Source organism: Velocimicrobium porci (assembly GCF_009696045.1).
Lineage (GTDB): Bacteria > Bacillota > Clostridia > Lachnospirales > Lachnospiraceae > Velocimicrobium > Velocimicrobium porci.
The window spans coordinates 1-47,765 of the sequence record NZ_VUMT01000020.1; the positions used below are offsets into that span (position 1 = coordinate 1).

Sequence of the window (47,765 nt, forward strand, 5' to 3'; positions counted from 1 at the left end):
TGTCAATGAGAAAGAAAAGGTTTGTTATTAGCTTGCGCCCAATTCAATACTTGGAAGAAATCTTAGAAGCTTAAAAAATAGTGAAAAACAAAATTGGTAAAGGATACTCATTCATGCGTTTGTCGTGTTAGACGGTGGGTTAAGGTAGCCCAAAGTGGTGATTTGTGATATACTTACGTTATGGGAACATGGAAATCTAAAAATAGGCACAAATATTTATTACAATACCACATAATATTTGTATGTAAATACAGAAAGAAACTACTCGTATCAAAACGGATATCGGATGATATAAAAAAGCTTTCGTACGAGATATGCCAAAAGCATCATGTAATAATCAGATACATGGAAACGGATAAAGACCATATTCATTACATGATAGAAACGGAACCGCAATGTCTATCAGTAAAATCGTAAATCTGATGAAGAGCTATACAACATATTATATATGGGAAAGATATCCTAATTATTTATGAAAACATTTTTGGAAAGAGCATACTTTCTGGACAGATGGGTATTTCGCTTGCAGTGTAGGGAAAGTTTCGGAAGAAATGCTGCGTAAATACATAGAAAATCAGGGATAGACGGGGGTGACAGCAAGTGTTAAAAGCATATAAATTCAGGATATATCCAAATAATGAGCAAAAAGTACAGATTGCAAAAACGTTTGGCTGCTGCCGTTTTGTTTATAATAAGACTTTAGCATATAGGAAAGAAATATATGAGAAAGAGAAAAAGTCTGTCAGTAAAACAGACTGCAATAACTACTGCAACAGGGAATTAAAAAAGGACCATGAATGGCTGAAGGAAGTGGACAAATTTGCCCTGACTAACGCAATTTATAACATGGATGCGGCATATCAAAAGTTCTTTCAGGAAGATGCGGGATATCCGAAATTCAAGAGCAAACATGATAACCATAAATCCTATACAACAAACTTCACAAATGGAAATATTGCAGTAGATTTTAAGACAGGGAGAGTAAAACTGCCAAAGCTAAAAGAAGTGAGAACAAAATTACATAGAAATTTCAGTGGTCAGATAAAATCAGCCACAGTTAGCCAAGTGCCAAGTGGGAAATATTATGTGTCAATATTGGTAGAAACAGAGCATGAAGAAATTCAGCACACAAAGCAAAATATTGGTCTGGATTTAGGAATTAAGGAATTGTGTATCACATCAGATGGAAGAAAATACGAGAATCCAAAGACAATAAAAAAATATGAGCGAAAACTGACAAGATTACAGAGAGAATTAGCCCACAAAGAAAAAAGAAGTAATAATTACTATAAAGTAAAGAAAAAGATGGCATTATGCCATGAGAAAATCACAAATACCAGAAAGGATTATCTGCATAAGATATCTCATGAGATTATCAGCGAAAACCAAGTGATAGTATCGGAGAAACTAGAGATAAAAAATATGGTAAAAAACCATCATCTGGCAAAATCAATATCAGATGCATCATGGTATGAGCTGACAAGACAGTTAGAGTATAAGGCAGAGTGGAATGGAAGGGAATATATAAAAATAGATACTTTCTATGCCAGCAGTCAGTTATGTTCTGTTTGCGGATATCAGAATGCGGAAACAAAGAATCTGTCTGTGAGGGAATGGACATGTCCTGTCTGTGGGGCAAAGCATGATAGGGATATTAATGCGGCAAAAAATATTTTAGTGGAAGGATTAAGGCAAATAGCATAAAGAAACCTGTATAGGGCAGGGACTGCCCGAATCAACGCCTGTGGAGATAGTAGGTTACGAGGTCGATGAAGCAGGAAGCCCATTGGCTTTAGACAATGGGTAGTTCACCTTGGAGGTGGAACAAGCATTTATCCGGCTGTTAAAGATGCATATAAAAAATTAACCAATACAAATGCGAAAATAAAACATATTATTTTACTGACAGATGGTCAGGATGGATTTGATGATTATAGTGATTTACTTAAACAGCTCGATCGTTCTGGTGTTACACTTTCCACAGTTGCAGTTGGTAATGGCGCGGACAAAACTTTATTAGGTTGGCTTGCAAAACAAGGAAAAGGAAGAGCATATTATACGGATATTCATTCTGATATTCCTCGAATTTTTGCAAAAGAAGTGTTTTTATCAGCAATTTCTTATTTAGTTCAAGAAGAGTTTACACCAATTATAACAAGCAATAGTGAAATGCTTTCATCGCTTGTAGAAGATGGTCTGCCTACAATGAAAGGATATATTGCTTCCTCTCCAAAAGACTCAGCGACCGTGCATTTGATGTCAGATCGAGGTGATCCAATCTTAACAAGCTGGCAGTGTGGTCTTGGAAGAACGGTAGCATTTAATTCAGATGGTGAGAATAAATGGACTGGAAATTATGCAAAATGGGATAAGTATCCTATGTTTTGGAAAAACATCATCGAATGGACAATTACTGACATGAATAATGGAGATAATTCGGTAAAGATTTTGGAATCAGGTCAGAAGAATCTAATACAGTATGAAACGAAGCAATACGATAAAAATACAAAGGTAACAGCAGTATGTACCGGTGAAAAGGGGGAAACCAAAGAAGTTTTGCTGGAAGCCATGGGGCCGGGAACTTATATTGGTAAAATTCAATTACCTGACATAGGTGTTTATAGCATTAATGTTACAAAAAAACAAAATGGGAAAATTGTGTCTACAGAAAATACAGCAATGGCAGTTCAGTATTCAAATGAATATAGAGTAGGCGATACAAAGAATGTATTAAAAAAATGGGTGAACGAAGTAGATGGAATATTTGTGAAACAACCTCATGAGGTTCAAAAAACAAAAATCGAGTCCGTTGCATCGAATCTGGCACTTTCGAAATATCTTCTTGTCCTTTCCTTACTTTTCTTTATGGCTGAGATTGTATGTAAACGACTTGCGTTTGAGAGAAAGAAAAAAGAGAACGTAAATTCGAAAAAATCAAAAGATTCTATAGAAAAATTAGACACAGATTTCTTGTTAAAAAGGAAAAAACAAAGATAAGAAAGTTTTTAAAAATGTATTTTTAAAAACTTTCATGTATCAGGAGGATTGACAAGGGAATAATAATATTATATAATAATGGTACAAAAAACTGAACAAAAAATTGAACAAAAAGGAGAATTTTATGTTAGCAGTTAATTATTCAACAGTTAGAAATAATCTGAAAAGTTATTGTGATGAAGCAACTGATAATGGAGAAATTGTTATTGTTACACGCAAAGAAGAAAAAAATATTGTTATATTAAGTCTCGACAAATATAATCAGTTAGAAAAAGCGGCTAGAAATGCAGAATATCTTTCCATGATTGATAGAAGTATAGAACAGCTTTCTTCCGGTGAGGGGAAGAATCATGAATTAATAGAGGAAGATGATAATGCAGAAATTATGGGCAGATAGAGCATGGGATGATTATTTACAATGGCAAGTTACTGATAAAAAGATAGCCAAGAAAATCAATGAACTTGTAAAAAGTATCGAGCGTGAAGGATTGTCACAAGGGCTAGGAAAACCTGAACCATTAAAATATAGAAAAGCATGGAGCAGACGGATAGACCAAGAACATAGATTGATTTATGATATAGATGATAATGGTTATCTATGGATAATTGCGTGTAAAGGACACTATGAAGATTAGCACCTGCATCTAAAACACAGTAATTAAAAAAATGAACCACCAACCTGTAATTAACAGGTTTGGTGGTATCAATTTGAAACTATGAAAATGGAAGAAGAAAAATATATTTATATAATAACATAGTTTTTTGAAAAATGATAGGGTTTTTTTGAAAAATATTAAAAAAATAATAAAGTTTCGATTATGATGGTAAGAAAATCGTAAGAAATGGCTATATTTCGTATTCTAAAATATGATTTGAAATTTTAATCTCTTGATAGATTGCACGATACTCTTCGTGCGAAAGTTCAACAATGTAATTTTTTGTAAAGTTTTTGACCAATCCTTTTTGAAGTAAAATGTCAACTGCTTTATTGTATGCAATTGCAGCTTCAACTTCTTTTCTATATTTCCCAATAATAAAATCCCCGTTTATGTGAATTTTTGCTTTATATATAGGAAGTCCCTTTTCTATTAACTGGCAGACGCCATGATACTTATTTATAATCTCAATATTTTCATAACGATAATCAGTAGAATCTCCATTTACAAATCGATAATCTTTTCCGCAAACAGCAAAATTTTTAATGCCATAGCGTGCTAAAATATTTACCTGCATTCCAAAGTCAGAAACGAATAGGTGCCCTCCCCGTTTCATTATTTTGTGGTCGGCATAGTAAAACAAATCGTCGGCTGCAAATTTAAAAACGGTTGATTGGGATAGAAAGTATAAAAAGTATCGTTTTTTGATATAAATTGGTGTTTTGAAATATAATTTATTATCTCTAAAATTAATTAAAATAATTGATTTTTCAAATGGAAGGCTTTTGGTGCAATGATTTGAAAGAAATTCCTCTAATGTAAAAGTGTCATCGGACAAAATTTTGTTTGCATCCATGTATGCTTCATGGGCTTCGTGTTCCGTCTGATAGCTTCCAAGGCTGATATGTTTATTTCTATATGTAATTGATGCACGAAAATATAAAGTTCCGTCTTTTTTATTGGCGGTGTATACTCCTGGTAACAAACCCATCATTTATCCCTCCCGAATTAGTTGTTTTTCAAGTTCCTTCTATGTCCAAAAGAATAAGAAAAGAAATTGTATTAAGTATAACATAACATCTTTTTATAAGAAAAGGGAAAATTTGATTTCTACAAAATATTACAAAAATATGAAACGGGAAAGGGTAAAAAAGATTGAAAAATCGTTAGCTTTTGAATAAAATCAAAAAAAATGAATAAAATAATTAATAAATACGTAATATTTAAAAATAAATTCTATAGAAAAATGAAACAAAAATTTAACATTTTAAAATTTAAATATTGTGCAAAAAAATGGTTAATGGTAAAAAATGGAATAATTATAAAGTTGTATGTTCCAAACTTTTGAAAACTATGTTGACACTTAAATTTTGAATGTTATAATGCAATGGAAACTGAAAACAGATTTTGAGCAACGCTCAGGAAAAGAGGAAGTATATATGCAAAATGTACACTGGTTCCTTCCTGAAGTCAAAATCCAGATAGCAAGAGGAATTGCCAGTGGTATGATTGTAATTCTGTCTATCATGGGAATTGACGAGATTCAAAGCAGAAATCAGCAGCATATAGTGTATGCTAAGACTACAGAATCCGCGGATGTGGAGAAAAAACAAGATTCTGTGACTGCTAGGAATGAGAATGAACAGGAAGTAACACAAGCGCAGGTGGCACAAATACAACTCGATGAAACGGTAGAGGCAGGGTTAAATGAAAGTGTTGAAGCAATGCAGACGGACCTTGCAAGAGAAATTGCTAAGGAAGAGAGAAAAGCAAAACTCGCCAAAGAAAAGTTAAGACTTGAGAGAGAAAGGCAGAAAAACCGAATTCAGTTATCAAATACAGATAAAAATGTATTATTGAGAATCGTTGAGGCGGAAGCAACCGGAGAAGATATCAAAGGTAAAATGCTTGTGGCCAACGTGATTTTAAATCGAGTTAAGGACGATGAATTCCCGGATAGTGTGGAAAAAGTCGTTTTTCAAAAAGAAAGTGGCGTCTACCAGTTTTCGCCAATCAAAGATGGAAGATACTATAAGGTGTCAATTTCCAAGTCGACAAGAACTGCTATAGAGCGGGTATTAAATGGTGAAGACGAATCAAAAGGAGCTCTTTATTTTATGTCAAGAAGGCAGGCAGCAAGACACAATGTAAGATGGTTTGATAGCAGTCTTACATGGTTATTAGAGCATGGGACCCATGAATTTTTTAAGTAGAAAATAGTTTAACATGGAATAATTAATGATGTTAGGGTCAAAAGATATAATGGAAAGGCATCGTCTATAAGGAAAAAAGTATTTCTTTACAGATGGTGCTTTTTCTTGCTTTATAGGAAACTTCGTCTCCTATAAAGCAAAAATGCTCCGCGAGGATGTGCACTGATTTTTATTTGGGGTATTGAGAACGAAGTAACCTTATGTTATAATACCCATAATTTGACCTACACAGAAAGACGAATGTGTTTTTGTGGCGGTATATGAAATAGAAGCAACTGTATGTGGATAAGAAAAGAGGTAAAATATGGAGTTAGTGTATAAGAGTACTAGAAATGAACAGGATGTTGTAACTGCTTCCCAGGCAATTTTAAAGGGACTTGCTGATGATGGAGGCTTATTTGTTCCGGAACGGATTCCAAAGCTTGATAAGTCATTGGAAGAGCTTGCTCAAAAAGACTATCAGGGTGTTGCTTATGAAGTTATGAAACAATATTTAACGGATTTTACAGAAGAAGAGTTAAAGCAATGTATTGCGAAAGCTTATGATAAAAAATTTGATACAGATAAAATAGCTCCAATAAAGGAAGCAGATGGTGTTTATTATTTGGAGTTATTCCATGGGGCTACAATTGCCTTTAAAGATATGGCACTGTCCATATTGCCACATTTATTGATTACTTCTGCAAAAAAGAATCATGTAAAAAATGAAATTGTTATATTAACGGCAACTTCAGGTGATACAGGAAAAGCTGCTTTAGCAGGATTTGCAGATGTAGAGGGAACAAGTATTATCGTATTTTATCCTAAAAATGGCGTTAGTAATGTGCAGGAAAAACAAATGGTAACACAAAAAGGTGCAAACACAAAGGTAGTTGGAATTCATGGTAACTTTGATGATGCACAAAGCGGAGTAAAGGCTATCTTTGGAGATAAAGAATTGGCCAAACGGATGCTTCAAAAAGGCTATCAGTTCTCCTCTGCCAACTCTATTAATATAGGAAGATTAGTTCCTCAAATTGTGTACTATGTATATTCTTATACCCGTTTATTAAAAGAAGGAACGATAAAAAAAGACGAAAAGATAAATATTGTAGTCCCTACTGGTAATTTTGGAAATATATTAGCAGCATATTATGCGAAAAATATGGGAGTACCAATTAAAAAGTTAATTTGTGCTTCGAATGAAAATAAGGTTCTGTTTGATTTCTTTAAAACTGGTACTTACAATAAAAATAGAAAATTTATATTAACAAGTTCCCCATCAATGGATATATTAATTTCTAGTAACTTAGAACGTCTTATTTATAAAATTGCCGGAAATAATGCAAAAATTTGTAAACAGCTGATGAGTTCATTAAAAAATGAGGGAGTGTATCAGCTGACAGATGAGATGGAAGAACAGCTGGAAGATTTTTATGGCGGTTATGCCAGTGAAGAAGAAACCATACAGACAATTAAGAAAGTGTATGACAAGACAGGATATGTAATTGATACCCATACTGCAGTTGCAGCAGGTGTTTATTATGATTATAAAGAAGAAACGAATGATATGACAAAGACTTTAGTTGCTTCAACTGCAAGTCCTTATAAATTTGCAAGAAGTGTTATGTCGGCAATTGATAAACAAAAATATGAACTCATGGAAGACTTCGAATTAATGGACGAATTAAGCAAGGTTTCCGGCGTTAAAGTTCCTAATGCAATAGAAGAAATTCGTTTGGCTCCTGTGTTGCATAACCTTGTCTGTGAAAAAGATAAGATGAAAGAAACGGTAGAAATGATTTTAGGATTATAATATTTTCAAGTAAAAAAATAGAAAAATGATGGAATTATGATAAAAAAATGAGCAAAACACAAAATTAGACTCAAAATAATCTAAATATGACAACGAGATGACATATTTTTGCCATATTCAAAAGGCATTATATAAGTACATCAAAGATGTCAGGATAAAAAGATTGATTGCATCACGTCGAAAGTCGTTCTGATAGCTTTGAAGAATATAATCAGAAGATACAAGAGGTGTCTTGGGTTCGAAAGAATCTAAGCGATTATAAAAATAGTCAATTTTCTTAGGAAAAATACTTGACCTTTGAAATGAATATTGTTATAATCATCTTGTTATTGGAAAGATTATATTTAGATATGTTGTCTTTACATAATTTTTTTTGATATGTAGCTGTCAAAAAACAAAGGAAAAGAGGGCAACATGGTAAATATAATACTTTAACTTAAAATTTTAAGGAGGAAGAAAGATGAAGAAAAATTTCTTTAAGAAATTAGCTTTAGTGCTTGCATTAGTACTTACTGTAACAAGCTTGAACTACGTTCCAGCTTCCGCAGCAGCTACTCCAGCATGGAAAGCTAAAAAGAGCGTAATTAGTTTAATGAACCGTTACGCATATGGTGTAAAAAATGTACCTTCTAAAGGTAAAGTAACATGGAAAACTGGTAACACAAAGGTAGCTAAAGTATCCCAGAAAGGTTCTTTAGTAGCAGTTGGTGAAGGAACAACAACATTAAAAGCTACTGTAAAGAACAAAGCTGGTAAAACAGTAAAAACTTTAACACAGAAAGTTACTGTAAAAGCTCCAGTATGGACAGCTACAAAAGACACATTAAAAGAAGGTGAAAGAACAACTTTCACAAAACAGTATACAGCAAAAGGAGCAAAAGTTAAATTTGCTTCCAGCAATACAGAAGTAGCTAAAGTATCTCAAAAAGGTTCTGTATTAGCAGTTAAAGCTGGTAAAACAACAATCACAGCTACATTCTCCATGAATGGTGAAGAATATGCTACATTAACAAAAGATGTTACTGTAGAAGCTGTTGAAACTGCAATTCAGGCTGTAGCTCAGAACACAACAACAAAATTAACAGCTACATTTGTTGGTGAAACAAAAGATGTTAAAGCTTCTGAATTCAAAATTGTAAATGCTAACAACGTAGTAGTACCTGTTAAATCAGCAACAGTTGATACAACAGATAAGACAAAAGTTGTTCTTGAAACATATGTAGAAATGAAAGACGGAAAAGAATACACAGTAACATATACTGGTAAAGTAGAATCTTCCGCTAAATTCACAGCTACAGATGGAACAGTTGCTGCACTTAATGTAACTCCACTTACAATTACAGCAGCTTCTGCAACAGAAATTAAAGTTCAGACATTAGATGCTAACAACGTAATCGTTGGTGAATATGCATATGGCAAACAACCATCAGAAGTTGAATTTACAATTGATACAAACAGTGGTTATACAGAAGGTAGCAAATTATATTTGTATGAAGTAGGTAATACAGCTAAAGCTAAAGTTGTATATCATACATTCAAATATGATGATAAAGGTGTTGAAACAGGAAAGCTTGAAAAAGAATTCACAATCACAGGTGTTAAAGATGCTACAACAGTTTCCAGCTTTAAATACACAATCTCCGATAAGGACAAAGCTCCTAACTGGGAAAAATCTTTTGAAGCTGTAACAACACTTGCTACAAACGATGATAATAAAGAAGTATTCTTCAATATTACAGATTCTAATAAGAATGATGTAACAAAGAATTACAAAGTATCTTCTGCTGATACAACAAAGATTCTTGTATCTGAAGAAACTTTGGAAAGCAATAAAAAAGGTGTTAAGATTGTTCCAGTAGCAGAAGGAACAGGATATATCCTTGTTAAGAATAAAGACAATGTCGTAGTTGCTTCTTTACCAGTTGTAGTAACAGCTAAGAAAAAAGCAACAAACTTAGTACTTGACACTACATCTTTCACAATTGGTAATGGTGATAAAGCAGTAGACGCTAACAAGAAAACTGTAAAAGCAACTGTAAAAGATCAGTACGGTAAAGATATGAAATTTGATGGTAACGTTTCTATTGATATCTTAAGCCAGCCTACAGACAGCAAAGCAACAGTTAAGAAAAATAGTGCACACTTTACAGTTTCTGGAAGTTCAATTACTGTAGATGGTTCGAAGTTCACATCTACAGAAAAAGGCTCTTATGTTGTAAAAGTAAGTGCAACATTAGATAATGTAACAGTTTCTAGAACATTTAACTTTGTCGTAAAAGATGTAGCTAATAAAACTGCAACATCTTACAAACTTATCTTTGATGGTGTTGATTCTAACAATAAAGTTGACTTAAAAGTTGCCGATGATGCTACTTTAGAAAAAGCTCAGAAAACTGTAAAAGCTACAGTAGCTGGTATTTATGACGGTGTTGTAGTAAGTACAGTTGGAGATGCTAAGATTACATTTGCAAAAGCTGATGGAACTAAAGTAGACGAAAAAATTGTAGCTAATGATACAATTAAATTATCTGTAGCTTCAAATGGAGCAATCGTTAAGAATGTGACAGAAGGAAGCTATAAAGTAACTGCTGAATTTACTACTAAGGATAAAGATAACAAAGATGTTGCACAAAAACTTACATCTAGCTTTGTAGTTGCTGATACTCAGCCTGCAACAACTGTATCCGTTAAAGAACTTTCTGTAGAAGAATCTACAATTGAAGCTGCATTGTCAAGTGATAAGAATGTACAATTCTACTATGATGGTGTTAAAGCTACACTTGTAAGCGTTAGTGTAGCTGCTGACCAAAAGAAAGTAATGGATAAGAAAGTTGCAGTTATGAAAGCAACAGTAGTTATTAAGATTAATGATAACGTAAATCTTCAAGTAGAAGTACCTGTAAATGCAACATTTACTTTAAAATAATATAGTTAATATATTATGATACAAAAAGGATTCTAAGGAAACTTAGGGTCCTTTTTAGTTGTATCTAATACAAATAAACCACCTGCTATGCAGGTGTGTCCACAGATGCTTTAGCTTACAGTGAAAAACCTCCAGTGATATAATAAGTACAGGTTCGCCAACCGTACATATATCAAAGGAGGTATCCAAATGGACATAAATAGTTTATCACATAGTAAATGGAATTGTAAGTATCATATTGTTTTTGCACCTAAATTTAGGAGAAAAATAGCATATGGTCAATTGAAGCAGGATATAGCAAATATATTGAGTATGCTATGCAAAAGAAAGGGAGTAAAAATAGTAGAAGCTGAAATATGATCAGATTACGTGCATATGTTGGTAGAAATACCACCGAATATTAGTGTATCAAGTTTTGTGGGATATTTGAAAGGAAAAAGTACCTTGATGATATTTGAACGCCATGCAAATTTGAAATACAAGTATGGAAATCGACATTTTTGGTGCAGAGGTTATTATGTGGATACAGTTGGAAAGAATGCAAAAAAGATACAAGAGTATATTCAAAATCAATTAAAAGAAGATTTGGAATATGATCAAATGACACTGAAAGAGTATATAGACCCGTTCACGGGTGAGCCGGTAAAATAAAGCAACTAAAATAAGCCCTTTAGGGCTTGGCAGATGAATGATGTTGCGGCTGGCGGACTTTTCGATGAGTCTTTAGACTCCAGTGCCGGTAACAAGCCCTTCTAGGGCTAGAGCAAACCACCGGTTCAACCGGTGGTTCTGATTATTAAATTGAATTAGAATCACAAGGAGGGCGTTGTGAAATGGAATTATTTTTGTTAATAGAAGAAAAACTAAAGGAATTAAGCATCAATTTTAACGTTGTGGAGCATGAACCTGCTCTGACTACGGAACAGGCAGATCGTTTTATTGAAGGGCTGGAAGGTGTTCGTACGAAAACAATGTTTTTGACAAACAGGAAAAAAACAGAATTTTATATGCTTATAATGGATGATAAAAAAAGATTAGATATGAAGAAGTTAGGAGAAATTGTTTCTGCAAATCATATAAAAATGGTTTCTGAAAATACGATATATGAGAAAATAATGTCACAACCTGGAATTGTTTCACCGTTTGCATTAATGAATAACAAAGAAAAAGATATAAAAGTTTATATTGATAAAGAGATAATAGAGGAGGAATACATGACGTTTCACCCTGGTACAAATGAAAAAACTCTGTTTATTAAAACAGTTGACCTATTGAAATTTCTTGAAAGTATTGAATATGATGTAAATGTTATAGAAATTTAACAAATCTTAGAATGAAAAATAAAAAAATATAAATAAAGATTAGTCCTTGATGAGTTTCTTTCAAAAGTTAAAGAAACTCATCAAGGACTAACCCTTATCTAGGAAGAAAAAAATCAATTATCATTAGCTGTGAGCATAAAAGGATTTAGTATTATTACTATTCGTATTGTAATTGATTTGTTATGTACAATTGTTGAATGTAATATTTTATTTTATGATAATTGTTCCTTTTTTACCATTGTATTTACTGCAATTCCAAGACCTATTAATAACCAGAAGACAGGGGCAAGGGTTATAGAGGAATCATTGGCAAGTCCTGCAACCATATAACCTAAAGTTCCAACTAAAATACTGGCACCGATTTGTGATAAATAGGTATCAAATGAATGTTTAAAGTACAATTTAATGCTGGACACAAAATATATAACATAAAAGGCAAGAAAAGCAATCAGTGAAAGTACACCAGTCTGTACGCCAATTTGCAGGTACATATTATGTGGTTTGGAAATTAAAGCGGTCAAACAATCGTTGTTATATCGACCAACGAAGTCATCATTCGGAAATTCCAATAAAAATGTATCAGCACCCGTACCAAGTATAAGAGTATTTTTTAATAAAGGTATTGTTCTACTCCAGATATAACCACGACCAGTAGCGAATGATTCATGTTCAGAATCAAAAACAGCGGTTTCTGGATTTTTTATTTTGCAAGTCTTTCCTGTATTCGATAAATAATAATAAGTATTATCACCGAGCTGATTTGTAAAGTACCAATCCTGTCCATCTATGTTGATGTTAAAATACAATGTATTATCTGAATTCATTACACTGACAGAGAAGGTTGCAAATCGTTCGTCTGTAACTTGTAAACCAACCGTGTCATCTTTTAGTGTAGAGGATATGGTCTTTCCATTTTCATCTTTTAAAACTAATTGTGAAGCAATATTTTCGCCATTTGGATTGAAGGAAAAATACAACTTTTGATGATTATATTCAATCATAACATTATCATCATTTGTTTGAATCTGATTTAATGGTTTTTCTGCATTTTTAACATTTTGCAAAGCAAATTGAATACTTGTGATAAGTTGGTTATCTGTTATTGCGTTATAGGCAAAAAACGAAACACATAATACAGCTAATATGCCACCAAATAATTTCCAATATTTAAAAATAGTTTTTCTAAAAAGAAGTAACATAAATAGTAGAGAAACAATGATAGCAATAAGTCCCGTTTTTGATTTTGACCCAAATAAACAGATAATAACTGTTATTGATAATGGAATATAAGCAAACAATGATTTCCTATTCTTATTAAATAGAATTAATATAATTAAAAGCGGAATAAATAAACTTGCATAAACACCTACATAATTAGGGTTATAAAGGGAAGTATAAACTTGCCCATCAGGGAATGTAAATTGTATGCTGTCTGATTTACTTAGTTCACTTGGAAGATATAAGGATCTTCCCAAAGAGGAACGATAAAAATCCAAAGAAAAGGCTTGGAACATGCCAATTAGACATAAAATTCCTGCTCCAATTAAAAGCCATTTTATAATTGTTTTTACATCTTGTTCTGTTTGGACAAAAAGATAAGTATAATAAGCAAGGATACAATAACTCAATAATACCCATAACGATTCCATTTGTTCCGTCATACCATGATATCCGAAATAAGAATATTCCGAAAAAACGGTAGATAATATAGAGAGTATTCCGTAAATAAGTAGAGGAATCCAAATAGTATTCGTTTTAACAGATAAACAGTTTTTTTGAAATTTTTTGTCCGAGCTTATTTTGTAAATAAGAATACAAGCCATTACGACACCTATGGTAGTAAATACTACCATCTTCCAATACAAAAAGATATCAGCTGAAGTTTCTGAACCAGACCATGGAAATTCAGAAAGATGATTGTTGTATTCATGGTAGTACATGATAAGTGGAATAAATGGTATTAAAATTAAAGGAAATAAAAAATAATTTTTTTGACTTGCTGATTTGTATTTTTGCCGTTTTTTATTATAAGACATAATTTTCCTCCTAAGATATATAAAATAACTACACTAATTATACACTAAAACATTGGAAATTCAAATTATAAAGTAGAGAAATTCTTGCTATCTAGCACTTTTTGTGTTACGCTTATGATAGAAGTGGTAGAAAAGATAGAAAAAGATAGAAGGAGCGATATTATGGAATTGTTTGAGAGTGAAATAGTTGAATTAAAAGAAATCTATACTTCTGATTTGAAGAAGGAAATTATTGCATTTGCAAACACAAATGGTGGTACAATTTATATTGGTGTTCAGGATAACGGAAAAATCATTGGTATTGATAACCCTGATTTTGTGATGCAGCAAATATCAAATTCACTAAGAGATAGTATCCGACCAGATATTTCTATGTTTATTACCATTACACTGTTACAAGAAGAAAAGAAATTTTTTATTAAATTGAATATTAGTCAAGGTACAAAAAAGCCATATTACTTATCTGAGAAGGGACTTAAACCAACAGGCGTCTATGTTAGAAGTGGAACAACATCTGCCCCTGCGTCTGAAGATGCTATTCGCATGATGATAAAAATGACAGATGGTGAGGCATTTGAAAGAAATCGTTCTTTACTTCAGAATTTAACTTTTAATAGACTAAAAGAGGAATTACAGAAAAGAGGTTTAGATTTCACTGAAGTTCAAATGAAAAATTTAGGTATTCTCTCTTCTGATAATATTTATACCAATATGGGATTGCTTGTTTCAGACCAATGCAAGCACTCTATTAAATTTGCAATTTTTCAAGGCACAGATAAGTTAGTATTTAAAGATAGAAAAGAATTTACTGGTTCGTTATTTGATCAGCTTACCGATGCTTATAAAACAATTGACTTTTATAATGGAACAAAAGCGACTTTCCACGATTTGCTTCGTACAGATGAGAGAGATTATCCAGTAGACGCTGTTCGTGAAGCATTATTAAATGCTATTGTTCACAGGGAATATTCTTTTAGTGGTAGTACATTTATAAACCTATATTCGGATCGTTTAGAGATTATCTCATTAGGCGGACTAGTATCGGGGTTATCTTTAGAGGCAGCTATGTTGGGAGCATCACAACCTAGAAATGAAAAACTTGCAGCTTTATTTTATAGAATGAAGTTAATTGAGGCATATGGAACAGGTATTAGCAAAATTCTTAGTTGCTACAAAGGTCTACCTGTACAGCCTAAATTTGAAAGTGTTGAAGGGGCATTTCAGGTTGTCCTTCCTAATATACATGCAGAAAAATTAAATAGTGGAAATGAGAAGTATTTACCAATACTTCGATTGTTTGAGAATCAAAAAGAAATTACTCGCTCTGATACAGAACAAGCTTTGGGTAGTGGAACAACTCATGCTATTAATATACTTAAAGAAATGCAAGAAAAAGGACTTATTAAAAAAGTTGGAAGAGGCAGACTGACAAGATATATAATGAAATAAGAGTTTTTCATATTCATTAATTCAAATTATAAAGTAGAGAAATGTAGAAAAAAAGAAGAAGGTATGTTATAATATGCAGGAATGTAATTCAAGTTGTTAGCTAAAAGGAGAAAAAGTTTAATATGTTATATCAGAAGATGATAAAACGTTTATTAGATATTATATTATCGCTGCTGGGAATTATTTTTTTATCTTGGCTATTGGTAATTCTGGCAGTCATCGTAAAATGCACTTCCAGGGGTCCGATTTTATTTTGCCAGCGGCGAATAGGAATTAATAAAAAAGAGTTTTTTATCTATAAATTTCGTACGATGCGTATTGATACGCCCAAAGACATGCCAACCCATTTGTTGGAGAATCCGGAACAGTATATTACACCAATTGGAAAATTCATGCGAAAAACAAGTTTAGATGAGTTACCACAGCTTTTTAATATTTTATCGGGAGAAATGAGTGTAGTAGGACCACGTCCTGCACTATGGAACCAGTATGACTTAATTGCACTTCGTGACAAAAATGGTGCGAATGCAATTCGTCCGGGGCTTACAGGTTTAGCACAGATCAGTGGAAGAGATGAACTTCCAATTAAAAAGAAAGCAAAACTAGATGGTAAATATGCAAAAAAAGTAAGTTATTTACTTGATTTTTGGATTGTGTTAAGGACAATTGAAAGTGTACTAAAACACGATGGAGTAAAAGAAGGTGGAGTAAAAGAAGGTGGAGTAAAATAGTGATGGGAAGGGATAAAAGCGTGTATGCGGCAGAAAAATAAAAAGAGAGTGTGAGAAAATGCAACGAAAAGTCCTTATTATAGGCGAACATAGTTACATAGGCAATTCATTTAAACAGTATGTGACTCAAAATCATTCTATTGATTCAGAGATTCAGGTGGAAACAGTTGGAGCAAAGAATGGTCAATGGGAAAAAAAAGATTTTAGTCAATATGATGTAATTCTTCATGTAGCAGCAATTGTTCATCAAAAAGAAAAATTAGATAAAAAGCAATTATATATTGATGTAAATACAAAGCTTCCTATTTTAGTTGCAAAAAAAGCAAAACAAGCAGGTGTAAAACAATTTATTTTCTTGAGTACAATGTCGGTTTATGGTAATGTAGAAGGAGCAATTACAGAAAAGACACCACTTAAACCTGTTACAATGTATGGAAAAAGCAAACTGCTGGCAGAACGGAAATTACAGGAATTGAGTTCGGAACAATTTAAAGTTGCCATTGTAAGACCACCAATGGTATATGGGAAAGGGTGTCCGGGAAATTATGCAAGACTTGAGAGGCTTGCGAAGTATTGTCCGGTATTTCCTGATGTGGATAATAAGAGAAGTATGATACATATTAAGAATTTGTGTGAATATTTATATCTGATTATTGGAAGAGAAGAAGTAGGAATAGGATTACCACAAAATTTATTTTTAATTAAAACAACAGATTTGTTTTGTAAAATTCGTACAAGTCTTAGTAAAAGAACATATAGGACAAGCTTATTTAATGCAATAATTTTTTTGCTTATTAAAAAAAGCGGTAGTTTTTCTAAAATGTTTGGTAGCTGCTACTATCAGAAAAATGCGTATTTTGAAAATCAAATTAAAATTGGAATAAAAGAATATCAAGTGGTAACCTATGAAGAGAGTATTTACAAGTAAAAGATTGGAATGGATGTAAGAAGAAAGTTGAGAGAATAATGGGTGACAATAGAAAAAAGCTTCGTGTTCTTCAAGTAAATAAGTTGTATTATCCGGTAACTGGAGGAATAGAGCGTGTAGTTCAGCAAATTGCAGAGGGACTTAAGGATAAGGTAGACATGAGAGTTCTTGTCTGCCAAAGAAAAGGAAGAACGGTAACAGAAAAAATAAATAGCGTATGGGTGAAACGTTCTTCAAGCTTGGGAGTTATAGCATCGTTACCAATCTCCTTTTCTTTTTTTTGGCATTTAAGAAAAATTTCGAAAAATTGTGATATTATACAATTTCATATGCCATTTCCATTAGGAGATTTGGCTTGTTTACTTTCGGGCTATAAAGGAAAAGTGGTTGTCTGGTGGCATAGTGATATTGTCAGACAGAAAAAAATGATGAAACTATATCGCCCAGTTATGGAAGCCTTTTTAAAAAGAGCAGATGTTATTATTGTAGCAACAAAAGGGCATATAGAAGGTTCTGCTTACTTAAAGCCTTATAGAAAAAAATGTGTTGTTATACCATTTGGAGTAGAAAAGGCGATATTTGAGGACAGCACAAAGTGGTTGGAAAGGGAAAATAAGGTAAAAGAAAATCTAGAGATAAACAAAGAAGTCCGATTTTTATTTGTGGGACGTTTGGTATATTATAAAGGGTGTAAAATATTGCTTGAAGCATTTAGAAATGTCAAAAATGCAAAGCTTATTATGGTGGGAAATGGACCAATGGAAAATGAACTTAAACAAATTGTAAAAAAATATGGATTAGAGAAAAAAGTAGAGTTTTTAGGTAATATTAATGAAAAAGAATTGCAAGAGCAATATAAGGCTTGTGATGCTTTAGTACTTCCATCCATTGTTCGGAGTGAAGCTTTTGGTTTGGTTCAAATAGAAGCAATGGCTTACGGAAAACCTGTGATTAATACAAATTTGCCAAGCGGAGTGCCATATGTCAGCCGGCATATGGAAACTGGTTTAACGGTTAAACCAGGGAATATAAGCGAGTTGGAAAAAGCTATGAATTGGTTGGTGGAACATGAAGAAGAACGATTAGCGATGGGAAAAAGAGCTAGGGAGCGTGTGGAACAGGAATATACAGTGGAAAAAATGTTGGAGAGGGTAGAAAGAATTTATTAGAAAAGTAGGAGAGATAATGGTATGCGAATTGCATTTGATATACAGCCATTACTAAATAACAGTAAATCAGGAGTGGGATTTTATGAACATGGATTGGTAACGGAATTAGTTAATAAAAAAAAGGAAGACCAATTTTATCTTCAGTTTTTTTCTTATAAAAATAGGGAAGAAAAAAGAAAAATAGCAAAACGATATCTTTCGAATAATACGGAAATGGATGAATGTACTTATTTTCCAGGAAGTTTGTATAGGGTATTGATGAGCTTTATTTATTTTCCATATCATTTTTTCTTTAAAAAACAAGCAGAAATAACGCATTTTTTTAATTTTTGTATACCACCTGGGGTAAAAGGAAAAAAAGTAGTAACAATTCATGATATGACATTTCGTGCATATCCTGGAACAATGCGGTGGAAAACGAAAATGGTGCTTGCGTTAAATATAAAAAAGAGTATTCGCAGGGCAGATAAGATAATTGCAGATTCTGAGTTTACAAAGAAAGAGATGCAAAAATATTATTCCGTCAATGAAACTAAAATAGCAGTAGTTCCTTGTGGAATTGATTTTAATATATTTCATACAGAATATAATGATGATACAATATCTGAGGTAAAGACAAAGTATAAAATAACAGGAGATTATTTTTTATATTTGGGGACATTAGAACCTCGAAAAAATATTGAAGGGTTAATAAAGGCTTATGCTATATTTTGCAAAAAACATAGTAATGAGGCGATACCTAAACTTGTTTTAGCAGGTGGAAAAGGTTGGAATTATGAAACTATATTTTCGGCTGTAAAAGAATATAGTTTAGAAGAAAGAATATATTTTACCGGCTATGTAGCAGATGAAGACGTACCTAAACTTATGGCTGGTGCATATGCATTTTGTTTTCCTTCTTTTTATGAAGGATTTGGTATGCCACCGTTAGAAGCGATGGCATGTGGGACTCCTGTTCTAACTTCGAATAATTCTTCGTTAACTGAAGTTACGGCTGATGCAGCTTTCAAGGTGAATCCTAATTCAATTGAAGAAATAGCAGATGGTTTAGAAGTACTTTGGCAAGATAAACAATTATATCACGAACTTCGAAAAAAAGGGATTGAGCAGGCGAAAAAATATTCATGGGAAAATGCTGCCAATCTGCTTTATAATGTATATAAAGAGCTTTAAAAGATAATAGATGAGGTGAAACTGTGAAAACAAAGAAAAGACAAATTATAATAGTGCTAACAGGTATAATTTTTTGTGCATATATTTTTTTATTAGTCACTATAAGTAAAAATCAAAATCCATATTGTGTTATAATTTCTTCTGATAAAACCCAATATGAGGTTGTTAAATCTCAAATAAAAGAAGTGGAATATAATATTCCGGTTTATATAAAAAATAAAGCAAATCGTGAATTATCATCAATAAAGAACTTTTATCTCAGCTATCATCTTTACGATGAAAAAAAGAAATTAATTCAATTTGATAATGTAAGAACGGAAATTCCAGCTGTTTTTTCGACCGATAAGAAATTAGTTGATTTAAAAGTAGAAGTTCCATTAAAAAAAGGTCATTATTTCTTAGAACCAGATATTGTAAATGAAGGCGTTACATGGTTTTCAGAACAAGGTAATAAAAATGAAATGATAGAATTTGTTATAAAATAATTAAAGGAAAAGAAAATGATGCAAGTATTAGAAGAATTATTTAATTATAGAGAAATGATATTTAGTTTAGTAAGGCGGGATCTACGAGGAAGATATAAGGGATCGGTTTTAGGATTTTTGTGGACATTTATTAATCCTCTATTACAGTTGGCAGTATATACGGTAGTTTTTTCATTTATAATGAGGGCAGGTATTGAGAAGTTTTATTTATTTTTATTTGTTGCATTAGTCCCATGGCTATTTTTTGGTACATGCCTTTCTGGTGGTGCAAGTTGTATTTGGGCACAACAAGATATGGTTAAAAAAATATATTTTCCAAGAGAAGTACTTCCATTGTCTTTTACGATTAGTCAGTTTATTAATATGTTATTAAGTTTTTTAGTTATTTTTGTAGTACTTGTATTTTCAGGAGTCGGAATTAATTTAGTAGCACTTTTATATTTACCATTGATTATGTTTATAGAATTTATATTGGCATTAGGAACTGTGTTTATTGTATCGGCACTGACGGTATATTTCCGAGATTTTGAATATATATTGGGAATTATACAAATGGCATGGATGTATTTAACACCTGTATTATATTCTATGGATTTGATACCAGAAGAATATCGTTCTATATTTAAATTAAATCCTATGACACCAATTATTATTGCTTATAGAGATATTTTATATTATAAGCAAATTCCACATCTTGAAACATTATTACAGGCGAGTATATTGGGAATTATTGTTTTAATAATTGGATTTTATATATTTGGGAAATTAAAACGTAATTTTGCTGAAGAATTATAATATTAGTAAGTTTGTTTAGAATGGAGTACATGATGCAATCTGATAATGTAATAGAAGTAAAAGATTTAAAAAAGAAATTTAAAGTATATTATGATAAAGGAAATAGTTTAAAAGAAAAGATTCTATTTAAGAGCCGTAATAAGTATGAGGAAAGATGGGTTTTGAATGGGATTTCTTTTAATGTAAAAAAAGGAGAAGCAATTGGATTAATCGGACATAATGGGTGTGGAAAGAGTACAACATTAAAACTTTTAAATAGAATTATATATCCTACCAGTGGTGAAATTAAGATGAAAGGAAGAGTTTCCAGTTTAATTGAATTGGGAGCAGGATTTCACCCGGATATGAGTGGAAGAGAGAATATTTATATTAATGCATCTATTTTTGGATTGACCAAAAAGGAAATTGATGAAAGAATCGATGATATTATTGAATTTTCTGAATTAGAAGAATTTATGGATAATCCTGTAAGAACATATTCATCAGGAATGTATATGCGTTTGGCTTTTGCTGTAGCAATCAATGTAGATGCGGATATACTTTTAATTGATGAAATTTTAGCAGTAGGGGATGCTAACTTTCAGGCAAAATGTTTTAATAAATTAAGAGAAATTAAGGGAAAAGGTGTAACAATAGTTATTGTTTCCCATTCTTTAGGGCAGGTAGAACAGATATGTGATAGAACCATTTGGATCGATAAGGGGTTGATTCGTGAAGAAGGACAACCTAGAAAGGTACACCCTTTGTATATGGATTATATGTCTGATACTACATTGAATTCTCATCAGAAAAAGGAAGAGGAAGAAGAAAAGACAACGGAAAGCGAAGAGGTTCAAAATGAAAATGTAGTAGAGGAAAATTCTCCAAGAGATATTGGAAATTTTGATATAAAAATTACAGACGTACAATTAATTGATGTTAAGACAAGAAAACCAGCTACAAAATTTCATATTGAAGATCAAATGGAACTACAGGTTTGTTATATGAGGAAAAATAAGAATATAAAAAAGTGTGAATTTGGATTTCACATATTTAGAAGTGATGGGTTGGATTACTATGGAACGAACACTCTAATTGATAAAGTAAATAGTGTAGAATTAAAAGATACTGGGAAAATATCAGTTGTTTTTGGTGCTATATATTTATTGCAGGGAGAATATAAAATAGATATTGCATTTCATAATGATTTAGGTCTGACATATAATCATAGATATAATGCAGTGGAATTTGAAATTAAAAATTATTATGATGAAGTTGGAATTGCACGGGTTACTCATGAATGGATATTTAATGAAAAGGAGAAATAAAAATAATGGAGAAAATAAAAGAAATTATTTATTTACCTTCGTTAAGGTGTAATTTGAATTGCCAACATTGCGGAGAAAATCAGGATATAGCAAAAAATGATGAAATAAACAGTATGCTAGTGCTTCAGCAGTTAGAGGCCAGTATCTTATTAGAAGTGCCAGTAATATCAATTAGTGGTGGCGAACCTTTTTTAAATAATACAATTATACAATTTATAATTGAGGGAATAAAAAGAACAAATTTTAAATTTAATATTACAACGAATGGTTACTTTACAGAAAAGATAAAGGAAACAATAGAGAATATTAATTCCAGTGACAGAGATAGAGTATCTTTTAATATATCAATAGATGGATTGGAAAATACACATAATAAAATTAGAAGGAATGAACATTCTTTTGAAAAAGCAATTGAAAGTGTTACTTATTTAGTTGAGCAAGGCATCGACACTAGTATTAATGTTGTTGTTCAGAAAGATAATCTAAATGAATTAGAAGAACTTGAAAGATTTTTTAACCAAATTTCATTAAATATTAAATTGAATTTTATACCATTAGCTATAGATATAGCAGAATCAGGAGAAAACATTTATACAGAAGAGTATCAAAAAAATATTTGGAAAAGAATTAAGACTCCTTTAGAAAAAAAGATTATTTTATCAAAAGGGGAATATAAGGTAAAGCAGTGTCATGCAGGACAAAAAAATATTGTAATAGGTGCAGATGGAAGAGTTTATGCCTGCTTGACAGGGGCATTTTATAAAGGAAAAGAATGGCGAGAAAAGTTTTGTTTAGGAGATTTAAAAAAATCATCCTTGGATGAAATCCTATTTAATTTACCTAAAAGAGAAGAAGTCTATAATAAAGCAGTTTTACTTTGCAAGGGATGTTCGAATCCGTGTGAGGTGAATAGAGAGGTGCATCTATTTGGACAGAGAAGTGATTATTCATTTGAGGAGATCCAGACTGCTTTTAAATTAGAGCAAGAGGGTAGATTTGGAGAGGCATTGTTAGATTATTTTGCTTGGCATGATATAGAATATTATGGAACAGATAATAAATTGTGTTGGAGTAAAAAATTAGACGCAAGTATCTTTGTAGATCAGAAGGAGAAGAATCCTAACAAACTTTCTATTTCGTATCGAAAATTGATTCCTGACTCCAAAGTAAAAATTTTATTAAATGGAGAAGAAGTTGTTTGTGATAATGATCATACAATTCAAAAACAAGTTGTTTTGGATATTTCGAGTATTAAAGAGCAGTATATTGTAATTACTTTCTTGGTGGATTCTTTGAACAGTCCATCTCGATGTATTGGAAATGGCGATTTCAGATATTTAGGAATTGGAATAGAAGATCTAAAAATAGAGTAGATAAATATTAATGTTAGTAAAAAGAAATAAAAGGATAATATTATATAATCAAATACGATTGAAAAAAATAGGATTTTATAATATGATGTAGTAGGAATTAAATAAATATTTTATTTAATATTTAAGTAAGTTATATTATATATTGATGTTTATTTATAAATTTTTTATAACGAGGGCTGATGATGGATATTAATAAAGAGTTAAATATATATGATTCTGGTAAGGGAATTAAGAAGATAATATGGAAAATCTGGAGAAAATTAAATGCCCCTTTAATTAATTATACTATAAGATTACAGGAAGAATTAATTGAGATAAAAACGGAATTTGTTGAAACGAAATCTTTACAATTAGAAAATTATGAAAAAATAGCAGAAAATATAAGGAATCTGAATAGTCAACTAGATGGATATGATAAGATAGTTGAAAATATAAGGAATCTGAATAGTCAACTAAATGGATATGATAAGATAGTTGAAAATGTCAAGAATCTGAATAGTCAACTAGATGGATATGATAAGATAGCTGAAAATGTCAAGAATCTGAATAGTCAACTAGATGGATATGATAAGATAGCTGAAAATGTCAAGAATCTGAATAGTCAATTAGATGGCTATGAATCGCTACTGATTAATGTAAGGAACAATAATGAACGACTTGAAAAATTAGATAGTGCGATTGATATGTATAGCATAAAAATATCAAATCTTGAAAAATTAAAAAATCAAAATTTAAAGAAAGAAAATATTACTAATATAGAGAAACAGGATTCAATTAGGAAAGAAATTGTAGAATCTAATCCATATAATGGAATTGACTATTTTGATTTTGAAAATTATTTTAGAGGTTCCCGAACCCAAATTAAAAAGAATCAAGAGCAATACATTAAATATTTTGAAAATAAAAAAAATGTGCTTGATTTAGGATGTGGACGTGGAGAATTCCTTGAATTATTAAAAGAAAATAACATTGAGGGATATGGTGTAGACTTATATTCTGAATTTGTTGATTTGTGTAATTCAAAAGGATTAAATGCTATATGTGGTGATGCAATTTCTGTACTAGAAGGCAAATCTCATGTGGATGGAATTTTTGCTGCTCAGTTAATTGAGCATTTAAAATTAGAAGAAATAATTAAATTAGTAGAATTATCTTATGAAAAATTAGAGAAAGATGCTTATCTAATATTGGAAACACCAAATCCAACATCATTAGCTATTTATACACATGCATTTTATATGGATCCATCACATAATAAACCTGTTCACCCGTTAACAATGAAATATATTTTAGAAAAAGCAGGCTTTAATAATGTGGATATTTTATATACGAATACAAGTAAAATTCCAATTGAAATCCCTAAATTGATGATAGATAGATGTGATAATATTGAAGAGTTTAATAAGGCAATGAAACAAGTAGAAATGGAACTTTTTGGAAGTCAAGATTATGCAATTATCGCGAAAAAATGAGGAGAGAATTATGCAGAAAATTAATGTACAGAAAATAATGGAAGAAATTAGAGAAGAAATTAAAGAAAAAGGATATACAGAAGATATGCTTAGTTTTCACGAAATTCCTGTGAGAACAGACCAAATATTAGACGCAATCCCAGCAGAAAATAAAACTATTTTTACTTCCACGATAAATCAAGTAAGAAATGCTTCGTATATTCCATGGTATCGTCCGGTTCCAAATGGAATAAAAGGTTTTATAAAAAAAGTAATACGAAAGTGTGTTGGATTTGTTGTAGCACCAATTACAGATGACCAAAATATTTATAATAGTTTAAATATAACTTTGGTTGAGCAATTATGTAATAGAGTAGAGGAACAACAAGAACAAATCTTAAAGTTAGAAAAGTGTATTGCAGATTTAAATAAAAATAAGTAAATAATGAGGGAGAATATGAAAATTATACAAGTACTTCCAACAATAGCCTATGGTGATGCTGTGGGGAATGATACAATAGCATTATATAGATTGTTACAAAATACAAAATATGAAACAGGAATATATGCTGAAAATATCGATACAAGATTATCATCTGAGCTGGTAAGACATTTATCTGAAATACCAGACCTTGAAAAAGAAGATATTATCTTATATCATTTATCAACGGGAACAAAATTAAATTATGAATTAGAAAAATATAATTGTAGAAAAATTATTATATATCATAATATAACACCACCGGATTTTTTTGAAGAATATAGTAATAATGCGAATTTCTTATGCAGTGATGGATTAAGAGGAATGAAGTATTTAGCACAAATAGCAGAATACTGTTTGGCAGATTCAGGGTTTAATAAAACAGAGTTATTGAAGGCAGGTTATCAATGTAAAATAGATGTTTTGCCGATTTTAATACCATTTACAGATTATCAAAAGACACCAAATCGCAATATTATAAACAAGTATTCTAATGATGATTATGTTAATATTTTATTTACAGGACGGATTGCACCGAATAAAAAACAAGAAGATTTAATAAGTGCGTTTAGTCAATATACAAAACATTATAATAAAAAAGCGAGACTATTTATTGTAGGTTCCTATAACGGAATGGAAAAATATTATGACAGACTTCGGGACTATGTGGAGAAACTTAATTTAGATAATGTATATTTTACAGGGCATATTAAATTTGATGAAATATTAGCTTATTATAAAATAGCTGATTTGTTTGTTTGTATGAGTGAGCATGAAGGTTTTTGTGTTCCGCTTGTAGAGGCAATGTATTTTGAAGTTCCAATACTTGCTTATGACAGTAGTGCAATTGCCGAAACATTAGGTGGAAGTGGCTTTTTAACAAATACGAAAAATCCTGTAATAAATGCTGCTATAATAAATCGTATTATGACAGATGAAACATTGAAGAAAATAATTGTTCAAAATGAAAAAGAACGTTTAATGGATTTTAATAATAAAATAATTGAAGAGAAGTTTTTATTGTATTTAGAATCATTTTTAGGAGAAAAAAATGAAAAATAGAATTTGTTTTATAGTACAAAGATATGGTCTGGAAGTAAATGGTGGAGCTGAACTTCATTGTCGGCAATTAGCAGAAAAAATGTGTGACCATTATAATGAAGTTCATGTGTTAACATCAAAAGCAATTGATTATATGACTTGGAAAAATGAATACAAGTGTGATGAAGAAATTATTAATAGAGTGCATATACATCGTTTTCCTGTTATACATACAAGAAATCAAGATGAGTTTAATGTAATCAATGCAAAATTTTTATCAGGGAATCTTTTAGAATCTGAGGAAAGAGAATGGATTGAAAAACAGGGACCAGCAGTTCCTTGTTTAATTGATTATTTAAAAGAAGAAAAAGATAATTATGATGTATTTATTTTCTTTACTTATTTATATTATCCTACAGTATTGGGTGTAGAAGAAGTGAAGGAGAAAGCAATTGTAATTCCCACTGCGCATGATGAACCATTTCATAAAATGAAAATCTTTAGAAATGTTTTTATGACTCCACGTTTCTTTTTCTATAATACAGAGGAGGAGCGTTGTTTAATTCACAAATTGTATCAAAATGACTATATTCCAAGTGATTTGGGAGGAACAGGTGTAGAAATCCCAGATAAAATTGATGCAAAAAGATTTAAAGCAAAATATAAATTAGATAACTTTATTTTATATGTTGGAAGAATTGATGAAGGTAAAAATTGTCATCAGCTATTTCAATTTTTTCAAGAATATAAAAAAAGAAATAAAAATGATATTAAGTTAGTTTTAATGGGAAAACCCGTGATACCAATACCAAAAAACGATGATATTATCAGTTTAGGTTTTGTAAGCGAACAAGATAAATATGATGGGATGGCAGCAGCTAATTTGTTAATCTTACCTTCTAAGTTTGAGAGCCTTTCTATGGTAGTCTTGGAAGCTATGAGTGTTTTAACTCCTGTTATAGTAAATGGGGCTTGTGAAGTATTAAAAGGTCATTGCATAAAAAGTAATGGGGCATTTTATTATCAAAATTATTTTGAATTTGAAGGTGAAATAAATTATATATTAAATAATCCAGATATAGTAGAAATAATGTGTCAAAATGCGAAAAAATATGTGGAAGAAAATTATTGTTGGGATATAATAGAAAAACGATTATGTAATTTGATTGAGCAGATATAGGAGAAATAGAATGAAAAAGATTGGTTTTGTTATACCCTGGTTTGGTATGGATATTCCAGGGGGGGCAGAATCTTTAGTAAGAGATTTGGCACTACATTTAACAGAAAAAAATATTGATTTAGAAATTTTAACAACTTGTGTTAAGGCATTTAATACAGACTGGAATTTTAATTATCATAAAGAGGGAGTTACAATAGAAAATGGTATACAAGTTAGGAGATTTAAGGTAAAAAAAAGGGCTGCTGCTAAATTTGATATGGTAAATTATAAATTAATGAATAATCAATTACCATTATCTACGGAGGAAGAACAAATATTTGTGGAAGAAATGATTAATAGTACAGACTTATATCATTTCATAGAGGAAAATAAAGAAGAGTATTCAGTTTTTGTGTTTATTCCATATATGTTTGGGACAACTTATTACGGGATGCAGATTTGCCCGGAAAAAACAGTTGTTATCCCTTGCTTTCATGATGAAAGTTATTTATATTTAGATATATTTAAGAAACCATTTTCAAATGTAAAAGGAATGATTTTTTTATCCAGCCCAGAATACGAAATTGCAAAAAAAGTTTACAATCTTGAGAATGTATCAACAAAGGTTTTAGGTACAGGTGTATATACAGATTTGAAATATAGTATAGAGCGGTTTCAGAAAAAATACAATATTTTAGATCCATTTATTTTATATGCTGGTAGAAAAGATAAAGGAAAGAATGTACATATATTATTAAAATATTTTTCAGAGTATAAACAAAGAAATAAAACATCGTTAAAACTTGTATTAATTGGAGGTGGTGATATTGAAATACCATCTTCGATTAAGGAAGATGTACATGATTTGGGATTTGTGTCAACACAGGACAAATATGATGCTTATAGTGCATCCACTTTATTGTGCCAGCCATCATCTAATGAAAGTTTTTCATTAGTAATTATGGAAAGCTGGTTGTGTAATCGTCCAATATTAGTTAATTCTGAATGTGCTGTTACGAAGAATTTTGTTCAAGAGTCTAATGGTGGACTTTATTTTGCTAATTATTTTGAATTTGAAGGGGCAGTAAAATATATTGAAACCCATAAGCAAGAAGCAGATATAATGGGAAAACAAGGAAGAAATTATGTTATGAATAACTTTGCATGGGATGTTATTGTTGATAAATATATTAAATTTTTTCTTGAACTTGAATAAGAAAGAAATTTTAATGGTATAAAACAGGCAATCTTACTTAAGTTTGAGTGGAGATAATATTAATTAAATTTGTTTTTGTTAAAAAGTGAGAATTAATTATGAAAAATCAAATATAAAATAGTATATAATTTACATTCTAGGGATTTATGATAAGGGTTTTCATCGTTGGAATAGCGGCTCCTAAGTCTGGATAGTAGTAACATGGGTGTCGGATTATTCAGTAACAATGCAGTATTGAAAAAATAAGAAGAGAATATTAAAGAAAAGAGGCTAGATGTATGTTTAAGGAAGTAAAGAAATTATTAAATGAAAATAAAAAGTATTATTTAATATCTATGCTTTTAATAGTTTTTCTTATCATAGGATTGATGAAATATATCGGGGGCAGTTTAGGAGGAGAATATAAATGGCTTTTTCTTCCATCAGATATGTTCGGAGTTCCAGAAGAATTGCAGAAAGAATATAATTTAGAAGCTGTGTATCAAGGTGAAGATACTGTTCAGTGTGGTTGGGATGGTCAATTTTATTATTATATTTCAAATGATTTATTTGGAACAAAAGGTTTTTCAGAAAATGTGGATGCTCCGGCATATAGGTGGCAAAGAATAGGATTACCATTATTGGCAAATATTGTTTCAAAAATATTATTACAGAAGTCAGTGTCTGTTCCAGTTTATGTATTTACGAATTTATTGATATTATTTTTAGCCCTCGTTATAATACTAAAATATCTGAAGGAGAAAGGGAATTCTATATTTTGGATTTTACCATGGATTTTTTCGGCAGGAGTAATTATAACTTTGCGGCATGGTTTACCAGATGGGGTAGCAGATGCATTTTTAATTATATCTTTTATAATGTTATTGAAAGAAAGATATATGAGTTATTCAATTTTTATGACATTAACTTGTTTAACCAGAGAAGGTTATGTTTTAATTGCTTTTTTTATATTTCTTTTTGGTCTGTTAGGAAAATTAGAACATATGAAAGTGATACATGATAGAAGATTCGATATAAAGAAATTTTTTCAACTGGCATTACCAGGAATTGCACTTATTTTTTGGTATATATATATATATATACGGTTTGGTTTTTTCCCATTTGAACAAGCAATGGGTATAACGCAATTATTTTTAGTAAGCTGGTTTAAATATTTTATGTTAGCTCTTGAGCAGCACAACACGCAAGAATTTATTGCCTTGTTAATATATCTCTTTTTTATTATAAATGGAATGCTTTTGGCTTATATTGTTGGAAAAAAGAAGAAAATATATTGGACATTGATACCATATATTTTTCTTCTGGGTTCGTTTGGAGATACTGTTATGACGCATTGGAGTGGATATTTGAAAGGAATATCTGTCCTATATTTGTTGGTTCCATTTATGTATTTAGAATTAAAAAATGTTTATTTAGTACTGAATGATGATAATGGAATAATAAAAATAAATTTAACAAAAGTAGGAAAAAAATGTTTAATAGTATGTTTAATATTAATTGCTATTAATTCTGGTTATGCAATAAAGCATTTTTCGCAAAATGTTTTACAAATAAGATATAGAGAAGAACCAGTTGTTGCAGAGGTTGTTGAACCCTTAGATAATTTTAATTCAAAAATTACAGTTGAAGATTATTCATATAAAAAATATTCAGAGATTCCACTAGAACAGGTATTTACAAAAAAATATGCTATTGCAAAATTAGCTATTGAGAATAAATCGAATACTATTTGGTCACAGGCAGTACAACAAAATGGAATCGGCAGAATAAATGTATCATACAAGTGGTACAAAAAAACAAAGGAAAAAGTGGACTGGGATAATTGTGTTCTAGAAGGTGAAAGGTATGGATTTAAAGCTAGTGTGCTTCCTAAAGAAACGATAAAAAAAGATATTTATATAACATATCCATCCGAGCCAGGAAATTATATTTTACGAATTGCTTTATTGCAGGAGGGTGTTTCGTGGTTTTATGAACATAACATGGGTTATGTTGATTTGGAAATAAATATAGAATGAAAAACAGTTATATTTAGGTTTAATTGATAGTTAAAAAATAAAATTTATTGAAATTGAAATAGAAGGAGAAACATGAATACATTTATTGAATTATCAAAATACGCAGGTATGCGTGAAGATTTAGTACAAGCAGGTGGAGGGAATTCGTCTTATAAACTTTCGAAAGATAAAATGTTAATTAAAGCATCTGGAGTTCAACTTGCAGATATAAAAGAAGATTCAGGATATGCGATTGTTAATCCTGAAATTATTGCAAATTCATTTTTGCAAAATGAAAATATTGATTTAATGACAGAAGAAGAGTCAAAAAAAATTCTGCAACAAGCATTTATTGAGGGAGCAAGACCATCAATTGAAACATTTTTACATTCTATTTCTGGAAGGTATACATTACATACACATCCCATTGTTGTCAATGTATTAGCGAGTCGAAAAAATGGAATGAAGATTTTGAAGGAACTATTTCCAGAAGCATTGTTTGTAGCATATGCAACACCGGGAGTAGAATTAGCAAAGCAATATTTTAGAAAATTTAAAGAAAATGGAAAAAGTGTTCAGATTGTATTTCTTCAAAATCATGGTTTGTTAGTAAGTGCAGATACAGCAGAAGAGGTAATAAATGTTACAGAAATGGTTGTTCAAAAAATTGAACAATATTTACATATTGATTTTAGTGCGTATCGTTATAGTACAGAAATATACAATTTTATAAAAAACGGTATTATTTGGAGAGTTACAGATTTTAATGTGCTTAAAGCATATAAAACATTAAATTCTACGTGGAATAGTGCTTTTTGTCCGGATTGCGTTGTGTTTCTTGGGAAAAAAATGTATACAGTAAAAGAAAATTTTAGCAGCGAGGATTTGGAAACCTTTAAGGTTTCTTATGGAAAGCCGGTTATAATTGCTTATAAAGACAATTTGTATATTAATGCAGAGTCGGTGAAGAAAGCATTAGAAATTCAAAGCGTTCTAAGTTTTAGTGCACAGGTTATGATGTTAAATCAGGATTGTGAATGTAATATGTTATCTGAGGAAGAACAAAATTTTTTACTTAATTGGGACGCAGAAAAATATAGACAAAGTTTGAAATAGGGAGAATGAATAATATGAAGATTATTATACCAATGACAGGATTTGGTTCTCGATTTGTAGCAGCGGGATATAAAGATCTAAAACCATTTATTAAAGTACAGGGAAAACCTATTATACAGTGGATAATAGAAGGAATGTATCCAAGTGAAAAAGATATATTGTTTATATGTAGACAGGAACATTTGGATACAATTACGGATATGAGAGAAAAATTATTAGAAATTGCACCAACTGCTACTATTTGTGCAATTGATAACTGGATTAAAAAAGGTCCTGTATATGATGTTTTAAGAGCTTCAGAATATATTGAGGATGAAAAGCAATGTATTATTAATTATTGTGATTTTTATCTGTCATGGGATTATGATAAATTTGTAGAAGAAGTTACGAAACGAAATTGTGAAGGTTGTATTCCATGTTATACAGGATTTCATCCACATTTATTAATTGAAAAAAATTATTATGCTTCCTGCCTTACAGATGAAAATGATAATCTTATAGAAATAAGAGAAAAATATTCTTTTGAAAAAGATAAAACGAAAGCAAAACATTCTCCAGGAGTATATTATTTTAAAACAGGAAAGTTATTGAAAAAATATTGTCAGAAATTGGTGGATAGTGAGCAAACTTTGAATGGAGAATTTTATGCAAGTCTTCCATATAATTTTATGGTGAAAGATGGTTTAAAGGTATGGGTTCCTACAAATGTTGAAAAATTTTGTCAGTGGGGAACTCCAGAAGATTTAAAAGATTATTTATTCTGGACTGAATGTGCGAGGAGGTTTGAATAATGAATATCATAATACCGATGGCAGGAGCTGGACAGAGGTTTGCTAATGAAGGGTATAAGATACATAAACCGGCAATACCTACAATTGCTAGAAGAACTGGAAAAGAATATCCTATGGTAGTATGTGCTACTATGGATTTACCTTTTATAGAAAAGGGTGGAAGTAATGTTACCTATATAGATAGAATTTTTCATAAGACAGATGGTGTTGAGAAAGAGATTATAAAATATTTTCCAAATGCATCATTTATTACAGTGGATCAATTAACAGAGGGACAAGCATGTACTTGTTTACTTGCAAAAGAAAAAATTAATGTAGATGAATCCTTATTAATTGCTGGTTGCGACAATGGAATGGTCATGGATAATGATAAATTTGTACAACTTACAAAAGAATGCGATGTTATTGTGTTTACTTATCGACATAATGAAGCAGTGTTAGCAAATCCTAATGCTTATGGTTGGGTTGAAGTGGACGAAAGCAATAAGATAACAGGGCTGTCGATTAAGAAAGCGATTTCAGACACACCGATGGAAGATCATGCAATAGTAGCAACTTTTTGGTTTAAACATGGTTCGGATTTTGTTAGGGCAGCAGAGAAGATGATTGCGGAAAATGACAGAATTAATAATGAATTCTATGTAGATGAAGTTATTAAACATACACTGGAACTTGGTCTGGATGCAAGAGTTTTTGAAATAGATAGATACATTGGTTGGGGGACACCAAAAGATTATGAAGAATATACAGCAACTATTAATTACTGGAAAGAATTTGTTTCAGGAGAAAAATTTTTGCCAAAGGAATAAACAATGACATTTAGTATAAAACAAAAAAAAATACATATAGATAATTTTTATATTTTTATTGGGGCAGTAACTGCTTTAAAAATTTTATTAATGGGATTATTTTCATCTGATTATCAAAATAAATTATTTATACCGTTTATATCTTACTTTGTTGAAAATGGTGGGGATCCTTATCAACATTTTTACAATTGTGGGATAAAGAATGCCTTTCCCTATCCATTTGGAATGTTACTTATCCAATCATTGGGAGCAATTATAGTAAAAATATTTGGAATAAAATCTGTATTTATGACCAATCTAGCATATAAGTTTCCAAGTTTGCTTTTAGACTTTGTTGGACTTTATTTTTTAGTAAAGGTTTTTCCTGAAAAAAGGAGATATGTAGCAGTATTTTATTTTGCTTCTCCGATTGTACTTTATTCTGTCTATATGCATGGACAATTGGATATTATTCCTACTGTTTTATTATTAGGTACGGTTTATTATATTTCATCGAAAGAAAAATATCGTGATATAAAAGGGGCATTGTTACTTATCATGGCTTTAATGACAAAATTGCATATTTTAGCAGTTCTCCCGATTATATTTATGTATTTCTATAAGAGAGATGGATTAAAAAAAGCAATGGTTTTTAGTGGAATTGTTGCGACAGGAACAATTTTTCTGATGGCGTTATTTAAGTCACAAGGTTTTTATTCTATGGTTTTATTTAACGAAGAGCAAAATGTTCTTACACAGGTAGCACTAAAATTTGCAACAGTAGAAATGTATATACCAATTATATCCATTTTGATGGTTTACTTACTCACTTTTAGTGTTAATATTATCAATCGTGATTTATTTATTAGCTTATGTGGAATGCTATTTTCAGTTTTTTTAGCTTTTTGCCCTCCTATGCCGGGATGGTATGTATGGATTGTACCATATGTAACATTGTTTTTTGTGAATATTGACATCGAACGATATAAAAATATTGCGATTTATATGTTGCTCAATATATTATATTTAGCATACTTTATATTTCTTCATGAAAGAAACATGGTAGATTTATATTTTTTAAACATAGATTTGTCTTTCTTAAAGATTCATAATGTTGAATTTAAAAATATAATATTTACATTATTATCAGGTACTTTAATTTATATTGTATTTTCTATGTACCAATTGGGAATTGCAAGTAATTCCTTATACAAAAGGAGAAATGTGCCGTTTACAATTGGAATTGCTGGTGATAGTGGAGCTGGAAAGAGTACTTTAATTGAAGTGGTAGAAGCTGGTCTTGGGGCAAATAATCTATTGTATATTGAAGGAGATGGGGATCACAAATGGGAAAGAGGAGAAAAACATTGGGAAGAATTTACACATTTAAATCCAAAGGCGAATTATTTATATAGACAGGCACAAGATTTACGACAGTTGAGAGTAGGAAGTCCAGTCAAGAGAGTAGAATATGATCATGATACTGGAAAGTTTACAAAAGCAAAAAAGATAAAGCCCAAAAACTATGTTATGCTATGTGGCTTACATTCCCTGTATTTACCTCAGACAAGAAGAAATCTTGATATGAAAATATATATGGATGTGGATGAAAAGCTGAGAAGATTTTGGAAAATTCAAAGAGATGTGGCACATCGAGGCTATTCTAAGGAAAAAATCGTTCGGCAGATTGAGGATAGAATGCCAGATGCCAGGAAATACATTTATCCACAGAAAAAGTATGCGGATATGATAATACGTTATTATGATAAGACTTTGAGAGACTGTATGGAAGATAATCATGTTGTAAAAATGAGTATTAAAATAACAGTGAGTGCTGCTATTGATTTAGAAGTGTTAATTGATGAACTTACAGGATATGGCATATCTGTTAGCTATGATTATTTGGATAACCTTCAAATGCAAGTAGTTGACATTGACGCTGATTATTTGGAAAATGTAGATTTACCAGTTGAAACAATAGCAAATAGAATTATACCACAGTTAGAAGAGGTAACAAGGGAAAATTTGTATGTAAAAAATGCTAAGGATGGAATTATTTTGTTGTTTTTGCTATTGATTATCAGCAGAAAAATGAAGGATGAGGTGTGATAATTGATAAAAGCAGTTATTTTTGATTTGGATGATACCTTATATGATTATGAATATAGTCATGAGCGAGCAATGCTAATTTTACGGGATTATTGTGTTAAAAAATTTTCTATTTCAGTAGAATATTTTGAAAACAGCTTTAATAAAGCAAAGGATATCGTAAAAGAACAATTAGGAAACGTTGGAGCTTCGCATAATAGAATGTTGTATATGCAAAAATTTTTGGAAATAATCGGAGAAAAATCCTCTGTATATGCATTAGAACTTTATAATCAGTATTGGAATGCAATGCTTGAAACGATAGAAACATTTGATTATGTTATGCCTCTATTTCAAAAATTAAATAATCTGGAAATTAAGATTGCTATTTTGACAGACTTGACTGCACATATTCAATATAGAAAAATTAAACATTTGGGCATTGCAGAATATATTGATATGATTGTTACTAGCGAAGAAGCCGGAAGAGAAAAGCCAGATAAAAAAATGTTTGATTTGATAATAAAAAAACTTTCTTTAAAACCACATCAAATGATTATGATCGGTGACAGTTACAGAAAAGATATTCTTGGAGCAGAGGCTGCCGGAATTCATGGAATTTTATATGACAAAAAGGAAGACAACGTCATAATAAAACAGTGTTTGGAGATGATTAAGATTGAATCAGAAAAGGAATAAGATTCAAAAAAAAGAATTATTAAAATTTTTGATTGGTGGAGGCAGTGCTGTTGTAGTAGATTACATTTCCTATAATGTTTTTTTATTGACAGGATGGAATGTATCAATGGCAAAGGCTGTTTCTTATGTATGTGGTGCTATTGTGGGATTTATTATTAATAAATTATGGACATTTGAAAGTAAAGAATTTTCTAAAACGGAAATCGTGCGTTATATAATATTATATGCAGTTTCGGCATGTATTAATGCAGGCGTAAATAAATTAGTTATAATTGTTTTAAATATGAAAATATTAGCATTTTTATGTGCAACAGGTATTAGTACAGTACTAAATTTTTTAGGGCAAAAATTTTTTGTGTTTGTGAAAAAGGAGAGAGTGTAAATGAAATTGTCGGTAGTTGTTCCATGCTATGATGAAGCTGAAAATATACCATTAATTTTGAAAAGATTTAGTGAAGTTATTAAACGTGATGATATAGAGGTTATACTGGTAGATAATGGTTCTAAAGATAACTCACCGCAAGTGTTAAAGGAATTGTTACCTCAATATCCGTTTGCGAGAACTGTCAGAGTTGAGGTTAATCAAGGATATGGATATGGTATTGTGCAGGGATTGTTGGCGTGCTCAGGTGATTTTATAGGATGGACTCATGCTGATATGCAGACAGATCCAGCTGATTTAATAAAGGCATTAAATATTATTGAAGCAAATAATAATAATGAACACCTTTTTATAAAGGGGGACAGAAAAGGGAGACCTCTATTTGATCAATTTTTTACGACTGGTATGAGTATTTTTGAAACAATATATATGGGAGAAAGACTATATGATGTAAATGCACAGCCTAATGTTTTTAGTAAAAAATTTTTTAAAACATGGGAAAATCCTCCAAAAGATTTTGCATTGGATTTGTATGCACTATATATGGCAAGAAAAGCAAAACTTCATATAGAACGTTTTGATGTAATTTTTCCTGAAAGAGTACATGGAGAATCTCATTGGAATAAGGGATTGGCTTCAAAGTGGAAATTTATTAAAAGAACGATTGAGTTCAGTAAAAAACTTAAAAAGGAGGGAATACACTGATGGAATATATTGCACATAGAATCAATACAATAGAAGAATTAAAAAAATTATCACCTCAATATGGAGTTGAATTAGATTTAAGAGATGATTTGAATGGAAATATTTACATTTCACATAATCCTTTTGAACATGGAGAAAGCTTTGAAGAATATTTAAAACAGTACCATCATGGAACAATGATACTGAATGTGAAAAGTGAAAGAATAGAGCATAAGATACTTGAAATGTTGCAAAGATATAATATTTCAAAATATTTTTTCTTGGATTCTTCTTTTCCGATGATTAAACTGCTGTCAGATATGGGAGAGAAAAATGTTGCAGTGCGATTTTCAGAATATGAAGGTATTGATACATTAGAGAATATGGCTGGAAGGATTGAGTGGGTATGGGTGGATACTTTTTCTTGTTTGCCATTAGATAAAAAAATGTTTAGTCATATTAAGAAGTTGGGGTATAAGGTATGTTTGGTGTCACCAGAATTGCAGGGGCAACCAGAAAAATTGGAAGAATATGCAAAGCAAATAGTAGATGAAAATATAGAGTTCGATGCAATTTGTAGTAAGATATATAAGATACCAGAATGGAAAAAGGAATTATTAAATGTTTCTGTAATGCAAGATTAATTTTTGGAGAAAAAATGTCAATTTTACTTGACATTTTTTCTCCAAAATTGTAATGTTTCTATTAATGTTGTATCAAGAGAAACTATAGGATGCCAATTTATAGAATTCGTAATTTCCGAAATATCTGCCTCGATAACAGGAACATCTACCGGTCTTAATTTATTTTCATCTGTTTTTACTTCAATTTCTGTCTTGGATAAGGCTAAAATTTTATCTAAAATTTCCGAGATTGCAATAGCCTTTCCACTTCCAACATTATAAGTTTTTCCTCTTATCCCTTTTTCTATTATCAAGCTATATGCTTTTACAACATCTCTTACATCAGTAAAATCCCGTTTAGCACTTAAATTTCCAACATAAATAATAGGTGGTTTGAGTCCTTTTTCAATTTCAGCTACCTGTTTACAGAAATCTGCAACGACAAATTGTGGAGTTTGGTTTGGTCCGATATGATTGAAGGCACGAACCATCATAATATCCATACCATATCCGTCAGCATATATTTTTCCTATCATATTTTGACATGCTTTGGTAGCGGCATAAATATTTCCCGGTCGTAGCGTATTTGTTTCTTTAATTGGAGTTTCTTCTGGTAAAATATGACCATATTCTTCACCAGATCCAATTAAAAGAATACGTGGCTGATAGTCTTGGATTTCCCGAATTGCATCTAAGACATTAACACTACCTTTAATATTGATATCAATAGTAAGTGATGGATTTTTCCATGATACAGCAACAGAACTTTGAGCTGCTAAATGAAAAATATAATCAGGTTTTTCTGATTTTAATAAATCAATAATAGAATCTTTTTCTAAAATATTCAAATCATATATTTTTATATCGGTTCGATTTATAATTTCGTGTTTTAACTTTGTTGCAACAATAGACCATTTACAATCTTGTTGCAAATGGTCTATTAAATAATTGCCAACGAAACCTCCAGCACCGATAATAAGTGCTTTTTTCATTTTGTTGTAATCCTTTCTAAAAATTAAAGATTAGAAATTTGAATTTCTTTTTCTACAAGCTTCATATCATTATCAATCATCCGTTTTACTAATTCAGCAAATGAAATATCACGTTTCCAGCCTAATTTTTCTTCTGCTTTTGCAGGGTTTCCTAATAAAATATCTACTTCAGCAGGACGGAAGAATTTTGGATTTACTTTTACAACAGTTTTACCGGTTGCTTTATCAATACCAATTTCATCTACGCCAGTGCCTTTCCATTCAATGGAGATACCAACGTGTTGAAATGCAGTTTCAACAAATTCACGAACAGTACGTGTTTCATTTGTAGCGATAACATAGTCATCAGGAGCTTCTTGTTGAAGCATAAGCCACATTGCATGTACATAATCTTTGGAGTGGCCCCAGTCACGTTTTGAATCCATATTTCCAAGTTCAAGACAATCCTGAACACCAAATTTGATTCTTGCAACAGCATTTGTAATTTTTCTTGTTACGAATTCTTTACCACGTCTTTCACTTTCATGGTTGAATAAAATTCCACTACAAGCATATAAATTATAACTTTCTCTATAATTTTTTGTAATCCAGTGACCGTAAAGTTTTGCAACACCATAAGGACTTCTTGGGTAAAATGGTGTTTTTTCTGTTTGAGGAATTTCTTGAACAAGACCAAACATTTCACTTGTGGAGGCTTGATAAAAACGAGCTTCCGGTTTTACAGTGCGAATGGCTTCAAGCATATTTGTAACACCAAGTGCATCAATATCAGCAGTTGCTAAAGGTTGTTCCCAGCTGGTAGCTACAAAGGATTGGGCTGCTAAGTTATATACTTCATCTGCCTGGGAAATTTTCATAGCATTGATAAGAGAAATAACATCTGTCATATCTGCATAAATAAAATTAATTTTATCTTTAATATGTTCTACGTTACCATAGTCAACAACACTTTTTCTACGCATAATGCCATAAACATTATAACCTTTTTCAAGCAAAAGTTCTGCTAAATAAGAACCATCTTGTCCGGTAATTCCGGTAATTAACGCATTTTTCATTTTAAAACTCTCCTTTATATGTATTCATCTCTATTACAGTTTTTTAATGTTTCTAATACTTTTTTTATATCATTAGCATTATTTTTGTCACAAATTAAAGTAGCATCATTTGTGTCTACAATAATTAAATCTTCAAGTCCGACGGTTGCAATTAGTTTTCTTGACCCTTCGATAATACAGTTTTTTGTATTGATTGTAATAATATTACCGGACACAACATTACCGAATTCGTTGGATTTTCGAATTCGTTCCACTGCAAGCCAGGAACCTACATCATCCCAGCCAAAGGTTCCTGGAATTGTATAAATATTTTTTGATTTTTCCATAATTCCATAATCAATAGAGATAGATTCAAAATTATAGAATTCCTTTTCAAGAACAAAATCTTGTTGTTCCGTATGAATCGCCTCTTTTATTTTCAACAAACCTTGGTAGGTTTCAGGCATGAATTGTTCAATTTTATTTAGAATACTAGATACTTTCCATACAAACATACCACTGTTCCAAAGATATTCTTCGGTAGCAAGGTATTCTTTGGCAACTTCGATATTTGGTTTTTCGACAAAACGGTCTACCTCAAACGCTCTTCCAAGACAATGGTCAGGATTGAATTTGATATAACCATAACCGGTTTCAGGATAGTCAGGTGTAATACCAATTGTTACTAAATTATTGTTTTGGGCTGCAATTTCACAAGCTTCTGTCAAAGTATTAGTGAACATACTGTTATATTTAATTAAATGATCGGATGGTAAAACGATCATAAGTGCATCTTCATACTTCTGGGAAATATGGATTGCACCAAGCCCAATACATGGGGCAGTATTTCTTCCAACAGGTTCGCATAAGATATTTTCCTCTGGTAAGTTAGGAAGTTGCTCTAAAACCAAATCTCTATATTCCTTATTGGTAGCAATGAAAATATCGTTTATGTCAACTAATGGTGAAATACGTTCTATTGTCAATTGAATCATCGTTTTTCCGTCTTCCGTTAAAGAAAGAAATTGTTTTGGTAGATTTTTCCTGCTTTTTGGCCAAAAACGTTCACCACGACCTCCGGCCATAATTAATGCGGTTTTTTTCATAATAATTAAATCTCCTATTAGAATAGTATAAAATACGAATTAATTCTACTATATTTGTGTTAATTTTGCAAATAAAAAGCGAATAGTTTTCATCAGAGCACTCATCTATGAAGAACCGTAATTTTTTTACGGATAGATATTGCGGAAGAGTATAAGGATGGTTATACTATATCTATAGATTCATACATAGGAATCTATTTGAAAGGATGGTAGCTTATATGTTAAAGAAATTTGTATTGAAGAATTATAAGAATTTTAAGGATGAAATATCCATAAATTTTAAAAATACTGCTGGTTATCAGTTTAGTACAGATTGTATTACAGATGGTATTATTAGCAAAATGTTGATTTATGGAAGAAATGCAACAGGAAAAACTAATTTAGGTAAAGCATTAATAGATATACGAGTAATAATGTTTAGTTCACCCTATATGGGAGAAGAAGAATTTCTTAACGCTGATTCTATGGAAAACTCAGCAATGTTTTCTTATGAGTTTGAGTTTGATAATAGAATATTAATATATAAATATGAACGATTTTCTAATCAGGAGTTAAAAAGTGAAGAATTGATTATCGATGGTAACACCATTTTTAAATGTAATTTTGAAAATGGTGAATTTGAATTTGATAATTTGCACTATATAAATGCAGAAACAGCTAATATTCAAAGATATTTGCAGTCACTGAATATTGGTGGAGAGGTAGAAGAAATTCAAGAGCCTAAGTTGCCATTTCTTAGGTGGTTGATTAGTAACGTAGCATTAAGCAATAACTCATTGTTGATAAAATTGTCCAGTTATGTCAGAAGGATGATACGCATTACAGCAGTCACTGGTATGTTACAGCGTCCAAGACAACTAAATGAAAGCTTTTATGAATTTTTAGAAAATCAAAATAAATTAAAAGATTTAGAAGATTTTCTTAATGAAATGGGTGTAGAGTGTAAATTGGTATTAAAAAAGTTGCCAGATGGTCGAAAAGAATTATATTTTTCTCATGAAAAATTAGTGCCATTTTATGAAACTGCTTCAAGTGGAACATTAGCATTAGTTGATTTGTATCGCAGATTGATTCCAAAAGGCTGGGAGCCATCTTTTATATATTTAGATGAGTTTGATGCTTTTTATCATTATGAAATGGCAGAGAAGGTAATAAGTTTTTTCAAGAGAAAATATCCAAAATGTCAGATAATTATGACTTCTCATAACACCAATTTAATGACAAATAGATTGATGCGACCAGATTGTCTGTTTATTTTATCAAGGAGCGGAACTCTAACGGCACTCTGTAATGCAACATCTAGAGAATTACGGGAAGGTCATAATCTTGAAAAAATGTATATTAGTGGGGAGTTCGAAAAATATGAGTAATTATTATGGAAAAGTAAGAAAACGGAGTCAGAATTTGTTGATAGTAGAAGGAAATCATGAGAAAAATAAACTGTTTTGGCTGATTTTTAAATGTTTTCCAGAAATTAATGTTAACATAGATGATATTTGGATTTATGGAACCAATATATATATGCTTTATGATGACATCGTGAAAGAGTATGGTGGCAAATGGGCAGAAGAAAATGATAATATTGATTTGCCGAACGAAAAATATCAGTATCTTTACAACCGGGTAAAAAGTATAAAACTATAGGCACAAAAAAGTCATTCCAGTGAATTAGAAGTAGAGGGATGGCTTTTTCGCATGTGAAGAAGCTTACAAATTATATGTAAATTGACATAGGGTGATTGGAATTCTCCCCAAATCGTGATATTATTAAAGGGACTAAAAAACATTAGATAAGGATAGCAAATTATGGAACAGTTAGAAAAACAGAAGTTATTAGTACGGCGCGCTTTTTTAATTTTATTGGATATATTACTTATAAATTTTGCTGCATGGACAGCAATTGTGATTCGGTTTGATTTTAGAATATCTCAAGTTGATCCTAAATATTTAGAGTATATATTGAAGTATACATGGATACATGTACCGGTCACACTTTTCATTTTTTTCATTTTTCGTCTTTATCACAGTTTATGGAAATACGCTAGTATAGAAGAAATGACTAATATAATATATGCCTGCGTTGTTTCTGAGATTGTTCATTACATTGGAATGAGACGGATTGCAGGCTATCATATGCCAAGGAGTTATTGGCCACTTGATTTACTTTTCCTGGTGGCTACAGTTGGTGTTTCCAGATTTTTTTATCGTGCTTTAAGAGCAATTAATAACGAATACCGTACGGATTCTAAAAAGCACATTATGATAATTGGAGCAGGAGAAGCAGCCAGTTCGATTATAAAGGAAATTACAATGAGTCAATATTTGGATGGAAGTGTAGTTTGTGCAATTGATGATAATCGTGCAAAATTTCGTAGCTATATTCAGGGAGTAAAGGTAGTAGGAAATCGGCATGATATTGTATGGGCAGCAGCGAAATATAAAGTAACGGACATTATTATTGCTATCCCATCTATGCCTAGAAAAGAGCTGAAGGAAATTATTGAAATATGTAAAGAAACAAATTGTGCATTAAAAATTCTTCCGGGAATGTATCAGTTAATTAATGAGGAGGTAAGTGTAAGTCGTCTTCGGAATGTGGAAATCGATGATTTGCTTGGGAGAGAGCCGGTACAATTGGATACGGAAAAGATTATTGGTTATGTATCGAATCAGGTAGTTATGGTTACAGGAGGAGGTGGATCAATCGGAAGCGAACTGTGCCGCCAGATTGTGAAACATTATCCTAAGCAATTGATTATTGTTGATATCTATGAAAACAATGCCTATGATATTCAGCAAGAATTATTAAGTAAATATCCTAACCTAAATCTGGTAGTTTTAATTGCATCGGTCCGTAATACGAACCGTATGGATTATATTTTTAAAACTTATCAGCCGGATTTAGTGTACCATGCAGCTGCACATAAACATGTTCCGTTGATGGAAGTAAGTCCAAATGAAGCAATCAAGAATAATGTATTTGGCACCTTGAAATTAGTACAGGCAGCAGATAAATATCATGTGAAGCGTTTTGTTCAAATTTCAACGGATAAGGCGGTTAATCCGACGAATATCATGGGAGCATCGAAGCGAATCTGTGAAATGATTATTCAAACATATAATAATCGCTCTAAGACGGAGTATGTAGCGGTTCGTTTTGGAAATGTTTTAGGAAGTAACGGAAGTGTTATTCCATTATTCAAAAAGCAGATTGCAGCTGGTGGACCTGTAACAGTTACGCATAAAGATATTATACGATATTTTATGACAATACCGGAAGCGGTGTCACTTGTATTGCAGGCAGGTGCTTTAGCAAAAGGCGGAGAGATTTTTGTACTTGATATGGGTGAGCCGGTTCGAATTGATGATTTGGCAAGAAATTTGATTCGCTTATCAGGTTATATTCCGGATCGTGATATTGAGATTAAGTATACGGGGCTTCGTCCGGGGGAAAAATTATTCGAAGAACTTTTAATGGATGAAGAGGGACTTCAGGATACGGAAAATAAAATGATACATATAGGAAAACCAATTGAATTTGATGAAGATAAATTTTTACACCAGTTAAGAGATTTGTATCATGTTGTAAATAATGAAACGGAAGATGTTCGTTCGTATGTGCAGGAAATCGTACCAACCTATACGGTAAAATAAGTTTTTGGTAGAAATTAATATAAAGGAAAATATTTGCTATGAAAATAGATGAAACAATAGGTTTTTTAAGTAGAAATAAGCGTGATTTTTTATTAGAAAAAATAGAGCTATTAACGAAAAAGATAGAAACCTTACAATATATTATTTTATTTGGAAGTTACGCAAGGGGGGAAGAAACTGCTACAAGTGATATCGATATTCTTGTGATAACGGAAAAGCCAACAGAACGTTTTTTACGGGGAGAGCTTTGTAGTGAACTTGAGGAGGAACAGGTTGATTTGATTTTTTATACATTAAATCAGTTTAGAAGTTCAGATTGTTTGTTTGTTAGACAAGTAAAAAAAGAGGGAGTGGTATTATGGAAGAAAAATTAAATTCTTATATGGGAATGGCATATAGTGACTATTTATATGCAAAAGCAGGTATGGAAGTAGGGAAAAAGTTCGGTAATTATAATGGTGTAGCTTCTATATGTGCCCAGTCAGCGGAAAAGTATCTGAAAGCAATACTAGAGCAATGCATGACAGATAAGGATGTCTTTTCCTATTTACATTCTCATAATTTGCGTTCTATTTTAAACTGTATTAAAAGTGAATATTCAGACTTTGATGTTACTTCAAAAGATATTAAATGGCTTGGTGATTTTTATTTTGATGCAAGGTATCCGGGAGATAACTTTGTGATTGTTAGTGAAGAAGATGCAAAGGAATGTATTCGTATTGTGGAAGATTTGGAACAAAAAACAAGACAATTATTAGAAAACGAAATGAGTAAGCGCAGTCAGAAAAAACGAAAGATTGAAGAGTTAAAGAATTTTTTTATTTAGTTGATGATTAAAAAACTTCTTAAAATAGGTTGCTTCTGATAATATCAGATAAAAACAGAAAAAATGGTTAATTTTTGTGCAATTTAAATAAAAATAATTGAATTGCTTATATTGATGTGGTAAACTTAAAGTAAGAGATACGATAAGTTTTGGTTACCGATGAAATACATGTTTTCAGGTTTTTAGTCAGGAGGAGCGTATGAGTACTTATATTATTGCAGAATTAGGTGTTAATCATAACGGCGATATAGGGATTGCGAAGAAAATGATAGATACGGCGTTGATTGCTGGATGTAATGCAGTCAAATTCCAGAAACGGACAATAGAAAAGGTATATACAAAGGAGTACTTAGACAGTGAACTGGAGAGTCCGTGGGGGAATACGGTTCGAGAGGAAAAAGAACATTTAGAATTTGGTCAGGAAGAATACGATGAGATTGAAAGATATTGTAAGAAAAAGGGAATAGAGTGGTTTGCATCTGCCTGGGATGTTGAGGCACAAAAGTTTTTACAGCAATATAATTTCAAACATAATAAAGTACCGTCTGTTATGCTTCGGAATGATACTTTGTTAGAGATGATTGCGAAAGAAGGAAAATATACTTTTATTGCAACTGGAATGAGTTCATTTGAAGAGATTGACCATGCTGTTGAAATCTTTAGAAAATACGATTGTCCATTTGAGTTAATGCATTGTAACAGTACTTATCCAATGCCTAGCAGAGATGCCAATTTAAAGCTAATTGATGTAATGAGAAATCGTTATCGGTGTAAAGTTGGATATAGTGGACATGAGCTTGGCACACTTGTAAGTGCTTGTGCTGTTGCAATGGGAGCAACATCCATTGAGCGTCATGTAACATTAGATAAAAATATGTATGGTATTAACCAAAAGTCTGCAATTCAGCCATATGAACTGTGGAAGCTTGTGCAGGATATCCGTGATACGGAAATGATAATCGGTACAGGTGAGAAGGTTTTGACAAGTGCTGAACAGGAGATGAAGGAATGGGCAGGACGGATAAAGAATGATTTTCTTTAATTTAACAGATATTGTTGTTTCATAAAGTGATTTTGCGTATAATATGAGAAAGAAATGGATATATAGTATTATAAGGTATGAATAAATAATAAAAAGTAAACAATAATAACGAAAAAAAGTAGAAAATGAAATATCATGGTAGTGAGAAAAATAGGGCAATAAAAGTAATAGAAGATCAGATGTTGCCACTAAGTATACATACAGAGGATAAGGAACAATGGCTTGGAGATGGCGTATACTTATATGAGGAAAAGTTTTATGCATACAGATGGATTGAAAAGATGCATCAATCCAATATAAGAAAAGAGGAATATGATAGTGGAATTCAAGTACTTGAAAAGTTTATGGTACTTGGAGTAAAAATAGAATATGACAAAGATAGAGAATATAGGATGAGCAATCCGGAACACTATATCACATTTTGTAATATTGCGGATGCAATAAAGAAAAAGAAATAAGATACAGCATATTAATGGTTCAAATGAAATTCAGATATGTGTAAAAGACGTGAATATTATTAAAAAAATTTGCAATGTTACAAATGAGCAAGATTGTGAAAAACATATGGAATTGTTGAAATTATATGACGCATATAATAAAAGGAGAGAGAGTAATGGTAAACGGAAGAACAGTGGAGGAAGAAATATTAAGAGTAAAAGCTATATTGGATGGAACGACAAAAGAACAGTTTGAAAAAAATCTTAAAGAATGCGGTTTTAAAGAAGGAAAAATATATTCCCCAAAAGCATATGCATTACAAAATAAAATAAAAAGTGTTGCTTGATTATGATTGGACTGGTGAGCCAGAGGATGTTGTGTTTAATGCGGAAAGTTCAAAGTATGTTCTGAAGATGGAAATGGTATGTTGGTTCAACTTGGTTTGAATATTTTTGAAGATGAAGAACAAAACTATCCATTTAAAATGAAGGTTGAATTAATTGGAGAATTTGAATTAAGAAATGTAGATATAGAAAATGAGAAAGATATAAAGAAATATTATGCAAATGCAAATATTGATCCGCTAATATTACCAACAGTAAATATATGGAAAACGATAAATGGTTAGAAATAAAATAGGGATTTTTGAGACTCTTAGATTTTTTGAGAGTCTCTTTTTTTACTTTATAGGAAACTTCGTCTCCTATAAAGCAAAAACGCTCCGCGAGGATGTGCACAGATGCGAAAGGAGTATTGTTGCAAAAAGCATGCAACACGCATCTGGCACGCAAAGTGGAGCAAG

The 47,765-nt window shown here is 31.2% G+C and carries 46 protein-coding genes and 3 pseudogenes; 44 read left to right on the forward strand and 5 right to left on the reverse strand.

The features are described 5' to 3' along the window. Positions 1 to 180: 180 nt before the first annotated feature. The 6 genes and pseudogenes from tnpA (FYJ58_RS15445) (at position 181) to FYJ58_RS11505 (ending at position 3,632) form a co-directional block, all read left to right on the forward strand. Positions 181 to 584 (forward strand): annotated as a pseudogene (tnpA, locus tag FYJ58_RS15445) (IS200/IS605 family transposase). Between the two features lie 16 nt (positions 585 to 600). After that, complete coding sequence (gene tnpB / locus FYJ58_RS11485) at positions 601 to 1,704, forward strand: IS200/IS605 family element RNA-guided endonuclease TnpB (protein WP_328597848.1); 1,104 nt, start codon at positions 601 to 603, stop codon at positions 1,702 to 1,704. A gap of 81 nt (positions 1,705 to 1,785) precedes the next feature. Next, positions 1,786 to 2,049: pseudogene (locus FYJ58_RS15385) on the forward strand (vWA domain-containing protein); the annotation flags it as partial. A 51-nt stretch (positions 2,050 to 2,100) separates the two neighbouring features. Further along, positions 2,101 to 2,997, forward strand: a complete 897-nt coding sequence (locus tag FYJ58_RS11495; RefSeq protein ID WP_154519869.1) for a glutamine amidotransferase — start codon at positions 2,101 to 2,103, stop codon at positions 2,995 to 2,997. Positions 2,998 to 3,121: 124 nt separating this feature from the next. Next, complete coding sequence (locus FYJ58_RS11500) at positions 3,122 to 3,394, forward strand: type II toxin-antitoxin system Phd/YefM family antitoxin (RefSeq protein ID WP_154519870.1); 273 nt, start codon at positions 3,122 to 3,124, stop codon at positions 3,392 to 3,394. Next, positions 3,372 to 3,632: a Txe/YoeB family addiction module toxin gene (locus tag FYJ58_RS11505; protein ID WP_154519871.1), complete on the forward strand. Its 261-nt coding sequence runs from the start codon at positions 3,372 to 3,374 to the stop codon at positions 3,630 to 3,632. The genes FYJ58_RS11500 and FYJ58_RS11505 overlap by 23 nt, the downstream gene beginning before the upstream one ends. Positions 3,633 to 3,843: 211 nt before the next feature. Here FYJ58_RS11505 and FYJ58_RS11510 read toward each other — a convergent pair whose 3' ends face one another. Beyond that, the gene (locus tag FYJ58_RS11510; RefSeq protein WP_154519910.1) at positions 3,844 to 4,638 is read right to left on the reverse strand and encodes a hypothetical protein; all 795 of its coding nucleotides are present in this window, start codon (positions 4,636 to 4,638) and stop codon (positions 3,844 to 3,846) included. A gap of 454 nt (positions 4,639 to 5,092) precedes the next feature. Here FYJ58_RS11510 and FYJ58_RS11515 point away from each other — a divergent pair, with 454 nt between their 5' ends. From FYJ58_RS11515 to FYJ58_RS11535, 5 genes and pseudogenes are all read left to right on the forward strand, one after another. Beyond that, a complete protein-coding gene (locus FYJ58_RS11515) occupies positions 5,093 to 5,866 on the forward strand; it encodes a cell wall hydrolase (protein WP_205839245.1) in 774 nt (257 codons plus the stop codon). Between the two features lie 304 nt (positions 5,867 to 6,170). Further along, positions 6,171 to 7,661 carry a threonine synthase gene (gene thrC / locus FYJ58_RS11520; protein WP_154519873.1) on the forward strand — a complete coding sequence of 497 codons (1,491 nt, stop codon included), beginning with the start codon at positions 6,171 to 6,173 and terminating at the stop codon, positions 7,659 to 7,661. A 460-nt stretch (positions 7,662 to 8,121) separates the two neighbouring features. Then, the gene (locus FYJ58_RS11525) at positions 8,122 to 10,587 is read left to right on the forward strand and encodes an Ig-like domain-containing protein (RefSeq protein WP_154519874.1); all 2,466 of its coding nucleotides are present in this window, start codon (positions 8,122 to 8,124) and stop codon (positions 10,585 to 10,587) included. A gap of 189 nt (positions 10,588 to 10,776) precedes the next feature. Further along, positions 10,777 to 11,238: pseudogene (gene tnpA, locus FYJ58_RS11530) on the forward strand (IS200/IS605 family transposase). Positions 11,239 to 11,420: 182 nt separating this feature from the next. After that, entirely contained in the window at positions 11,421 to 11,909 is a 489-nt protein-coding gene (locus tag FYJ58_RS11535; RefSeq protein ID WP_154519875.1) for a prolyl-tRNA synthetase associated domain-containing protein, read from the forward strand. 212 nt (positions 11,910 to 12,121) lie between these two features. Here the strand turns inward: FYJ58_RS11535 and FYJ58_RS11540 are convergent, their stop codons facing one another. Beyond that, positions 12,122 to 13,945 (reverse strand): O-antigen ligase family protein, encoded by a 1,824-nt coding sequence (locus tag FYJ58_RS11540; protein WP_154519876.1) that lies wholly within the window; start codon positions 13,943 to 13,945, stop codon positions 12,122 to 12,124. A 162-nt stretch (positions 13,946 to 14,107) separates the two neighbouring features. On the opposite strand from FYJ58_RS11540, the gene FYJ58_RS11545 reads away from it, so the two are divergent. From FYJ58_RS11545 to FYJ58_RS11655, 23 genes are all read left to right on the forward strand, one after another. Further along, the gene (locus tag FYJ58_RS11545) at positions 14,108 to 15,394 is read left to right on the forward strand and encodes an RNA-binding domain-containing protein (protein WP_154519877.1); all 1,287 of its coding nucleotides are present in this window, start codon (positions 14,108 to 14,110) and stop codon (positions 15,392 to 15,394) included. A gap of 122 nt (positions 15,395 to 15,516) precedes the next feature. Then, positions 15,517 to 16,125, forward strand: a complete 609-nt coding sequence (locus FYJ58_RS11550) for a sugar transferase (protein WP_154519878.1) — start codon at positions 15,517 to 15,519, stop codon at positions 16,123 to 16,125. Positions 16,126 to 16,183: 58 nt separating this feature from the next. Beyond that, positions 16,184 to 17,053, forward strand: coding sequence for an NAD-dependent epimerase/dehydratase family protein (locus FYJ58_RS11555; protein WP_154519879.1), 870 nt, complete (start codon positions 16,184 to 16,186; stop codon positions 17,051 to 17,053). A 38-nt stretch (positions 17,054 to 17,091) separates the two neighbouring features. Continuing rightward, on the forward strand, positions 17,092 to 18,222 hold the full coding sequence (locus FYJ58_RS11560) for a glycosyltransferase (protein WP_154519880.1): 1,131 nt from the start codon (positions 17,092 to 17,094) through the stop codon (positions 18,220 to 18,222). Between the two features lie 21 nt (positions 18,223 to 18,243). After that, positions 18,244 to 19,395 carry a glycosyltransferase family 4 protein gene (locus FYJ58_RS11565; protein WP_154519881.1) on the forward strand — a complete coding sequence of 384 codons (1,152 nt, stop codon included), beginning with the start codon at positions 18,244 to 18,246 and terminating at the stop codon, positions 19,393 to 19,395. Positions 19,396 to 19,418: 23 nt separating this feature from the next. Then, positions 19,419 to 19,880 carry a hypothetical protein gene (locus FYJ58_RS11570; protein WP_154519882.1) on the forward strand — a complete coding sequence of 154 codons (462 nt, stop codon included), beginning with the start codon at positions 19,419 to 19,421 and terminating at the stop codon, positions 19,878 to 19,880. A 15-nt stretch (positions 19,881 to 19,895) separates the two neighbouring features. Then, a complete protein-coding gene (locus tag FYJ58_RS11575; protein ID WP_331464195.1) occupies positions 19,896 to 20,675 on the forward strand; it encodes an ABC transporter permease in 780 nt (259 codons plus the stop codon). Positions 20,676 to 20,695: 20 nt separating this feature from the next. Next, positions 20,696 to 21,982, forward strand: coding sequence for an ABC transporter ATP-binding protein (locus tag FYJ58_RS11580; RefSeq protein WP_328597849.1), 1,287 nt, complete (start codon positions 20,696 to 20,698; stop codon positions 21,980 to 21,982). 5 nt (positions 21,983 to 21,987) lie between these two features. Further along, positions 21,988 to 23,355, forward strand: a complete 1,368-nt coding sequence (locus tag FYJ58_RS11585; RefSeq protein ID WP_154519883.1) for a radical SAM protein — start codon at positions 21,988 to 21,990, stop codon at positions 23,353 to 23,355. Between the two features lie 179 nt (positions 23,356 to 23,534). Beyond that, positions 23,535 to 24,827 (forward strand): class I SAM-dependent methyltransferase, encoded by a 1,293-nt coding sequence (locus FYJ58_RS11590; RefSeq protein ID WP_154519884.1) that lies wholly within the window; start codon positions 23,535 to 23,537, stop codon positions 24,825 to 24,827. 10 nt (positions 24,828 to 24,837) lie between these two features. Beyond that, positions 24,838 to 25,248 carry a hypothetical protein gene (locus tag FYJ58_RS11595; protein WP_154519885.1) on the forward strand — a complete coding sequence of 137 codons (411 nt, stop codon included), beginning with the start codon at positions 24,838 to 24,840 and terminating at the stop codon, positions 25,246 to 25,248. A 15-nt stretch (positions 25,249 to 25,263) separates the two neighbouring features. Next, positions 25,264 to 26,349, forward strand: a complete 1,086-nt coding sequence (locus tag FYJ58_RS11600; protein ID WP_154519886.1) for a glycosyltransferase family 4 protein — start codon at positions 25,264 to 25,266, stop codon at positions 26,347 to 26,349. Then, positions 26,339 to 27,508 carry a glycosyltransferase family 4 protein gene (locus tag FYJ58_RS11605; protein WP_154519887.1) on the forward strand — a complete coding sequence of 390 codons (1,170 nt, stop codon included), beginning with the start codon at positions 26,339 to 26,341 and terminating at the stop codon, positions 27,506 to 27,508. The genes FYJ58_RS11600 and FYJ58_RS11605 overlap by 11 nt, the downstream gene beginning before the upstream one ends. Before the next feature lie 10 nt (positions 27,509 to 27,518). Further along, positions 27,519 to 28,703 (forward strand): glycosyltransferase family 4 protein, encoded by a 1,185-nt coding sequence (locus FYJ58_RS11610; protein ID WP_154519888.1) that lies wholly within the window; start codon positions 27,519 to 27,521, stop codon positions 28,701 to 28,703. 278 nt (positions 28,704 to 28,981) lie between these two features. Further along, positions 28,982 to 30,721: a hypothetical protein gene (locus FYJ58_RS11615; RefSeq protein ID WP_154519889.1), complete on the forward strand. Its 1,740-nt coding sequence runs from the start codon at positions 28,982 to 28,984 to the stop codon at positions 30,719 to 30,721. 72 nt (positions 30,722 to 30,793) lie between these two features. Beyond that, positions 30,794 to 31,816, forward strand: a complete 1,023-nt coding sequence (locus FYJ58_RS11620) for a class II aldolase/adducin family protein (RefSeq protein ID WP_154519890.1) — start codon at positions 30,794 to 30,796, stop codon at positions 31,814 to 31,816. Between the two features lie 14 nt (positions 31,817 to 31,830). Beyond that, positions 31,831 to 32,607: an NTP transferase domain-containing protein gene (locus tag FYJ58_RS11625; RefSeq protein ID WP_154519891.1), complete on the forward strand. Its 777-nt coding sequence runs from the start codon at positions 31,831 to 31,833 to the stop codon at positions 32,605 to 32,607. Continuing rightward, positions 32,607 to 33,416 carry a glycosyltransferase family protein gene (locus FYJ58_RS11630; RefSeq protein WP_154519892.1) on the forward strand — a complete coding sequence of 270 codons (810 nt, stop codon included), beginning with the start codon at positions 32,607 to 32,609 and terminating at the stop codon, positions 33,414 to 33,416. The genes FYJ58_RS11625 and FYJ58_RS11630 overlap by 1 nt, the downstream gene beginning before the upstream one ends. Positions 33,417 to 33,419: 3 nt before the next feature. Further along, positions 33,420 to 35,504, forward strand: coding sequence for a uridine kinase (locus tag FYJ58_RS11635; RefSeq protein ID WP_154519893.1), 2,085 nt, complete (start codon positions 33,420 to 33,422; stop codon positions 35,502 to 35,504). A 3-nt stretch (positions 35,505 to 35,507) separates the two neighbouring features. After that, entirely contained in the window at positions 35,508 to 36,182 is a 675-nt protein-coding gene (locus FYJ58_RS11640) for an HAD family hydrolase (protein WP_154519894.1), read from the forward strand. Further along, on the forward strand, positions 36,163 to 36,564 hold the full coding sequence (locus FYJ58_RS11645; RefSeq protein WP_154519895.1) for a GtrA family protein: 402 nt from the start codon (positions 36,163 to 36,165) through the stop codon (positions 36,562 to 36,564). The genes FYJ58_RS11640 and FYJ58_RS11645 overlap by 20 nt, the downstream gene beginning before the upstream one ends. Next, a complete protein-coding gene (locus FYJ58_RS11650; RefSeq protein ID WP_154519896.1) occupies positions 36,565 to 37,269 on the forward strand; it encodes a glycosyltransferase family 2 protein in 705 nt (234 codons plus the stop codon). Next, on the forward strand, positions 37,269 to 37,892 hold the full coding sequence (locus FYJ58_RS11655; protein WP_154519897.1) for a PI-PLC domain-containing protein: 624 nt from the start codon (positions 37,269 to 37,271) through the stop codon (positions 37,890 to 37,892). Before FYJ58_RS11650 ends, FYJ58_RS11655 begins: the two co-directional genes overlap by 1 nt. A gap of 23 nt (positions 37,893 to 37,915) precedes the next feature. Here FYJ58_RS11655 and FYJ58_RS11660 read toward each other — a convergent pair whose 3' ends face one another. Genes FYJ58_RS11660 through FYJ58_RS11670 form a run of 3 tightly spaced genes read right to left on the reverse strand, consistent with a single transcriptional unit; the run spans position 37,916 to position 41,003 of the window. Beyond that, a complete protein-coding gene (locus FYJ58_RS11660) occupies positions 37,916 to 38,863 on the reverse strand; it encodes a GDP-mannose 4,6-dehydratase (protein WP_154519898.1) in 948 nt (315 codons plus the stop codon). 23 nt (positions 38,864 to 38,886) lie between these two features. Continuing rightward, a complete protein-coding gene (gene gmd, locus FYJ58_RS11665; RefSeq protein WP_154519899.1) occupies positions 38,887 to 39,918 on the reverse strand; it encodes a GDP-mannose 4,6-dehydratase in 1,032 nt (343 codons plus the stop codon). A gap of 14 nt (positions 39,919 to 39,932) precedes the next feature. Next, positions 39,933 to 41,003, reverse strand: a complete 1,071-nt coding sequence (locus FYJ58_RS11670) for a mannose-1-phosphate guanylyltransferase (RefSeq protein ID WP_154519900.1) — start codon at positions 41,001 to 41,003, stop codon at positions 39,933 to 39,935. Positions 41,004 to 41,221: 218 nt separating this feature from the next. On the opposite strand from FYJ58_RS11670, the gene FYJ58_RS11675 reads away from it, so the two are divergent. From FYJ58_RS11675 to FYJ58_RS14790, 10 genes are all read left to right on the forward strand, one after another. Beyond that, positions 41,222 to 42,373 (forward strand): AAA family ATPase, encoded by a 1,152-nt coding sequence (locus tag FYJ58_RS11675; RefSeq protein WP_154519901.1) that lies wholly within the window; start codon positions 41,222 to 41,224, stop codon positions 42,371 to 42,373. Next, a complete protein-coding gene (locus FYJ58_RS11680; protein ID WP_154519902.1) occupies positions 42,366 to 42,647 on the forward strand; it encodes a hypothetical protein in 282 nt (93 codons plus the stop codon). Before FYJ58_RS11675 ends, FYJ58_RS11680 begins: the two co-directional genes overlap by 8 nt. 162 nt (positions 42,648 to 42,809) lie before the next feature. After that, the gene (locus FYJ58_RS11685) at positions 42,810 to 44,657 is read left to right on the forward strand and encodes a polysaccharide biosynthesis protein (protein WP_154519903.1); all 1,848 of its coding nucleotides are present in this window, start codon (positions 42,810 to 42,812) and stop codon (positions 44,655 to 44,657) included. 38 nt (positions 44,658 to 44,695) lie between these two features. Then, complete coding sequence (locus tag FYJ58_RS11690) at positions 44,696 to 45,031, forward strand: nucleotidyltransferase family protein (RefSeq protein ID WP_154519904.1); 336 nt, start codon at positions 44,696 to 44,698, stop codon at positions 45,029 to 45,031. Further along, positions 45,016 to 45,483 (forward strand): HEPN domain-containing protein, encoded by a 468-nt coding sequence (locus FYJ58_RS11695; protein ID WP_154519905.1) that lies wholly within the window; start codon positions 45,016 to 45,018, stop codon positions 45,481 to 45,483. The genes FYJ58_RS11690 and FYJ58_RS11695 overlap by 16 nt, the downstream gene beginning before the upstream one ends. Before the next feature lie 199 nt (positions 45,484 to 45,682). Next, positions 45,683 to 46,525 carry an N-acetylneuraminate synthase family protein gene (locus FYJ58_RS11700; RefSeq protein ID WP_154519906.1) on the forward strand — a complete coding sequence of 281 codons (843 nt, stop codon included), beginning with the start codon at positions 45,683 to 45,685 and terminating at the stop codon, positions 46,523 to 46,525. Between the two features lie 125 nt (positions 46,526 to 46,650). Further along, positions 46,651 to 46,983, forward strand: coding sequence for a hypothetical protein (locus FYJ58_RS11705; RefSeq protein ID WP_154519907.1), 333 nt, complete (start codon positions 46,651 to 46,653; stop codon positions 46,981 to 46,983). A 155-nt stretch (positions 46,984 to 47,138) separates the two neighbouring features. Beyond that, complete coding sequence (locus tag FYJ58_RS11710; RefSeq protein ID WP_154519908.1) at positions 47,139 to 47,309, forward strand: hypothetical protein; 171 nt, start codon at positions 47,139 to 47,141, stop codon at positions 47,307 to 47,309. 78 nt (positions 47,310 to 47,387) lie between these two features. Further along, positions 47,388 to 47,591: a hypothetical protein gene (locus FYJ58_RS11715; RefSeq protein ID WP_154519909.1), complete on the forward strand. Its 204-nt coding sequence runs from the start codon at positions 47,388 to 47,390 to the stop codon at positions 47,589 to 47,591. Then, positions 47,584 to 47,765, forward strand: a 182-nt coding sequence (locus FYJ58_RS14790) for a hypothetical protein (protein WP_205839246.1), incomplete at its 3' end; no start/stop codon positions are given. The genes FYJ58_RS11715 and FYJ58_RS14790, both read left to right, overlap by 8 nt.

Excerpts from the sequence above, each read along its gene's own strand:
- FYJ58_RS11595 (WP_154519885.1), top strand. The coding sequence starts at position 24,838 with ATGCAGAAAATTAATGTACAGAAAATAATGGAAGAAATTAGAGAAGAA.
- FYJ58_RS11625 (WP_154519891.1), top strand. The coding sequence starts at position 31,831 with ATGAAGATTATTATACCAATGACAGGATTTGGTTCTCGATTTGTAGCA.
- FYJ58_RS11675 (WP_154519901.1), top strand. The coding sequence starts at position 41,222 with ATGTTAAAGAAATTTGTATTGAAGAATTATAAGAATTTTAAGGATGAA.
- FYJ58_RS11605 (WP_154519887.1), top strand. The coding sequence starts at position 26,339 with ATGAAAAATAGAATTTGTTTTATAGTACAAAGATATGGTCTGGAAGTA.
- FYJ58_RS11670 (WP_154519900.1), bottom strand. The coding sequence starts at position 41,003 with ATGAAAAAAACCGCATTAATTATGGCCGGAGGTCGTGGTGAACGTTTT.
- FYJ58_RS11680 (WP_154519902.1), top strand. The coding sequence starts at position 42,366 with ATGAGTAATTATTATGGAAAAGTAAGAAAACGGAGTCAGAATTTGTTG.
- FYJ58_RS11635 (WP_154519893.1), top strand. The coding sequence starts at position 33,420 with ATGACATTTAGTATAAAACAAAAAAAAATACATATAGATAATTTTTAT.
- FYJ58_RS11580 (WP_328597849.1), top strand. The coding sequence starts at position 20,696 with ATGGAGTACATGATGCAATCTGATAATGTAATAGAAGTAAAAGATTTA.
- FYJ58_RS11515 (WP_205839245.1), top strand. The coding sequence starts at position 5,093 with ATGCAAAATGTACACTGGTTCCTTCCTGAAGTCAAAATCCAGATAGCA.
- thrC (WP_154519873.1), top strand. The coding sequence starts at position 6,171 with ATGGAGTTAGTGTATAAGAGTACTAGAAATGAACAGGATGTTGTAACT.
- FYJ58_RS11575 (WP_331464195.1), top strand. The coding sequence starts at position 19,896 with ATGATGCAAGTATTAGAAGAATTATTTAATTATAGAGAAATGATATTT.
- FYJ58_RS11695 (WP_154519905.1), top strand. The coding sequence starts at position 45,016 with ATGGAAGAAAAATTAAATTCTTATATGGGAATGGCATATAGTGACTAT.
- FYJ58_RS11560 (WP_154519880.1), top strand. The coding sequence starts at position 17,092 with ATGGGTGACAATAGAAAAAAGCTTCGTGTTCTTCAAGTAAATAAGTTG.
- FYJ58_RS11705 (WP_154519907.1), top strand. The coding sequence starts at position 46,651 with ATGAAATATCATGGTAGTGAGAAAAATAGGGCAATAAAAGTAATAGAA.
- FYJ58_RS11620 (WP_154519890.1), top strand. The coding sequence starts at position 30,794 with ATGAATACATTTATTGAATTATCAAAATACGCAGGTATGCGTGAAGAT.
- FYJ58_RS11630 (WP_154519892.1), top strand. The coding sequence starts at position 32,607 with ATGAATATCATAATACCGATGGCAGGAGCTGGACAGAGGTTTGCTAAT.
- FYJ58_RS11590 (WP_154519884.1), top strand. The coding sequence starts at position 23,535 with ATGATGGATATTAATAAAGAGTTAAATATATATGATTCTGGTAAGGGA.
- FYJ58_RS11545 (WP_154519877.1), top strand. The coding sequence starts at position 14,108 with ATGGAATTGTTTGAGAGTGAAATAGTTGAATTAAAAGAAATCTATACT.
- FYJ58_RS11610 (WP_154519888.1), top strand. The coding sequence starts at position 27,519 with ATGAAAAAGATTGGTTTTGTTATACCCTGGTTTGGTATGGATATTCCA.
- FYJ58_RS11690 (WP_154519904.1), top strand. The coding sequence starts at position 44,696 with ATGAAAATAGATGAAACAATAGGTTTTTTAAGTAGAAATAAGCGTGAT.
- FYJ58_RS11555 (WP_154519879.1), top strand. The coding sequence starts at position 16,184 with ATGCAACGAAAAGTCCTTATTATAGGCGAACATAGTTACATAGGCAAT.
- FYJ58_RS11540 (WP_154519876.1), bottom strand. The coding sequence starts at position 13,945 with ATGTCTTATAATAAAAAACGGCAAAAATACAAATCAGCAAGTCAAAAA.
- FYJ58_RS11550 (WP_154519878.1), top strand. The coding sequence starts at position 15,517 with ATGTTATATCAGAAGATGATAAAACGTTTATTAGATATTATATTATCG.
- FYJ58_RS11585 (WP_154519883.1), top strand. The coding sequence starts at position 21,988 with ATGGAGAAAATAAAAGAAATTATTTATTTACCTTCGTTAAGGTGTAAT.
- FYJ58_RS11525 (WP_154519874.1), top strand. The coding sequence starts at position 8,122 with ATGAAGAAAAATTTCTTTAAGAAATTAGCTTTAGTGCTTGCATTAGTA.
- FYJ58_RS11655 (WP_154519897.1), top strand. The coding sequence starts at position 37,269 with ATGGAATATATTGCACATAGAATCAATACAATAGAAGAATTAAAAAAA.
- gmd (WP_154519899.1), bottom strand. The coding sequence starts at position 39,918 with ATGAAAAATGCGTTAATTACCGGAATTACCGGACAAGATGGTTCTTAT.
- FYJ58_RS11710 (WP_154519908.1), top strand. The coding sequence starts at position 47,139 with ATGGTAAACGGAAGAACAGTGGAGGAAGAAATATTAAGAGTAAAAGCT.
- FYJ58_RS11600 (WP_154519886.1), top strand. The coding sequence starts at position 25,264 with ATGAAAATTATACAAGTACTTCCAACAATAGCCTATGGTGATGCTGTG.
- FYJ58_RS11715 (WP_154519909.1), top strand. The coding sequence starts at position 47,388 with ATGTTGGTTCAACTTGGTTTGAATATTTTTGAAGATGAAGAACAAAAC.
- FYJ58_RS11615 (WP_154519889.1), top strand. The coding sequence starts at position 28,982 with ATGTTTAAGGAAGTAAAGAAATTATTAAATGAAAATAAAAAGTATTAT.
- FYJ58_RS11660 (WP_154519898.1), bottom strand. The coding sequence starts at position 38,863 with ATGAAAAAAGCACTTATTATCGGTGCTGGAGGTTTCGTTGGCAATTAT.
- FYJ58_RS11565 (WP_154519881.1), top strand. The coding sequence starts at position 18,244 with ATGCGAATTGCATTTGATATACAGCCATTACTAAATAACAGTAAATCA.
- FYJ58_RS11685 (WP_154519903.1), top strand. The coding sequence starts at position 42,810 with ATGGAACAGTTAGAAAAACAGAAGTTATTAGTACGGCGCGCTTTTTTA.
- FYJ58_RS11650 (WP_154519896.1), top strand. The coding sequence starts at position 36,565 with ATGAAATTGTCGGTAGTTGTTCCATGCTATGATGAAGCTGAAAATATA.
- FYJ58_RS11500 (WP_154519870.1), top strand. The coding sequence starts at position 3,122 with ATGTTAGCAGTTAATTATTCAACAGTTAGAAATAATCTGAAAAGTTAT.
- FYJ58_RS11535 (WP_154519875.1), top strand. The coding sequence starts at position 11,421 with ATGGAATTATTTTTGTTAATAGAAGAAAAACTAAAGGAATTAAGCATC.
- FYJ58_RS11505 (WP_154519871.1), top strand. The coding sequence starts at position 3,372 with ATGCAGAAATTATGGGCAGATAGAGCATGGGATGATTATTTACAATGG.
- FYJ58_RS11700 (WP_154519906.1), top strand. The coding sequence starts at position 45,683 with ATGAGTACTTATATTATTGCAGAATTAGGTGTTAATCATAACGGCGAT.